The organism is Variovorax sp. N23 (assembly GCF_025486315.1).
Classification (GTDB): domain Bacteria; phylum Pseudomonadota; class Gammaproteobacteria; order Burkholderiales; family Burkholderiaceae_C; genus Variovorax.
Genome location: NZ_JAOOPY010000001.1, coordinates 1 through 55,120 on the forward strand (window position 1 = coordinate 1; position 55,120 = coordinate 55,120).

At 67.4% G+C, this 55,120-nt stretch carries 54 protein-coding genes and 1 pseudogene (1 of these 55 cut by a window edge); 29 read left to right on the top strand and 26 right to left on the bottom strand.

Going from position 1 to position 55,120, the window contains the following annotated elements:
• From N8A90_RS00005 to N8A90_RS00030, 6 genes and pseudogenes are all read left to right on the top strand, one after another.
• A pseudogene (locus N8A90_RS00005) lies at nt 1-1,173 on the top strand (filamentous hemagglutinin N-terminal domain-containing protein); the annotation flags it as partial.
• On the top strand, nt 1,139-2,017 hold the full coding sequence (locus tag N8A90_RS00010; RefSeq protein WP_262072597.1) for a hypothetical protein: 879 nt from the start codon (nt 1,139-1,141) through the stop codon (nt 2,015-2,017). The pseudogene N8A90_RS00005 and the gene N8A90_RS00010, both read left to right, overlap by 35 nt.
• A complete protein-coding gene (locus N8A90_RS00015) occupies nt 2,014-2,859 on the top strand; it encodes a hypothetical protein (protein ID WP_262072598.1) in 846 nt (281 codons plus the stop codon). Before N8A90_RS00010 ends, N8A90_RS00015 begins: the two co-directional genes overlap by 4 nt.
• Entirely contained in the window at nt 2,856-3,122 is a 267-nt protein-coding gene (locus N8A90_RS00020; protein ID WP_262072599.1) for a hypothetical protein, read from the top strand. Before N8A90_RS00015 ends, N8A90_RS00020 begins: the two co-directional genes overlap by 4 nt.
• Nucleotides 3,119-3,628, top strand: a complete 510-nt coding sequence (locus N8A90_RS00025) for a hypothetical protein (protein ID WP_262072600.1) — start codon at nt 3,119-3,121, stop codon at nt 3,626-3,628. The genes N8A90_RS00020 and N8A90_RS00025 overlap by 4 nt, the downstream gene beginning before the upstream one ends.
• 9 nt (nt 3,629-3,637) lie before the next feature.
• Nucleotides 3,638-3,811, top strand: coding sequence for a hemagglutinin repeat-containing protein (locus N8A90_RS00030; protein WP_262072601.1), 174 nt, complete (start codon nt 3,638-3,640; stop codon nt 3,809-3,811).
• A gap of 941 nt (nt 3,812-4,752) precedes the next feature.
• Here the strand turns inward: N8A90_RS00030 and N8A90_RS00035 are convergent.
• From N8A90_RS00035 to N8A90_RS00050, 4 genes are read right to left on the bottom strand one after another with little or no spacing between them, the layout of a single operon-like run.
• Nucleotides 4,753-5,793, bottom strand: coding sequence for a VWA domain-containing protein (locus N8A90_RS00035; RefSeq protein ID WP_262072602.1), 1,041 nt, complete (start codon nt 5,791-5,793; stop codon nt 4,753-4,755).
• 31 nt (nt 5,794-5,824) lie between these two features.
• On the bottom strand, nt 5,825-6,829 hold the full coding sequence (locus tag N8A90_RS00040) for a DUF58 domain-containing protein (protein ID WP_262072603.1): 1,005 nt from the start codon (nt 6,827-6,829) through the stop codon (nt 5,825-5,827).
• Nucleotides 6,810-7,823 carry an AAA family ATPase gene (locus tag N8A90_RS00045; RefSeq protein ID WP_262072604.1) on the bottom strand — a complete coding sequence of 338 codons (1,014 nt, stop codon included), beginning with the start codon at nt 7,821-7,823 and terminating at the stop codon, nt 6,810-6,812. The genes N8A90_RS00040 and N8A90_RS00045 overlap by 20 nt, the downstream gene beginning before the upstream one ends.
• Before the next feature lie 54 nt (nt 7,824-7,877).
• A complete protein-coding gene (locus tag N8A90_RS00050; RefSeq protein ID WP_262072605.1) occupies nt 7,878-8,858 on the bottom strand; it encodes a S1C family serine protease in 981 nt (326 codons plus the stop codon).
• 88 nt (nt 8,859-8,946) lie between these two features.
• Between N8A90_RS00050 and N8A90_RS00055 the strand changes: the two genes are divergently transcribed.
• The 7 genes from N8A90_RS00055 to N8A90_RS00085 all read left to right on the top strand — a co-directional run bounded on the left by N8A90_RS00055 (nt 8,947) and on the right by N8A90_RS00085 (nt 15,528).
• Nucleotides 8,947-9,807, top strand: coding sequence for a TatD family hydrolase (locus tag N8A90_RS00055; RefSeq protein WP_262072606.1), 861 nt, complete (start codon nt 8,947-8,949; stop codon nt 9,805-9,807).
• 123 nt (nt 9,808-9,930) lie between these two features.
• Nucleotides 9,931-10,281 carry a hypothetical protein gene (locus N8A90_RS00060; protein WP_262072607.1) on the top strand — a complete coding sequence of 117 codons (351 nt, stop codon included), beginning with the start codon at nt 9,931-9,933 and terminating at the stop codon, nt 10,279-10,281.
• 64 nt (nt 10,282-10,345) lie between these two features.
• On the top strand, nt 10,346-10,876 hold the full coding sequence (locus N8A90_RS00065) for a DNA-deoxyinosine glycosylase (RefSeq protein WP_262072608.1): 531 nt from the start codon (nt 10,346-10,348) through the stop codon (nt 10,874-10,876).
• Nucleotides 10,876-11,628: a spermidine synthase gene (locus N8A90_RS00070; protein WP_262072609.1), complete on the top strand. Its 753-nt coding sequence runs from the start codon at nt 10,876-10,878 to the stop codon at nt 11,626-11,628. The genes N8A90_RS00065 and N8A90_RS00070 overlap by 1 nt, the downstream gene beginning before the upstream one ends.
• Entirely contained in the window at nt 11,625-13,409 is a 1,785-nt protein-coding gene (locus N8A90_RS00075; RefSeq protein ID WP_262072610.1) for a GspE/PulE family protein, read from the top strand. Before N8A90_RS00070 ends, N8A90_RS00075 begins: the two co-directional genes overlap by 4 nt.
• 107 nt (nt 13,410-13,516) lie before the next feature.
• Complete coding sequence (locus N8A90_RS00080) at nt 13,517-14,005, top strand: tripartite tricarboxylate transporter TctB family protein (RefSeq protein WP_262072611.1); 489 nt, start codon at nt 13,517-13,519, stop codon at nt 14,003-14,005.
• Nucleotides 14,006-14,016: 11 nt separating this feature from the next.
• Nucleotides 14,017-15,528, top strand: coding sequence for a tripartite tricarboxylate transporter permease (locus N8A90_RS00085; RefSeq protein WP_262072612.1), 1,512 nt, complete (start codon nt 14,017-14,019; stop codon nt 15,526-15,528).
• A 96-nt stretch (nt 15,529-15,624) separates the two neighbouring features.
• Here the strand turns inward: N8A90_RS00085 and N8A90_RS00090 are convergent, their stop codons facing one another.
• Nucleotides 15,625-16,533: a LysR family transcriptional regulator gene (locus N8A90_RS00090; protein ID WP_262072613.1), complete on the bottom strand. Its 909-nt coding sequence runs from the start codon at nt 16,531-16,533 to the stop codon at nt 15,625-15,627.
• A gap of 98 nt (nt 16,534-16,631) precedes the next feature.
• Here N8A90_RS00090 and N8A90_RS00095 point away from each other — a divergent pair, with 98 nt between their 5' ends.
• From N8A90_RS00095 to N8A90_RS00110, 4 genes are read left to right on the top strand one after another with little or no spacing between them, the layout of a single operon-like run.
• Entirely contained in the window at nt 16,632-17,606 is a 975-nt protein-coding gene (locus tag N8A90_RS00095) for a Bug family tripartite tricarboxylate transporter substrate binding protein (RefSeq protein WP_262072614.1), read from the top strand.
• Nucleotides 17,607-17,616: 10 nt separating this feature from the next.
• Nucleotides 17,617-19,230 (top strand): gamma-glutamyltransferase family protein, encoded by a 1,614-nt coding sequence (locus tag N8A90_RS00100; RefSeq protein ID WP_262072615.1) that lies wholly within the window; start codon nt 17,617-17,619, stop codon nt 19,228-19,230.
• Between the two features lie 7 nt (nt 19,231-19,237).
• Nucleotides 19,238-20,164, top strand: coding sequence for a DMT family transporter (locus tag N8A90_RS00105; RefSeq protein WP_262072616.1), 927 nt, complete (start codon nt 19,238-19,240; stop codon nt 20,162-20,164).
• Between the two features lie 17 nt (nt 20,165-20,181).
• Complete coding sequence (locus N8A90_RS00110) at nt 20,182-20,976, top strand: SDR family oxidoreductase (RefSeq protein WP_262072617.1); 795 nt, start codon at nt 20,182-20,184, stop codon at nt 20,974-20,976.
• Nucleotides 20,977-20,998: 22 nt separating this feature from the next.
• Here N8A90_RS00110 and N8A90_RS00115 read toward each other — a convergent pair whose 3' ends face one another.
• From N8A90_RS00115 to N8A90_RS00125, 3 genes are all read right to left on the bottom strand, one after another.
• A complete protein-coding gene (locus N8A90_RS00115) occupies nt 20,999-21,307 on the bottom strand; it encodes a hypothetical protein (RefSeq protein ID WP_262072618.1) in 309 nt (102 codons plus the stop codon).
• 8 nt (nt 21,308-21,315) lie between these two features.
• The gene (locus N8A90_RS00120) at nt 21,316-21,810 is read right to left on the bottom strand and encodes a hypothetical protein (RefSeq protein ID WP_262072619.1); all 495 of its coding nucleotides are present in this window, start codon (nt 21,808-21,810) and stop codon (nt 21,316-21,318) included.
• Nucleotides 21,811-21,894: 84 nt separating this feature from the next.
• Entirely contained in the window at nt 21,895-22,809 is a 915-nt protein-coding gene (locus N8A90_RS00125; protein WP_262072620.1) for a DMT family transporter, read from the bottom strand.
• A 111-nt stretch (nt 22,810-22,920) separates the two neighbouring features.
• On the opposite strand from N8A90_RS00125, the gene N8A90_RS00130 reads away from it, so the two are divergent.
• Nucleotides 22,921-23,904, top strand: a complete 984-nt coding sequence (locus N8A90_RS00130; protein WP_262072621.1) for a quinone oxidoreductase family protein — start codon at nt 22,921-22,923, stop codon at nt 23,902-23,904.
• On the opposite strand, the gene N8A90_RS00135 is transcribed toward N8A90_RS00130, so the two are convergent.
• On the bottom strand, nt 23,894-24,787 hold the full coding sequence (locus tag N8A90_RS00135) for a LysR family transcriptional regulator (RefSeq protein WP_262072622.1): 894 nt from the start codon (nt 24,785-24,787) through the stop codon (nt 23,894-23,896). The two genes, N8A90_RS00130 and N8A90_RS00135, sit on opposite strands and share 11 nt — an antisense overlap.
• 69 nt (nt 24,788-24,856) lie before the next feature.
• Between N8A90_RS00135 and N8A90_RS00140 the strand changes: the two genes are divergently transcribed.
• Entirely contained in the window at nt 24,857-25,855 is a 999-nt protein-coding gene (locus tag N8A90_RS00140; protein WP_262072623.1) for a bile acid:sodium symporter family protein, read from the top strand.
• 24 nt (nt 25,856-25,879) lie between these two features.
• Here N8A90_RS00140 and N8A90_RS00145 read toward each other — a convergent pair whose 3' ends face one another.
• From N8A90_RS00145 to N8A90_RS00190, 10 genes are all read right to left on the bottom strand, one after another.
• Complete coding sequence (locus N8A90_RS00145; protein ID WP_262072624.1) at nt 25,880-27,544, bottom strand: Na/Pi cotransporter family protein; 1,665 nt, start codon at nt 27,542-27,544, stop codon at nt 25,880-25,882.
• Between the two features lie 86 nt (nt 27,545-27,630).
• On the bottom strand, nt 27,631-28,458 hold the full coding sequence (locus tag N8A90_RS00150) for a phosphodiesterase (protein ID WP_262072625.1): 828 nt from the start codon (nt 28,456-28,458) through the stop codon (nt 27,631-27,633).
• Nucleotides 28,455-29,519 carry an ABC transporter ATP-binding protein gene (locus N8A90_RS00155; RefSeq protein ID WP_262072626.1) on the bottom strand — a complete coding sequence of 355 codons (1,065 nt, stop codon included), beginning with the start codon at nt 29,517-29,519 and terminating at the stop codon, nt 28,455-28,457. Before N8A90_RS00155 ends, N8A90_RS00150 begins: the two co-directional genes overlap by 4 nt.
• Entirely contained in the window at nt 29,509-30,309 is an 801-nt protein-coding gene (locus N8A90_RS00160; RefSeq protein WP_262072627.1) for an ABC transporter permease, read from the bottom strand. Before N8A90_RS00160 ends, N8A90_RS00155 begins: the two co-directional genes overlap by 11 nt.
• A 9-nt stretch (nt 30,310-30,318) precedes the next feature.
• Nucleotides 30,319-31,128, bottom strand: a complete 810-nt coding sequence (locus tag N8A90_RS00165) for an ABC transporter permease (RefSeq protein WP_262072628.1) — start codon at nt 31,126-31,128, stop codon at nt 30,319-30,321.
• Nucleotides 31,125-32,138, bottom strand: coding sequence for an ABC transporter substrate-binding protein (locus N8A90_RS00170; RefSeq protein WP_262072629.1), 1,014 nt, complete (start codon nt 32,136-32,138; stop codon nt 31,125-31,127). The genes N8A90_RS00165 and N8A90_RS00170 overlap by 4 nt, the downstream gene beginning before the upstream one ends.
• 46 nt (nt 32,139-32,184) lie before the next feature.
• Nucleotides 32,185-33,183: a LacI family DNA-binding transcriptional regulator gene (locus N8A90_RS00175; protein ID WP_262073124.1), complete on the bottom strand. Its 999-nt coding sequence runs from the start codon at nt 33,181-33,183 to the stop codon at nt 32,185-32,187.
• Nucleotides 33,184-33,311: 128 nt separating this feature from the next.
• On the bottom strand, nt 33,312-33,824 hold the full coding sequence (gene lspA, locus N8A90_RS00180; protein WP_262072630.1) for a signal peptidase II: 513 nt from the start codon (nt 33,822-33,824) through the stop codon (nt 33,312-33,314).
• Nucleotides 33,824-36,691, bottom strand: coding sequence for an isoleucine--tRNA ligase (gene ileS / locus N8A90_RS00185; RefSeq protein ID WP_262072631.1), 2,868 nt, complete (start codon nt 36,689-36,691; stop codon nt 33,824-33,826). The genes lspA and ileS overlap by 1 nt, the downstream gene beginning before the upstream one ends.
• Nucleotides 36,692-36,800: 109 nt before the next feature.
• Nucleotides 36,801-37,826: a bifunctional riboflavin kinase/FAD synthetase gene (locus N8A90_RS00190; RefSeq protein ID WP_262072632.1), complete on the bottom strand. Its 1,026-nt coding sequence runs from the start codon at nt 37,824-37,826 to the stop codon at nt 36,801-36,803.
• A 170-nt stretch (nt 37,827-37,996) separates the two neighbouring features.
• Between N8A90_RS00190 and N8A90_RS00195 the strand changes: the two genes are divergently transcribed.
• The gene (locus N8A90_RS00195; RefSeq protein WP_262072633.1) at nt 37,997-38,554 is read left to right on the top strand and encodes an HNH endonuclease; all 558 of its coding nucleotides are present in this window, start codon (nt 37,997-37,999) and stop codon (nt 38,552-38,554) included.
• A 12-nt stretch (nt 38,555-38,566) separates the two neighbouring features.
• Here the strand turns inward: N8A90_RS00195 and N8A90_RS00200 are convergent, their stop codons facing one another.
• The 3 genes from N8A90_RS00200 to N8A90_RS00210 all read right to left on the bottom strand — a co-directional run bounded on the left by N8A90_RS00200 (nt 38,567) and on the right by N8A90_RS00210 (nt 42,347).
• Complete coding sequence (locus N8A90_RS00200) at nt 38,567-39,946, bottom strand: alpha/beta fold hydrolase (protein ID WP_262072634.1); 1,380 nt, start codon at nt 39,944-39,946, stop codon at nt 38,567-38,569.
• Between the two features lie 92 nt (nt 39,947-40,038).
• A complete protein-coding gene (locus N8A90_RS00205) occupies nt 40,039-41,154 on the bottom strand; it encodes an acyl-CoA dehydrogenase family protein (protein ID WP_262072635.1) in 1,116 nt (371 codons plus the stop codon).
• 11 nt (nt 41,155-41,165) lie between these two features.
• Entirely contained in the window at nt 41,166-42,347 is a 1,182-nt protein-coding gene (locus N8A90_RS00210; RefSeq protein WP_262072636.1) for an acyl-CoA dehydrogenase family protein, read from the bottom strand.
• A gap of 152 nt (nt 42,348-42,499) precedes the next feature.
• Between N8A90_RS00210 and purN the strand changes: the two genes are divergently transcribed.
• Nucleotides 42,500-43,081 carry a phosphoribosylglycinamide formyltransferase gene (gene purN / locus N8A90_RS00215; protein WP_262072637.1) on the top strand — a complete coding sequence of 194 codons (582 nt, stop codon included), beginning with the start codon at nt 42,500-42,502 and terminating at the stop codon, nt 43,079-43,081.
• A 19-nt stretch (nt 43,082-43,100) separates the two neighbouring features.
• Here purN and N8A90_RS00220 read toward each other — a convergent pair whose 3' ends face one another.
• On the bottom strand, nt 43,101-43,334 hold the full coding sequence (locus tag N8A90_RS00220; protein ID WP_262072638.1) for a DUF1653 domain-containing protein: 234 nt from the start codon (nt 43,332-43,334) through the stop codon (nt 43,101-43,103).
• A gap of 74 nt (nt 43,335-43,408) precedes the next feature.
• Between N8A90_RS00220 and N8A90_RS00225 the strand changes: the two genes are divergently transcribed.
• Together N8A90_RS00225 and N8A90_RS00230 are read left to right on the top strand one after the other, a co-directional pair.
• Nucleotides 43,409-44,677: an RsmB/NOP family class I SAM-dependent RNA methyltransferase gene (locus tag N8A90_RS00225; RefSeq protein ID WP_262072639.1), complete on the top strand. Its 1,269-nt coding sequence runs from the start codon at nt 43,409-43,411 to the stop codon at nt 44,675-44,677.
• Between the two features lie 129 nt (nt 44,678-44,806).
• Nucleotides 44,807-46,021, top strand: a complete 1,215-nt coding sequence (locus N8A90_RS00230; RefSeq protein WP_262072640.1) for a fatty acid desaturase — start codon at nt 44,807-44,809, stop codon at nt 46,019-46,021.
• 156 nt (nt 46,022-46,177) lie between these two features.
• Here N8A90_RS00230 and rpmG read toward each other — a convergent pair whose 3' ends face one another.
• From rpmG to trxB, 3 genes are all read right to left on the bottom strand, one after another.
• Nucleotides 46,178-46,351, bottom strand: a complete 174-nt coding sequence (rpmG, locus tag N8A90_RS00235) for a 50S ribosomal protein L33 (RefSeq protein ID WP_007830291.1) — start codon at nt 46,349-46,351, stop codon at nt 46,178-46,180.
• Nucleotides 46,352-46,362: 11 nt separating this feature from the next.
• A complete protein-coding gene (rpmB, locus tag N8A90_RS00240; protein ID WP_007830293.1) occupies nt 46,363-46,596 on the bottom strand; it encodes a 50S ribosomal protein L28 in 234 nt (77 codons plus the stop codon).
• 217 nt (nt 46,597-46,813) lie between these two features.
• Nucleotides 46,814-47,764 (bottom strand): thioredoxin-disulfide reductase, encoded by a 951-nt coding sequence (gene trxB / locus N8A90_RS00245; RefSeq protein ID WP_262072641.1) that lies wholly within the window; start codon nt 47,762-47,764, stop codon nt 46,814-46,816.
• Between the two features lie 162 nt (nt 47,765-47,926).
• Here trxB and N8A90_RS00250 point away from each other — a divergent pair, with 162 nt between their 5' ends.
• From N8A90_RS00250 to N8A90_RS00275, 6 genes are all read left to right on the top strand, one after another.
• Nucleotides 47,927-48,601, top strand: a complete 675-nt coding sequence (locus tag N8A90_RS00250) for a Crp/Fnr family transcriptional regulator (RefSeq protein WP_262072642.1) — start codon at nt 47,927-47,929, stop codon at nt 48,599-48,601.
• A 129-nt stretch (nt 48,602-48,730) separates the two neighbouring features.
• Nucleotides 48,731-51,118 carry a DNA translocase FtsK gene (locus tag N8A90_RS00255; protein WP_262072643.1) on the top strand — a complete coding sequence of 796 codons (2,388 nt, stop codon included), beginning with the start codon at nt 48,731-48,733 and terminating at the stop codon, nt 51,116-51,118.
• A gap of 46 nt (nt 51,119-51,164) precedes the next feature.
• Nucleotides 51,165-51,770: an outer membrane lipoprotein chaperone LolA gene (lolA, locus tag N8A90_RS00260; RefSeq protein WP_262073125.1), complete on the top strand. Its 606-nt coding sequence runs from the start codon at nt 51,165-51,167 to the stop codon at nt 51,768-51,770.
• Between the two features lie 50 nt (nt 51,771-51,820).
• The gene (locus N8A90_RS00265; protein ID WP_262072644.1) at nt 51,821-53,110 is read left to right on the top strand and encodes a replication-associated recombination protein A; all 1,290 of its coding nucleotides are present in this window, start codon (nt 51,821-51,823) and stop codon (nt 53,108-53,110) included.
• Nucleotides 53,111-53,338: 228 nt separating this feature from the next.
• Nucleotides 53,339-54,268: a branched-chain amino acid ABC transporter permease gene (locus N8A90_RS00270; RefSeq protein WP_262072645.1), complete on the top strand. Its 930-nt coding sequence runs from the start codon at nt 53,339-53,341 to the stop codon at nt 54,266-54,268.
• 13 nt (nt 54,269-54,281) lie between these two features.
• Nucleotides 54,282-55,120: the 5' portion of a branched-chain amino acid ABC transporter permease gene (locus tag N8A90_RS00275; protein WP_262072646.1), read on the top strand. Its footprint extends 337 nt past the window's final position; only the first 839 of its 1,176 coding nucleotides appear in the window; it begins with the start codon at nt 54,282-54,284; its stop codon lies beyond the right edge, outside the window.

Genomic DNA, 55,120 nt, shown 5'->3' on the forward strand with positions numbered 1-55,120 from the left:
CCGCGCACCGAGGTGATCATCGCCAACCCGGCGGGCATCCAGGTCGATGGCGGCGGCTTCATCAACGTGAACCGTGCGACGCTGACCACCGGCACGCCGCAGTTCAACGCCCAGGGCGGGCTCGACAGCTTCGTCGTGCGGGGTGGCACTGTCAGCATCGATGGCGCCGGGCTGGACGCGAGCAAGACCGACTACGCGGCCATCCTCGCGCGGGCGGTGCAGGTCAATGCGGGCATCTGGGCCAACGAGCTGAAGGTGGTGACCGGAGCGAACCAGGTCAGCGCCGACAGCAGCCAGGCGAGCCCGACGGCAGGCAACGGCGCGGCACCGAGCTTCGCACTCGACGTGGCGGCGCTCGGCGGCATGTACGCCGGGAAGATCACGCTGGTGGGCACCGAGGCCGGGGTGGGTGTGCGCAACGCCGGGCACATCGGCGCAGGGGCCGGTGGGCTCGTCGTGACGGCGGCGGGGCGGCTGGAGAACACCGGCACGCTCGAAGGTGCGAAGGTCGAGCTGCGCAGTGCGAGCGACATCGACAACCGGGGCGGGACGATCCGGCAGGCGGGCACGCGGGAGATCAGCGTCACGGCGCCGGTGCTGAGCAACACGAATGGCGGGGTCATCGGCGCCGAACCCGTGGCGGCCACGGATGCGGCATCGGGCACACCGAGCACCGGCACTGGTGCAACGGGCACTGGGACCACGCCGACGACCAGCACCACGGCAGGCACGACGACCACGGCGGGCATCACCGAAGCAACCCCACTGCAGCCGGCGGCAGCCACCGGCTCGGGTGCGATCGCGGCGACCGGCAGCGTGCTCAACGACGGTGGCCACATCTACGCAGGCGGCGAGATCGCGCTGAACACGCCGCGCATCGACAACACCGGCGGCTCATTGAGCGTGGGCACGATGGCCGTCACAGGCGATCGCTTCAGCAACGCGGGCGGCACGCTGAACGTGGGCCACGACTTCAGCGCGAATGTGGGGAAGCGCCGTGAGTGCAGGCGGCGTGGTCATCACGAACGATGCCGGCCAGATTGCAGCGACTGGCAAAAGCGGGGCAGAAGCTACCGCAGCCCTGAACCGGGACACGGTCAATGCTCAAAACTCGGTGCAACGGCAGGACGTGGAGGCGATGCAGAAGGAGGCGCAAGCGCAACAGACCATTAAGAATGCAGCGTTCAAGCAGGTCACCGTCTACACGGATGACGCCTACAAGACCATGTTCAAGAAAGAGGCGAAGTTCTATCGCGTGACCTGCGGCGCAACACAACAGGAGTGCATGAATGATGCATCTCTGGTGAAGATGGAGGAGATCGATCCAGAGACGGCCAAGCGCGATGGAAAGATCCTCGCGGTCAACGGCATCTTCAATACGCAGGAACGGGCAGGGCAGTTGGCATACCAAAATGCATCGCTTGACGGCGATAAAAACAAGCCGAGCGACATTACGCTGATGCACATTGCGCCGGCTGAGACGACCTTGGGAGAATTGATGGTCGCGACCTACGAGCAGAAGATGGCGTCGACTTTCGGCTATACCAATGCAGACCAAACGTACGCCGAGGCACTGCAGGGACGCGGTGCGGAAGCCACTGTATCGATGGGACACAGTCGGGGAACCATCGTGCAGACCAATGCGTTCAATATTGCGGCAGAGAACGGGTATACGAACCCCGGCCTTGTGGTCGAGGGCGTTGGCATGGCCGTTCCTGCATCCACATATATAGCCAGCGCAACGAAGGTGCTGGGAAAAGATGGGAATGCCTCAAACATTACGGCCACCTACATGACCAACGATCCCGTGTCGGTAATCGCAGCAGGCAATCCGGGCGATGCGATGGGTGCGATCTTCGAGTTTTACAACGTGATGAAGACAAGCAATAGCGCTCACAGTTGTTATGGCACTGGCGCGGCAGGTTGCGCCACCATTGCGAACCCCGTGCCTGGGGGGCCCCTGCCGACGAATCAGCACATGAACAATGTGCAGGTCATCCGAGGTGCGAGCCAATGATGTTGAGAACAATTTTCTTCGGGTGTTCCGCCGCGTTATTTTCTGCTTTCCTTGGCGGATGCTACGGCGCCCTCGCGCCTGACAACCGCCTTTACCCTAGTGGAATTCCGCCTCACCAGCAAACTGGAGTGGTCACGTTAGGCCCGACCTATAGCTTCAGATTTGTCGAAAAATGGCGGATCAGTCACGCATGGGTTCAAGGAGTAAATATTCTTCCATGCCGCTATCGCGGGAATGTATTTGGACGGCTTCCGGGCTTTTCCAGCCTTGCCAGCGAGGCACAAGGGCCAATGTTTGAACATGGCGGAGGGGTCTACTCGGCAACTACGTTTGAGAAAACCGGCGACCAGATTGTGTTTTTCGAACTGAGTTATCAGCTCCTTGGCGAGCGGACATTGGACAGAAAATTCGAAGGCAAGTACACGCCGTTCTGCTCGCAGCCCTTCTCTTCGCCGAACGGCATGGCCCTTTGGATTGTCAAGCCCGACGCCGCCAAGGGTACGGATATGTGGGTCGACGGCGCTGTTCCGACCGTGATCAACGGTCGCACATGGCTTGTCAAGAAAGTCCCATCCGTAGATATGGGGCCCGCAAGCGATCGCGCTAGCCCCATGGAATACTGGACGCTCAAGATTCCAAACTCGCCCTACTGGTTACATATGCGGTTTTCTGGGAGTCGTAGATCGATCGAGGAGTATCCGACCGAGCACACTCACCTGCTTGCGCTGTTTCATCAACTGATCGAATCGGTGAAGCTCGAGCCGATTACGCCCGTCGATCCTTCTTCGATGCCTCCATTCATTCTCTCCACGCCGCAACCAAAGCAAGAAGCAAAGAAATGACCTCCATGCGCAGGTTTACTGCAAGCGTCGGATCCCTGGTCCTCACTGCCTGCGCGTCGACGCCGTCCGGCAGCTATGTCGTCACTGCAGTCGATCCGAGTGGTGCTCCTGTGGCCGGCGGCATGCAGATGACTGCAGTCGGCAGCGGCGTCTACACCGTGCGCAATGCCGTGTGTTCGCGACATCGACAAGCCGTCGTGACCATCAGGTCGCAGACCACGGGTAAGGAACTCGAGGGCGAGAGCCCCTACCACTGCAAATGATGCCGGTCGCTCTGACATCCCGCCAGGCCCTTCTTCTTGCTGGCGCCGTCCTTTGCTCGGGCTGTACAACGCCTGCACCGACCTATCGCTACGAGGGCGGCGCCGGCGATCCCAAAGTCTCGTTCGCCTCGGACTTCGAACTGCACACCCACTTCTCCGTCAACGTCAACGACGCGGGAAGAAATTCATGCGCCGATTTCGATCGCGTCGGCTATCTGCTCAAGAAGGACTCGGCTTTTCTGTATGACAAGGCGAACACGAACATCTCGATCCAGGTCCCGGCAGGCAAGCCGGTTGCAGTGATGGCACTTCACACCTACAGCGATCCAGCGTACGGAGCGAACTGTGGTCCGTTGAGTCGAGTGTTCACGCCGGCTCGTGACACGGACTATGTCGTCAAACTGAACGTTGCAGGCAAGGTGTGCTTTCTCACCGTTGCTTCGGTCGACGCCGGTGGGCAGCAAGCCCCTGTCCGCTCAACTCCCGCGCCGAAATGCGAGCGGTAGCCGCTCGTCATGAAGGCGCTGACCCGCAACGTCCTCGGTTCGAGACTCAGACGCTGCTCGTCCCACCGCGTCAACGCCGACATCGGCGGCAAACTCCACATCGAAAGCCTGCAAGACCGCGCCAAGTCCGACAGCAAGCAACAGAGCGCGGGCGGCTCGCTGAGCGTGGGAGCGGGTGTGTAGAGCGCCAGCGTGAACATGAGCAGCGCCAAGGCCCGGGCAGACTATGCGAGCGTCACCGAGCAGTCGGGTATCCGGGCCGGCGACGGCGGCTTCGATGTGAACGTCAAGGGCAGCACCGACCTCAGGGGCGGGGTCATCAGCAGCACCCAAGCGGCGATCGACCAAGGCAGCAACAGCTTCCAGACGGCAAGCCTGACCACCAGCGACATCGCGAACCGCGACAGCCACAAGGCCAGCGGTGCGACCCTGGGCGTGGGCCTCTCGGGCGGCAGCGACAAGAACGGCAACGCCTTGCCGACCCGCACCGGGGGCAGCGCGGGCGCCGGCAAGGCATCGGGCAACCAGGCGAGCGTGACCCGGTCGGGCATCAGCGGCGTCGCCGGTGACGAGACGGTACGCACCGGCGCCGACAGCACCCATGCGCTCGCGAAGACCTGGAACACCGACACTCTGGTCAAGGATGTGCACGCGCAGGCGCAGATCACGCAGGGGTTCGGATCGAAGGCCAGCAAGGCCGTTGGGGACTATGCCGTCAGCAAGGCGGCGCAGCATGCATTGCAGTCGTCGTCTTTGCGCGAAAGTACTTGGGCCGAGTGCTTCCCGGATGAGTTGCGGCGCTGCGCGCTCCGGCGCAAGCCGTGGGCCGATACCGGCAGCAACCGCATGAAGGCGCTGGGCGCGGCGAGCATTGCGCTGAAGGCCAAAGGCATCGTCGATGCGGTCATGCAGAGCCCGAGCCAAGCCACGGGTGTGAATCTAGCCATCAGCATCGGCGGCAGAAAGAGCCAGAGCAACCGCGTGGAGACCAGCGACAGCGCGGGCGGCAGCAGCGTGGCCGCCGGCGGAAAGGTGACCATTGCAGCCCGTGACAGCGCGCGGTCATCGACCACGTGGAACACAACGCCGAGGCGACGTGAATGCGATGGATCTACGGTTAGGAGCTACAGAATCCGGTTGAACCAGAACAGCGACAGCCCCGCCGACAGGAAGGCCAACAGCGCGGCGCCGAGCGCGAAGAGCGCGGACACTTCGGTCTCCTTCTTCTCGACCGTCAGGCGCGAGCTCAGCGTGTCGTAGACCTTCTTCAGGTCGGCCGCGGTGCCGGCGTAGAAATACTCGCCGGCCGTCTTGTTGGCCACGGCCTTGAGCGTCTCTTCGTCGAGCCGCACGCGCATCGACCAGCCCTCGAAGCCGATGGTCTCGCCATCGACCGTGCCGATGCCCACCGTGTACACCCGCACGCCGCGGTCCGCGGCCACCTTGGCCGCATCCATCGGGTCGACGCCGGTGGTGCGCTGGCCGTCGGTCAGCATGATGATCGCGGCGGATGTGTACGAGCCGGGCGCCACCGGCGTGAACGCAGGCGCCGGTGCCTTGCCGGCCTGCTCGATCGGCACGCCGCGCTGGCGGCTCTGCGGGCCGAAGTTGGAGATGTCGATGCCGGCCTGCGGGAACAGCGTGGCGAGCGACACCACGATCGCGTTGCCGGTGGCGGTGGCGCGCTGCAGCTGGAAGGCGTCGATGGCGGTGAGCAGGTCGTCGCGGTTGACGGTCGGCAACTGCGCCACCTGCGCGCTGCCGGCGAAGGCCACGATGCCAACCTTCACGGTGCGCGGCAGGTCCTTGATGAAGGCCTTGGCCGCCTCCTGTGCCGCGACCAGGCGGTTGGGCAGCACGTCGGTGGCCCGCATGCTGCCTGACACGTCCATCGCCAGGATGATGGTCTGCTGGTTCGACGGCAGCACCACCACGGCCATCGGCCGCGCGGCGGCGATGAGCATCGCGACCATCGCCAGCAGGAAGAGCAGGGGCGGGATGTGCCGCTTCATGCTCTGGCCGGCGCCCATCGCCTCGCGCACGATCGAGAGGCTCGCGTAGCGCAGCGCCAGCTTCTTCTTGCGCCGCATCAGCCAGACGTACAGCAGCACCAGCAGCGGTACCGCCGCCAGCAGCCAGAGGAATTGGGGCCACAGGAAGTTCATGGGGCGCTCCCGGGTTGTTGGGTCGCGAAGGTCATGCGACCACCGCCTTGCCGGGCTGACGTTGTGCGCCGCCGGTACGGACCCGGCGCTTGCGCAGGTCGGCGAAGCGCAGGATGGCCGCGGCCAGGTCGTCGTCGGTGGAGAGTTCGAGCGTGTCGACCCCGGCCTTGGACAGCGTGGCGCGCAACGCGGCCTCGCGTTCGGCGGCGATGCGCGCGAAGCGTTTTCGGAAGCCGGCGTCGTGCGTGTCGACCCACAGCTGCTCGCCGGTCTCGGCGTCGCGCAGCGGCACCAGGCCGAGGTCGGGCAGTTCGATTTCGAGCGGGTCGAACAGCCGCACCGCGACCACCTCGTGGCGCTGCGTGAGCTGCGCCAGCGGCTTTTCCCAACCCGGCTCGGTGAGGAAGTCGGAGACCACGAAGACCGTCGAGCGCCGCGGCATCAGCACCGCTGCGGACTTCAACAGATCGGACAGCCGGGTCATGCCCTGCGTGGGCTTGCCTTCGACGGCGCGTTTGTCCATGGCATGCAGCAGATGCAGCACATGGCGCCGGCCGCTGCGCGGCGGGATCACCGCCTCGAGGTCGTTGCCGTAGACCAGCGCGCCGACGCGATTGCCGTGCCGCGTGAGCAGTCGCGCCAGCACGCCGACGAAGCCCTGGGAGATCTCGCGCTTGGCCTTCAGGCCGGAGCCGAAGTCCACGGAGCGGCTCAGGTCGAGCACGAACCAGGCGGCCATCTCGCGGTCTTCGGTGAACACGCGCACATGCGGTGTCTGCAGCCGGGCGGTCACGTTCCAGTCGATGTGGCGCACGTCGTCGTGGTGCTGGTATTCGCGCAGGTCCGCCAGGTCGAGCCCGGTGCCGCGCATCAGCGTGCGGTAGTCGCCCTGCAGCAGGCCGTCGAGGCGGCGGATCACGGTCCATTCGAGGCGGCGCAGCACGCGCTCGGCGGCACCCGCGGCCGTCTCGGCCACGGCGACCGCCTGCGCGTCGTTGGCCGCGCGTGCGCGCCGGCTAGGCCACCAGCTTTTCATGTTCCAGCGGCTTGGGAGGGGCAGGGATGGCGCGCATGATCTTCTCGATCAGCCCGTCGGCCGTCAGGCCCTCGGACAGGCCCTCGTACGACAGCGTCACGCGGTGGCGCAGCACGTCGGGCACCAGCGCCGTCATGTCTTCGGGCAGGGCGTAGCTGCGGCCGCGCAGCAAGGCCAGCGCGCGGGCACCTTCGGTGAGGTTGATGCTGGCGCGCGGGCTGGCGCCGAAGGTGATGAAGCGGCGCATGTCCTTCAGGCCGTGCTTCTCGGGCGTGCGCGTGGCCGACACCAGCTTCACCGCGTACTGGATGAGCGAGGGGTCGACGTACACGCGGCGCGTCTCGGCCTGCAGCGCGGCCAGCTGCTCGGTGGTGGCCACCTTCGCGGGCTGCACCGGTGGGCCGATCACGCGCTGGACGATGACGAATTCCTCTTCATCGGTCGGGTAGTCGACCAGCACCTTCATCATGAAGCGGTCGACCTGCGCCTCGGGCAGCGGGTAGGTGCCTTCGGTCTCGATCGGGTTTTGCGTCGCCATCACCAGGAAGGGGCGCGGCACCTTGTGCGTTTCGCCGGCGATGGTCACCTGGCGTTCCTGCATCACCTCGAGCAGCGCGCTCTGGACCTTGGCCGGCGCGCGGTTGATTTCGTCGGCCAGCAGCAGGTTGGCGAACACGGGGCCGAGCGCGGTGGAGAAGTCGCCCGTCTTCTGGTTGTAGATGCGCGTGCCCACCAGGTCGGCCGGCACCAGGTCGGGCGTGAACTGGATGCGCTTGAACTGGCCGCTCACGGTGTCGGCCAGCGTCTTGATGGTGAGCGTCTTCGCCAGGCCCGGCACGCCTTCGACCAGCAGGTGGCCGCCGGCCAGCATGGCGACCATCACGCGTTCGAGGAAGCGGTCCTGGCCGACCACGACGCGCTTCACCTCGTAGAGGATCTGCTCCATCAGTTCGGCGGTGGCGGGCGGATGCGAGGGGGGTGTCTCGAGGCTCATGCGCGTGCTTTCGTGAAGAAGGATGAAAGACGGGGAAGGCGGCGGGCGAGGCGTTCAGAAGGGTGGCGAGCCCAGCGCCGAGGCGGCGTTCTCGATCGGCACGGCGAAGCCGATGCCGATGAAGGTGCGCTGCTGCGTGGGGTTGAGGATGGCGGTCACGATGCCGAGCACCTCGCCGTTCATGTTGATCAGCGGGCCGCCCGAATTGCCGGGGTTGGCCGCCGCATCGAACTGGATCAGGTTGCCCAGTTCCTGCTTGCCTTCCGGCGAACGGAACGAGCGCTTGAGGCCGGACACGACGCCCGCCGACACCGACGGGCCGATGCCGAAGGGAAAGCCGACCGCAGCGACCTGGTCGCCCGACTGCAGGTCGGCGGTCGACGTCATGGTCGCGGCGATCAGGTCGTCCGGAATCTTCTGCGCCTGCAGCACGGCGAGGTCGTTCTCGGGCTGCACGCCGGTGATGGTGGCCACCGCTTCCAGTCCGTCGGAGAAGGTGACCCTGATGGTCTCGGCGCCCGCCACCACATGCAGGTTGGTGAGGATCACGCCCTTGTCGACGATGACCACGCCCGTGCCCACGCCACGCTCGACCTCGGCGCCGGGCGGTGGGGCGGCCTCCGGCGGCTTGCCGCGGGCCATGTTGCGGCCGCGCTTCTCTGTCCTGGCCGCCGGTGTGGCGCGCTCGGTGCCATAGCCGACCACGCGCACCACGGAGGGACGCACGATGGCGGCGGCCCGTGTGGCCTGCGAAGGAAGGACGTTGGTCTGCAGCGTGCGCAGCACCGCCGCGTCGATGTCTTTCTGCGTGAGCGCATGACCGGCCTGCCGAGGCCACATCACTGCGCCGCCGGCGGTCAGGGCGAGCACGAGAACCAGCAGGCCCGCGAAAGACTTGCGCCCGGGCTGCCATCGCGCCGCTGCGGGAGCCTGCGCGTCTGGCGGCGCACCCGTGGCCGGCGCATCACCTTCGCGGGGCTCGTCGGCGTCTTTCGACGCTTGCGGCGAGCGGCTGTAGAGACCAGTCCTGCGCATCGGCACCTCCGGGCAAAGCGTGTCGTGTCAAAGAAATCACGGTAGCACGCTTTGTGCCGCCGTGCATGGCTTCGGGCATCATGGGCCGATGACCGGTTTCATCGATACACACTGTCACCTGGATGCCCCGGAATTCGGCGATGAGGGCACTGCTGTACGAGCCCGCGCCGGCGCTGCCGGCGTCGCGCTGTGCGTCATTCCTGCGGTGGCGGTCTTCAACTTCGCGACGGTGCGCACGCTGGCGCATGCGCAGGGCGATGCCTATGCGCTGGGCATCCATCCCCTGTGCACCGGCGATGCGCAGGAGGCCGACCTGCAGGCGCTCGATGCCGAACTGACGGCGCACCGTGACGACCCGCGGCTGGTCGCCGTGGGCGAGATCGGGCTGGACTATTTCGTGCCCGAACTCGACGGGCCGAAGCAGGCGCATTTCTTCCACGCGCAGTTGCAACTCGCCCGCGCGCACGACCTGCCGGTGATCATCCATGTGCGCCGTTCGGTCGACCAGGTGCTCAAGCACTTGCGCCAGGTCGGTGCGGGGCGTCCATGGCGGGGCATCGCGCACGCCTTCAACGGCAGCGAGCAGCAGGCGAAGGCCTGCATCGACCTCGGGCTCAAGCTGGGCTTCGGCGGCACCCTGACCTTCGAGCGCGCCCTGCAGGTGCGTCGACTGGCTGCGTCGCTGCCCCTCGATGCGATCGTCATGGAAACCGATGCGCCGGACATCCAGCCGCACTGGCTCTACCGCACGCGCGAGGAGCGCGAGGCCGGCGCCGCCCAGGGCCGCAACGAGCCGGCCGAGCTGCCGCGCATCGCGGCCGTGCTGGCGCAACTGCGCGGCATCACGACGGAAGAGCTCGCGCAGGCGAGCACGCGCAACGCGCTGGACGCGCTGCCTCGCCTGTCAGTGCTGCTGTCGCGGTCAGGCCGTGGTCAGGCTCGGGTGTAGGCCGACATCCCGTCGTCGAAAAAACCGACACGACTGCGTTCTTGCTGTCATCCGCGCTGTCGCGTCGCCCGTTGTCCGGTCAGTGCGGCATGACCGTGACTACAACGCAACAAGGAGCTTTCCATGACCCCGTCCCTCTTCCGTTCCATCCCTGCCGTGCTGGCGCTGGGCCTCGCTTCCATTGGCTTCTCCGCCGCCGCGCAAACGCCGGCACCGGCACCGGCCGTGGCCCCCGCGACCGCACCGGCGCCCACCGTGACCGAGAAGGTCAAGGAAGGCAGCAAGAAGGCGTACAAGGCCACCAAGCGCACCGCCAAGAAGGCAGGGCACGCCACGGCCAAGGGTGCCAAGAAGACCGGCCACGCGGTCGCGAACGTCGGCCACAAGACCGCCGACGGCATGCGCAGCGCCGGCCACAAGATCGGTGAGAAGATCCCCGGCACTGCCGAGAATGAAGCCGCCAAGAAGCCCTGATCCCGCGACCGGTCTCGACCGGCCCGCACCCTCGAAGAACCCGCCGCGGCGGGTTTTTTCTCGTGTGCCGTCCGATGCGCCGCCGCTCCAGGGGCTGGCGCCCGTCGTCTCGCCGGGCACGGTGGTGCTGGTCCTGGGCAGCTTTCCCAGCGCGCGGTCGCTGGCGCAGGGGCGCTACTATGCCCATCCGCAGAACCACTTCTGGAAGATCTTGCAAGCTCTCTGGCCCTCCCACCCCCTGCCTCCGGGCACCGCATCCACCGAACGCGCCGACTGGCTGCTGCAGCATGGCCTCGGCCTGTGGGACGTGTACGGCCGCTGCGCGCGCGAGGGCAGCCTCGATGCGTCGATCCGCGACGCGGTGCTCAATGATTTCGCCGGCCTCGACGTGCCCCGACTCGCCGCCATCGCGCACAACGGCGCCGAGAGTTTTCGCCATGCGCCGAAGGTGATCGACGCGCTGCGCGAGAGCGGCCACGGCGTGCTGCCGGCGTACAAGCTGCCGTCGACCAGCCCGGCGCACGCGGCAATGTCCTTCGATCACAAGTGCGAGGCGTGGCACACCGTGTTCGCACGGCACGGGCTGGTCGCGTGATGGCAGCGCGCACGCCGGCCCTGCCCGAGGTCAACTTCTCCGATTGGGGCGACGTCCGCTACCTGCATCTGGGCACCGAGTGGATACAGGGCTCGATGAAGCTCGATGCGCCCTTCGAGATCGAGCTGGAGTATGTGCAGCGCATGATGGCCTGGCTGCTCTTCGTCGAGCCGTCGAGCGTCATGAACCGCCACGCGATGCAGCTGGGCCTGGGCGCGGCCACGCTCACCAAGTTCTGCCGCAAGCAGCTGCGCATGCGCACCACGGCGGTCGAGCTCAACCCGCAGGTCGTCGCGGCCTGCCGCGGCTGGTTCAAGCTGCCGGCCGACGACGCCAAGCTGCAGGTCGTGCTGGCCGATGCCGGCACCGAGATCCGCAAGCCGCAGTGGCAGGGCACGGTCGATGCGTTGCAGGTCGACCTGTATGACCACGAGGCGGCCGCCCCCGTGCTCGACAGCGAAGCTTTCTACGCCGACTGCCGCGGGCTGCTGACCGAAGACGGCTGCATGACCGTCAACCTCTTCGGCCGCTCGTCGAGCTACGAACGCAGCCTCGAGAAGATCGCCGCCGCCTTCGGCACCGAGGCCGTCTGGGCCTTCAAGCCAACGCGCGAGGGCAACACCGTCGTGCTGGCGCAGCGCACCCCGACCCGGCCCAAGCGCGACGCACTTGCCGAGCGGGCGCAGACCATCCAGACTCGATGGGGTCTGCCCGCCCCCAAATGGCTGCGCGTCTTCAAACCCATGTCATGAGCGTCGTCTCGCCACCTGCCGCCGCTGCCCGCTACGAAGGCCCGCTCGATCTGCGCCTGCTGATCGAGTGGCTGGCCGCCGACGGCGTCATCTCGCCGCACGAGGCCAAGCGCACCATCGCGCGCTGCGCGCAGGCCGAGAGCCGGCAGGCGCCATTGGTGCGGCTCGCGAACGTCGCGATGACGCGCGAGAAGGACGGCAAGCCGCTCGACCTCGAGATGCTGGCGGAATGGCTGGCCGGCCGCGCCGCGCTGCAGTACCTGCGCATCGACCCGCTCAAGGTCGACGTGGGCAAGGTGGCCGACACCATGAGCGCGGCCTACGCCGAGCGCCACAAGGTGCTGCCGGTGCAGGTCACGCCCAGCGAAGTGGTGGTGGCCACGGCCGAGCCCTTCCTCACCGACTGGATCTCCGAGGTCGAGCGCCAGTCGCGCCGCGCGGTGCGGCGCGTGGTGGCCAATCCGGCCGACATCCAGCGTTACACGGCCGAGTTCTTTGCGCTGGCCAAGTCGGTGCGTGCGGCGCAGAAGGCCGGTGGCAACGCGGGCGGCGCGAGCTTCGAGCAACTGGTCGAGCTCGGCAAGAGCAACAAGCAGCTCGACGCCAACGACCAGAGCGTCGTGCAGGTGGTCGACTGGCTGTGGCAGTACGCCTTCGACCAGCGCGCCAGCGACATTCACCTGGAGCCGCGGCGCGAGCAGGGCGTGGTGCGTTTTCGCATCGACGGCGTGCTGCACCCGGCCTACCAGATGCCCATGGGCGTGATGAACGCGATGGTCGCGCGCATCAAGCTGCTCGGCCGCATGGACGTGGTGGAAAAGCGCCGCCCGCTCGACGGCCGCATCAAGACCCGCAACATGCGCGGCGACGAGGTCGAGATGCGTCTGTCGACGCTGCCCACGGCCTTCGGCGAGAAGATGGTGATGCGGATCTTCGACCCCGACACCGCGGTGAAGGACCTCGACGCGCTGGGCTTCGCCCAGCACGACGCCAAGCGCTGGGAACAGCTCGTCACGCGGCCGCACGGCATCATCCTGGTGACCGGGCCGACCGGCTCGGGCAAGACCACCACGCTGTATTCCACGCTCAAGCGGGTGGCGACCGAAGAGGTCAACGTCAGCACCATCGAGGACCCGATCGAGATGATCGAGCCGTCCTTCAACCAGACGCAGGTGCAGCCGCAGCTCGACTTCGGCTTCACCGAGGGCCTGCGCGCGCTGATGCGGCAGGACCCGGACATCATCATGGTCGGCGAAATCCGCGACCTCGCCACCGCCGACATGGCGGTGCAGGCGGCGCTCACCGGCCACCTGGTGTTCAGCACGTTGCACACCAACGACGCCCCCAGCGCCATCACCCGGCTGATGGAACTGGGCGTGCCGTCGTACCTGATCAACGCCGTGATGCTCGGTGTGCTGGCGCAGCGTCTGGTGCGCACGCTGTGCCCGCTGTGCAAGCAGCCCGACGAGTCGGTCACGCGCGAGAAGCTCGCCGAGTTCGTCGCACCCTGGCAGATCACCGGCTCGGTGCGCGCCTACCGGCCGGTGGGTTGCGTCGACTGCCGCATGACCGGCTACATGGGCCGCATGGGCCTGTACGAACTGCTGAGCATCAGCGAGGCGTTCAAGGCGCTCGTGAACAAGGAGCCGGTGCTCTCCGCCCTGCGCCGCCAGGCCGTGACCGACGGCATGCGCCCGCTGCGGCTGGCCGGCGCGCTGCGCGTGGCCGAGGGCGTGACGACCATCGAGGAAGTGCTGAGCGCCACGCCACCGCTGGAGTGAGCGGCCTTCGGGCTAACCCTAGCTCCCCGGTTAGTGGAATCCACATCGACCCTGACGGGATGCTGACCACACAATCTGCGATTCGAATTTTTTCGAGGAGATTGTTCGTGAAAATCAAAAGTCAGAAGGACTTTTTTGCCGGGCTGATGTTCGCCATCGTCGGCATCGCCTTCGCATGGGGGGCGACGACCTACAACGTGGGCTCCGGGGCGCGCATGGGGCCGGGCTACTTCCCGATGATGCTGGGCATCGTGCTGGCCGTGCTTGGCCTCGTCGTGATCTTCAGCGCCCTCGCCATCGAGACGGTCGACGGCGACCCGATCGGCAAGATCGCTTGGAAGCCGCTGGGCTTCATCATCGGCGCCAACCTGATCTTCGGCGTGCTGCTCGGCGGCGTCGTGTCCTGGGGCCTGCCGGCCATGGGCCTGATCGCCGCGATCTACGCGCTGGTGCTGATCGCCGGCCTGGCCGGCGAGCAGTACAGCTTCAAGGCCAGCCTCATCCTCGCCACCATCCTTGCGGTCGGCAGCTACCTCGCTTTCGTGGTGGCGCTGAAGCTGCAGTTCCAGGTGTGGCCCACCTTCATTTCGGGCTGAGGACTCACGCCATGGATCTGATCAACAACCTCTCCATCGGTTTCACCGCGGCCTTCACGCTGCAGAACCTGATCTACGCCTTCGTCGGCTGCCTGCTGGGCACGCTGATCGGCGTGCTCCCCGGCATCGGCCCGGTCGCGACCATCGCGATGCTGCTGCCCGCCACCTACGCGTTGCCGCCGGTGGCCGCGCTCATCATGCTGGCCGGCATCTACTACGGCTCGCAGTACGGTGGCTCGACCACCGCCATCCTGGTGAACCTGCCGGGCGAATCGTCCTCCGTCGTGACCGTTATCGACGGGCACCAGATGGCCAAGCAGGGGAGAGCGGGCCCCGCACTCGCTGCCGCCGGCCTGGGCTCGTTCTTCGCCGGCTGCGTGGGCACGCTGATCCTGGCCGCCTTCGCGCCGCCGTTGACCGAGCTGGCCTTCAAGTTCGGCCCGGCCGAGTACTTCTCGCTGATGATCCTGGGCCTGATCGGCGCGGTGGTGCTGGCCTCGGGGTCGCTGCTCAAGGCCATCGCGATGATCGTGCTGGGCCTGCTGATCGGTCTGGTCGGCACCGACGTGAACTCGGGGGTGGCGCGCTTCAGCTTCGACATCCCGGAACTCACCGACGGCATCGGCTTCATCGTGATCGCCATGGGTGTTTTCGGTTACGGTGAAATCATCGCCAACCTGTCGCGCCCGGAAGAAGAGCGCCAGATCTTCACCGCCAAGGTGCACGGCCTGTGGCCGACGAAGGAAGATTTCAAGCACATGCTGCCGGCGGTGCTGCGCGGGACGGCGCTGGGCTCGGCCCTGGGCATCCTGCCCGGCGGCGGGGCGCTGCTGTCGGCCTTCGCGGCCTACACGCTCGAGAAGAAGATGAAGCTCAAGCCCGGTGAAATCCCGTTCGGCAAGGGCAACATCCGTGGTGTGGCCGGCCCCGAAGCTGCCAACAACGCCGGCGCGCAAACGTCCTTCATCCCGCTGCTGACGCTGGGCATTCCCCCGAACCCGGTGATGGCGCTGATGGTGGGTGCGATGACCATCCACAACATCCAGCCGGGCCCGCAGGTGATGACCAGCAACCCGGAACTGTTCTGGGGCCTGATCGCCTCGATGTGGATCGGCAACCTGATGCTGATCGTGCTGAACCTGCCGCTCATCGGCATCTGGATCAAGCTGCTGTCGATCCCGTACCGCTGGCTGTTCCCGGCCATCGTGCTGTTCTGCGCGATCGGCGTGTACTCGACCAACAACAACGTGTTCGACATCTGGATGGTCGCGATCTTCGGCGTGGTGGGCTACACCTTCATCAAGCTGGGTTGCGAACCCGCGCCGCTGCTGCTGGGGCTGATCCTCGGGCCGATGATGGAAGAGAACCTGCGTCGTGCGCTGCTGCTGTCGCGCGGCGACTGGAGCGTGTTCGTCACGCGTCCGATCTCGGCCGGCCTGCTGGCGGCTGCGGTGCTGCTGCTGGTGATCGTGCTGCTGCCTTCGGTCAAGTCCAAACGCGAAGAGGCCTTCGTCGAGGACTGAGTAGCGCCTCGCGCCTCGCGCGCCGCGACCAAGCCCCGTGTGCCTCGGCCCACGGGGCTTTTGTTTTTCGGCCGGCGCAGGCGAGCGAGCCGCTGCTCAGATCTTCATGTGCTGGCGTGCCATTGCGAGGAAGGCCATCGCCGCGGGACTCAGCGGGTGCTTGGCCAGCCGGATCGCCACCACCGGAAATTCCAGCACGGGGCGCACGATCCGCACCGCGCGCAGCCGGGCCGGCATCAGTACGTCGACATACTGCGGCAGCAACGCGACGCCGGCACCGGCCTGCACCAGTCCGAAGGCGGTCGAGAGCATCGACACGTGGTGCGCGACCACCGGGTAGACGTTGGCCGTGCTGGCGAGCTGACGGCTGATGGCGCGCCATACGTTGGCGTCGGGATTGACATGGATGAAGGGAAGCCCGTCGAGCGCGCGCCCCTCGACCTCGGCATGCCGGGCGAGCGGATGGTCGTCGCGGATGAACAGCGCCATCGCTGCGCGCAAGAGGGGCTCGGTCGCGAGTCCGGAATGCTTCTGTCCGATGTCGGAGCCGAAGCCGAGGTCGGCCTCGCGCGACAGGACGCGCGACATCATCTGCTCGGCCGTGCTGTCGAGCAGCGTGGCAGTGAGCTGCGGATGGGCCTGCGAAAAGCGCCCGAGCACCGGCGGCATCAGCGTACCGGCCGTCAGGTGCCCCACGGCCAGCACCACACGCCCTTCACTGAGCTGCGACTGCGAGCGGCACACCCCGACCGACTCGTCGATCAGCCGCAGCGCGCGCAGGCTGGTGTCGGCCATCATCTGACCGGCATCGGTCAGCCGGATGCGTCGACCGCGTACCACCAGCGCCTGCCCGAGCTCTTCTTCCATGCGCCGCACCAGATGGCTGATGGCCGGTTGCGTCAGTTGCAGCGCCTCGGCCGCGAGCGTGAAGCTGCCGGTTTCCGCGATGGCTGCGAGCGCGCGCAGCTGCTGCAGCGAAACGGCCTCGAGGCCTTGCTTTGCCATAAACAATGCTCATAGTTGAATAAGCAGGATTATCTGTATGCATGGTCTTGCGGTGCATAGCATTCGGGGTTTCTTCATCCCGTCCAGAATCCAACACCATGAATCGAACCCGGTTTCTCCAAGGCATGGCGGTCGCGATCTGCATCGCAGCATCGACGGCCAGCTTCGCGCAGCAGGGCTACCCGAACAAGCCGATCCGCCTGGTCGTGCCTTTCCCCGCCGGCGGCGCGACCGACCTCTTCGCGCGCACGCTGTCGCAGAAGATGGGCGAAAAGCTCGGCAGTTCGGTGGTCGTCGACAACAAGCCCGGCGCGGGCGGCGGCATCGGTTCGGACCTGGCGGCCAAGGCGCCGGCCGACGGCTACACGCTGCTGCTGGCGACCACCAGCACGCATTCGATCGGCCCGGCGCTGAGCGCTCGGCTGCCCTACGACACGGTGCGCGACTTCACGCCGATCGACCACGTCGGCAACGCGCCCAGCATCATGCTGGTGCCGAACAACTCGCCCGCCAAGACGGTGCGCGAGTGGATCGACTACGCCAGGAAGAACCCCGGCAAGCTCAACTACGCGTCGAGCGGCAACGGCACCATCGTCCAGCTCACGGCCGAGCTCTTCAAGTCGCAGGCCGGTGTGTTCGTCACGCACATTCCGTACAAGGGCACGGCGCTGGCGATTCCGGACATGATCGCGGGCAACCTCGACGTGATGTTCGATTCGCTGCCCACCGGCATGCCGCATGTGCGCGACGGTCGGCTGCGCGCGCTCGGCGTGACCTCGCTCAAGCGCAGTCCGCTGGCGCCCGAGCTTCCTCCGATCGCCGACACGCTGCCCGGCTTCGAGTCGAGCACCTGGTTCGGCCTGTACGGCCCGAAGGGTCTGCCCGCCGATATCGTCGGTCGCATCAACACCGCGGCCAACCAGGCGCTGGCGGACCCGGAGGTCAAGGACAAGCTCGCGCGCCTGGGCATCGAGCCGGTCGGCAGTACGCCGCAGCAGTTCGCGAAGATGGTGGCCGACGATGCGGCCAAGTGGAAGAAGATCGTCATCGATCGGAAGATCGTCAATGAATAAGAAGACCCCCATGAAATTCGACTACGCCAACCCCTACCTGTCGACCCGCATCCCCGTCTTCGCCCGCAACGTGGTGTCGACCTCGCACCCCCTGGCCGCGCAGGCCGGGCTGCGCATCCTGCAGCAGGGCGGCAATGCGGTCGACGCGGCGGTCGCCACGGCGGCCGTGATGACCCTGGTCGAGCCGGTGAGCAACGGTCTGGGCAGCGATGCCTTCGCCATCCTGTGGGACGGCGAGCAGCTGCACGGCCTCAATGCGTCGGGCCCCGCGCCCAAGGCCTGGACGCCCGCCTACTTCCTGAACAAGTACGGCAGCGACACGCTCACGCCACCGATGCGCGGCATCGACTCGGTCACCGTCCCCGGCGCGGTGCGCGGCTGGGTGGCGCTGAGCGACCGCTTCGGCAAGCTGCCTTTCGCCGACCTGATGGCCCCGGCCATCGACATCGCCGAGCGCGGCTACCTGATGCCGCCGGTGGTGCAGCAGAAGTGGGCGGCTGCCACGCCGGTGCTCCAGTCGATGCCCGGCTTTGCACAGGCCTTCCTGCCCTGGGGCCGTGCGCCCGAGGTGGGGGAGCTGTTTCGCTTCGCTGCCGCCGCGCGCGCGCTCAAGGCCATCGCACGCACCAAGGGCGAGGCCTATTACAGCGGCGAGATCGCCGAGGCGCTCGCGAAATTCGCCCGCGAGCAGGGCGGCGCGCTCACCGTCGACGACCTGTCGAACTACCAGCCCGAGTGGGTCACGCCGATCTCGCGCGACTACCGCGGTCACACGCTGCACGAGATTCCGCCGAACGGCCAGGGCATCGCCGCGCTGATCGCGCTGGGCATCCTCGAGAAGTTCGACATGGCCGCGCTGCCGGTCGATTCGGTGGCCTCGCAGCATCTGCAGATCGAGGCCATGAAGCTGGCCTTTGCCGACGTGTACCGCTACGTGTCGGAGCCATCGTCGATGACGGTGACCCCCGCGCAAATGCTCGATGACTCCTACCTCGCATCGCGTGCGAGACTCATCGACGTGAACAAGGCACAGGACTTCAAGGCCGGCAACCCCGTCAAGGGCGGCACCATCTACCTCACGGCGGCCGACGAGAGCGGCATGATGGTCAGCTTCATCCAGAGCAACTACATGGGCTTCGGCTCGGGTTGCGTGGAACCCGAGTTCGGCATCAGCCTGCAGAACCGCGGCCACGGCTTCAGCCTGCATGCCGACAGCCCGAACGTCGTGGCGCCGGGCAAGCGGCCGTTCCACACCATCATCCCGGCCTTCCTCACGAAGGACGGCCAGCCGGTCATGAGCTTCGGCGTGATGGGCGGCAACATGCAGCCGCAGGGCCACATGCAGACCCTGGTGCGCATGCTCGACTACGGGCAGAACCCGCAGGCCGCTTGCGATGCGCCACGCTGGCGCTTCAACAAGGGGCTGGAGATCAACGCCGAAGGCAGCATGGACGCGAAGACGGTGCAGGGGCTGCAGGCCCTGGGCCACCATGTGGACGTCATCGACGATTCGTACCAGGACTTCGGTGCCGGCCAGTTCATCTGGCGCGCCGGCGATCCGGCGGTCGAGGGGTACATCGCCGCCAGCGATCCCCGTCGCGACGGCTTGGCGGCAGGGTACTGACGCATCCATGTCTTCGGAGTCGATCGCACCGGCTCGAGCGGCGCATGAGAAGCCGCTTGCCGCGGGACTCGCGCTGGCCACCTTCGGTGCCATCGCCTTCAGCGGCAAGGCGATCATCGTCAAGCTGGCCTACCGCTATGGCGTCGACGCGGTCACGCTGATCATGCTGCGCATGCTGTTCGCGCTGCCGCTCTTCGTGGCGATGGCGTGGTGGGCCGGCCGCGGCAAGCCGCCGCTGACGCGGCGCGACTGGCTCGGCGTGCTGGGGCTCGGCTTCTCGGGCTACTACCTGGCGAGCTTCCTCGACTTCGCGGGGCTGGCGTACATCACGGCCAGCCTCGAGCGGCTCATCCTGTACCTCAACCCGACGCTGGTGCTGCTGTTCGGCTGGATCGTCTACCGCCGCCGCATCACGCGCTGGCAGGTGCTCGGCATGGCCGTCAGCTATACCGGCGTGCTGCTGGTGTTCGGCCACGAGGTGCAGCTGGGGCAGACCGCTGCGGCGGCCTGGGGCACGCTGCTGGTCTTTCTGAGCGCGGTGAGCTACGCGGTCTATCTCGTCGCCAGCGGCGAGTTCGTCAAGCGCCTGGGCTCGCTGCGCCTCGTCGGCCTGGCGACCAGCGTGGCGTGCCTGCTGTGCATCGCGCAGTTCCTGGTGCTGCGGCCGGTGAGCGGGGTGTTCGAGCTGGCGCCGCAGGTCATCTGGCTGTCGGTGCTGAATGCGACCCTTTGCACCGCCGTGCCGGTGCTTTCGGTCATGATGGCGATCGAGCGCATCGGCGCGCCCATGGCCGCACAGACCGGCATGGTCGGGCCGATGTCGACCATCCTGATGGGCGTGGTGATCCTCGGCGAGCCGTTCACCGCTTGGACCGCGGCCGGCACGGTGCTGGTGATCACCGGAATTTTTGTCTTCACACGAACCGGGCGCTAGGCCCGAAGGAAACTCACATGGATCTCGGAATCGCGGGCCGCACGGCCCTGGTATGCGGCGGCAGCAAGGGCCTGGGCCTGGGCTGCGCCGAAGCGCTGGTGCGTGAAGGCGTGAACGTGGTGGTGGTGGCGCGCGGTGCCGAAGCTCTGCAGGCGGCCGCAGCAAGGCTCGAAGCGGCCGCTGCCGGCTCGCCCAGGCCCTTCGTCAAGACGGTCGCCGCCGACATCACGACGCCCGAAGGCCGCGCCGCCGCCTTTGCCGCGCATGCCGACTACGACATCGTCGTGACCAATGCCGGCGGCCCGCCGCCCGGCGACTTCCGCGACTGGGACCGCGAGGCGTGGATCAAGGCGGTCGACGCCAACATGCTCACGCCCATCGAGCTGATCAAGGCCACGGTCGACGGCATGGCCGCGCGCGGCTATGGCCGCATCGTGAACATCACGTCGAGCTCTGTGAAGGCGCCGATCGACATCCTGGGCCTGTCCAACGGCGCGCGCAGCGGGCTGACCGGCTTCGTGGCCGGCGTGGCGCGCACGCCGATCGCGGCCAAGGGCGTGACGATCAACAACCTGCTGCCGGGTTCGTTCGACACTGACCGCCTCAAGGGCACCATGGCCGGTGCGGCGAAGAAGAGCGGCCTCGACGTCGACACCGTGCGTGCCAACCGCCAGAAGGGCATTCCGGCCGGCCGCTTCGGAAACCCGGAAGAGTTCGGCGCCATCTGTGCCTTCCTCTGCAGCCTGCAGGCGGGCTACATCACCGGTCAGAACGTGCTGACCGACGGCGGCGCCTACCCGGGCACCTACTGACCCTGCGCTGGCGACCCGAGGCTCAGTCGATCGCGAAGGCGAGCGCCACCGCGCCGATCGCCAGGCCAGCCAGCCCGAACAGGAACAGCAGCTCGGCCCGGCGCTCGTGCCGGACGCCGGTCTGCCCCGTGCGCATCGACATGAACGACAGCACGGCGCTCGCCAGGAAGACGAGCGCATCGATGGCGAGCAGCTTGTCGACCGCCATGCGGGCGCTCGTCGTGTGGCCCAGGTGGCCGATCGTCAGGACCGTCATGCAGGCCCCGATCATCGTGGCCGAGGTCGGCAGGATGTGTGCCGACAGGCCGCGGGCGGGCGGGGTGTCCTGCATGGGCGTCGTCACGTGGGCGCGTGCGTGGTCGAGTGCGCGGTCGAGCCCGTGGAGGCCGCCATGTCGGTGTTCGCCGGCCACAGCAGCAGGGCCTTGGCGGGCGCGCCCGGCAGCACGGTCAGATCCTGCTTGAGTGTCTGCGCCGACAGGGTCGCCTCGACCTGGTAGCGGCCCGGCGCCAGGCGTGCCACGAGGAAGGGGCCGGTGGCGAGCACGTTGTCGAGCACGGCGCGCCCGTCCTGGTCGCGCACCGTGACGCGCACGTCGGCAGCGAAGTCGGCACGCGTGTGGTCCTTGACGGCGAATTCGAGCGTCGCCGGCCAGCGCGGCGACACCGTTTCCATGAACTTTGCCTCGTCGCTGCCGATGCCGCCGCTCATGTACTCGATGCCATGCGTCATGCGGATCGGCGGATTGACGACCGCATGGGCCGAGAGCGCGGCGAACAGGGCGCCGCTGCACAGGACGGCCGTCAGCGGCCGGAGCTTTCGAGAGACGTTCATGCTGATGCTCCTTGCGTGGGTTGTTCCACGGGAGCACTGTGGTCGGCAGGACTTAAGCCGGTCTTAAAGAAGCCCACCCACCCGTCAGCGCGCCGACGTTCCGCGCGACGACAGCACGATGCCGCCCACGATCAGCGCGAAGGCCGCGCCGTGGTACCCGTGCGGCACCTCGCCGAGGAAGGCCGCCGACAGCAGCGCCGCGAACAGCGGCGTCAGGTTGAGGAAGAAGGCGGCCGTCTTCGGGCCGGCGCGCTGCGCGCCGGCAGCCCAGCAGCGGAAGGCCAGGAGGGCCGGGCCCACCGCGATGAAGACCAGCGCCGCGGCCAGCCACCAGCTCCAGTGCACATAGGTGGCGCCCGCCGCCCATTCGCCGGCGGCGAACAGCCCCGACCACCCCAGGCCGAACACCATCTGCGCCATCAGGAAGGCGGACCAATCCTGGCGCAGGCCGGCAGGCTCCGTGGTGCCCACGAGCATCCAGCTGTACACCGACCAGGCGAGCACGGCCAGCAGGATGTAGAGGTCGCCCGGCACCAGCCGCAGCGCGGCCAGGTGGCGCCAGTCGCCCTGGCTCAGCACGAGCAGCACGCCGAGCATCGAGACCACGGCGCCGGCGATCTCGAAACGCGTGGCGCGCTGGCCGAAGAAGAGCGTGCCGATCAGCAGCATCCAGAACGGCGCGCTGGAGGTGACCAGCGTCACGTTCAGCGGCGTCGAGGTCTGCAGCGCCAGGTACTGGAAGGCGTTGTAGATGCCCACGCCCAGGAGGCCGAGCACGCTGTAGCGCCGCCAGTGGCGCCACATCGGATGGTCGCGCCGCAGCACCCCGTGGGCCAGCGGCAGCAGCACGACGAAGGCCAGCACCCAGCGGATGAAGTTCAGCGTGAGCGGCGAGGCCACGTCCTTCAGCAGGCGGCCGAGCACCGCGTTGGCGGCCCACAGCAGCGGCGGTGTGGCGAGGAGGAGGATGGTGGCGGGGGTGAGGCGAGACGGCTGCATGGCGCGAGGAAGGACGGACCGCCTGATTGTCCCCTCTGCACGCGACAGGGCCGGCCATGGCAGGATCGAGGGCTGTTGTCGACCCCGTCCCTTCTGCAGGAGCCCCTTCCCATGAGCAAAGCCGTTCGCATCGACCGCCCCGGCGGTCCCGAGGAACTCAAGATCGTCGACGTCGAGGTGGGCGAGCCCGGCCCCGGCGAGATCCGCATCCGCCACAAGGCCGTCGGCCTCAATTTCATCGATACCTACCAGCGCAGCGGGCTCTATCCGTTTGCGATGCCGCTGCAGCTCGGGATGGAAGCCTCGGGCGTGATCGAGGCGGTGGGCGAGGGTGTGACGCACCTGCAGCCGGGCGACCGTGCCGCCTATGCCAGCGGACCGCCCGGTGCCTATTGCGAGCTGCGCGTGATGCCGGCCAAGAACGTGTGCAGGCTGCCCGACGCGATCTCCTTCGAGACCGGCGCGGCCATGATGCTCAAGGGCCTGACCGTGCAATACCTGCTGAAGAAGACGCTGCCGGCCGAAGGCCTGCAGCCGGGCGACTTCATCCTGTTCCATGCCGCGGCCGGCGGCGTCGGCCTGATCGCCTGCCAGTGGGCCAAGGCGCTGGGCCTGCAGCTCATCGGCACGGCGGGCTCCGACGCCAAGTGCCAACTGGCGCTGGACCATGGCGCGGCGCATGCGATCAACTACAGCACCGAGAACTTCGCCGAGCGCGTGAAGGCGATCACCGGTGGCAAGGGCGTGAAGGTGGTGTACGACTCGGTCGGCAAGGACACCTACGAAGGCTCGATCGACTGCCTGCGCCCCTTCGGGCTGCTGGCGGTCTTCGGCAACGGTTCGGGCCCCACGCCCCCGATCAACCTCGGCCTGCTGGCCTCGAAGGGCTCGCTCTACGTGACCCGCCCCACGCTGTTCACCCACATCGCCACGCGCGAGGCCACGCAGGCCATGGCCGACGACCTGTTCGCGGTGGTGCAGAGCGGCGCGGTGAAGATCCCGATCGATCAGCGCTATGCGCTGGAAGACGTGCAGCAGGCGCACCGCGACCTGGAAGCGCGCAAGACCACCGGCTGCACCATCCTCACGCTGTAGCCGCAGCGGTCTCGCGCACCAGCCGCCACACGCGCTGCGCCAGGGGCGACGGCGCGCGGTTGCGGCGGTGCACCAGCATCACCCGGCGCTCGATGCGCGGCACCAGCGGCAGCGACACCAGCGTGCCGAGCCCGCCGGGCGGCACGGCCAGCGCCGGCATCACGCTGATGCCGATGCCCGCCTCGACCATGCGGAACACCGTGGTCGGGTGGCCCAGCTGCTGCGCCACCTCGGCCTGCACGCCGTGGGCGGCCAGCGCATCGTCGATCAGCCGGCGGCTGCCCGACGCATGGTCGAGCAGCACCAGCGGATGGCCCGCCAGCGCCGACCAGCGCACCGTCTTGCGCGCAGCCAGCGCATGGCCCGCGGGCACCACCAGCACGAAGGGGTCGTTGAGGATCGTCTCGGCCGTGAGGTCATCGGTCGACGAGGGCTCGATCACCACGCCGAAGTCGACCTCGCCGGTGCGCACGCTGTCGAGCGCGTCCTGCTGGATGCGGTCGAGCAGCACCAGCTGGATGTCGGGCTCCTGGCGCGCACAGGCTGCGATGCAGGCCGGCATGAGCTGCGCCGACAGCGTCGGGCTGCTGGCCACGCGGACCTTGCCGCGCCGCGCGCGGGCCATGCCCCGCACGTCGAGCAGCGTCTGGTCGAGTTCGTCGAGCACGCGCTCGAGCCGGGCCGCCAGCGACTGGCCGGCGTCGGTCAGCACCACCTCGCGCGTGGTGCGGTCCAGCAGCTTCAGGCCGACCTGCGATTCGAGCTCGAGGATGGCGCGGCTGACGGCCGGCTGGGTCAGCGCGACCGCGTCGCCCGCGCGGCTGAAGTTGCGCTCCCCGGCGACGGCCAGGAAGACGCGAAGCTGGCGCAGCGTGACGTTCATGCGCCGGAATCATATATCTATCAGATAAATCCATTTCTCTTCTGGTCGCGTCCCGGGCCCAATGCACGCATGGCCCGTTCACGCTACCTCCCCGACAACTTCACCCTCGCCCTCGTCACGACGGTGGCGCTCGCCAGCCTGCTGCCCGCCTCGGGCGGCACCGCGCATTTCTTCGAGCGCCTCACCACGGTGGCGATCGGCCTGCTGTTCTTCCTCCATGGCGCCAAGCTCTCGCGCGAGGCGATCGTCCAGGGCGTCGGCCACTGGCGACTGCACCTGCTGGTGCTGGCCTGCACCTTCGTGCTGTTCCCGGCGCTGGGGCTGGCGCTGCGGCCGGTGCTGGAGCCGCTGGTGACGCCCGCGCTCTACACCGGTGTGCTCTACCTCTGCGTGCTGCCCGCCACCGTGCAGTCGGCCATCGCCTTCACCTCGCTGGCCCGTGGCAACGTGCCGGCCGCGATCTGCAGCGCTTCGGCCTCGACGCTGCTCGGCGTCTTCGTCACGCCGCTGCTGGTCGGCTTGATCGTGACGACCGGCGCCGGCAGTTCGGCATCGCTCGACGCCATCGGCCGCATCCTGCTGCAACTGATGGCGCCCTTCGTGGTCGGGCACCTGCTGCGGCCGTGGATCGGCGCCTGGGTCAAGCGGCACGCGTCGACGCTCACGCTGGTCGACCGCGGCTCGATCCTGCTGGTGGTCTACACCGCGTTCAGCGCGGCCGTGATCGAAGGTCTTTGGAAGCAGGTCTCGCCCACGGCGCTCGCCGGCCTGCTGGTGGTGCTGGCCGTGTTGCTGGCGATCGCGCTGACCTCGACGACCTGGCTGGCCCGCAAGTTCGGCTTCGACAAGGCCGACGAGGTGACCATCGTGTTCTGCGGCTCCAAGAAGAGCCTGGCGAGCGGCGTGCCGATGGCGCATGTGCTGTTCGCCGCCAGCGCGGTGGGCACCGTCGTGCTGCCCGTGATGCTGTTCCACCAGATGCAGCTGATGGTCTGCGCGGTGCTGGCGCAGCGCTATGCGCGCCGCCCGGTCGACGAGGCACCTGTGGCCGTCGCCAAGCCGGCTTGAACGACCGGGCCCCTCGGCGGCGGCTCAGGCGTTGTCGAGCGGGTGCAGGCGCGATTCGCGCAGCCGGCTCGGCGCCAGCGCGCCGGCCGAGTCGAGGATCGGGTAGGCGATCGAGCAGATGTGCGAGTTGATGCGCTTCAGGTCGCTGATCAGGTCGATGTGCAGCGAGCTGGTCTCCATGCTCGGCGCGGTGCGGTCCATCAGCCGGCTCAGGTGGGTGGTGGCGTAGGCGCGTTCCAGGTCGCGAAAGCGCGCCTTTTCTTCCAGCAGCTTCTGCGCGTCGCGCACGTTGCCGTTGAGGAACACGCTCATGCCCAGGCGCAGGTTGGCCACCAGCCGTTCGTGCAGCTCGACGATCTCGGCCATGCCGGCCGGCGAGAAGTTGCGCTGCGGCTTGATCTTCTTGTCCTCGATGTCGATGATCACGCGCTCGATGATGTCGCCCACCTGCTCCATGTTGATGGTGAAGCTGATGATGTCGGTCCAGCGCTTGCTCTCTTCCTCGCCCAGCGCCTCGCGCGAGATCTTCGTCAGGTAGTACTTGATGTCCGAGTAGAGCCGGTCGACCGTGTCGTCGAGCTTGCGCAGTTCGTCGGCCAGCTTCAGGTCGTTGTTGCGGATCACGTTGAGCATGCCGATGAGCATGGTCTCGACCACGTCGGCCTGGTGCAGCGCCTCGCGCGCGGCGTTCGAGATGGCCAGCGTGGGCGTCGACAGGGCCGACGGGTCCAGGTGCTGCGGCCGTGCCGTCGACGAGCCTTCCTGGGGCACCGGCAGCAGGCGCTTCACCAGGTCGGCCACCCAGCCGGTGAAAAAGATGAAGCCGATGCTCACGACCACGTTGAAAGCCAGGTGGTAGAGCACCACCAGCTGCGTCGCGTCCGACACGTAGGGCCGCACGTAGCGCAGGTACATCCCGATGAAGGGCGCCGCCAAGGCCACGCCGAGCAGCTTGAAGAGCAGGTTGCCGACCGTCACCTGCCGCACCGCGATGTCCGACTTGGCGGTGGTCAGCACCGCCAGCACGCCGCTGCCGAGGTTGGCACCCAGCACCAGGCCCAGCGCCACGTCCAGCGGCACGACCGCGGACGTCGCCATGGCCGCCACCAGCAGCACCACGGCGAGGCTCGAGTACGCCGCCACGGCCAGGGCGGCGCCGATGGTGATCTCGAGCAGCACGTCGCTGCTGATGGACGCCAGCACCGCGCGCATGGCCGGCGAATCGAACAGCGGGCCGGTGGCCTGCACCACCAGCTGCAGCGCCAGCAGCATCAGGCCCAGGCCGATCAGGATGCGGCCGAAGCGGCCCGCCGCGCTGGCCGGCCGCGTGATCGACAGCACCACGCCGGTGAAGATGAAGAGCGGCGACAGCCACGACAGGTCGGTCGAGAACAGCACCGACATCAGCGCCGTGCCCACGTCGGCGCCGCGCATCACGGCCAGCGCCGCGGGCAGGGTGATGAGGCCCTGGCCGACGAAGGACGAGGTCATCAGCGAGGTCGCGGTGCTCGACTGCACCAGCGCCGTCACGCCGATGCCGGACAGGGCCGCCGTGAAACGGTTGCGCATGCTGCGCGCCAGGAACTTGCGCAGGTTGCCGCCGAACACGCGCAGCACGCCGGTGCGGACCAGGTGGGTGCCCCAGACGAGGAGCGCGACTGCTGCCAGCAGGTTCAGCAGATGTTTCATGGACGGCGGATGGCTTTCTCTTTTCTTGTTCGAGCCTCGATTGTCAGCACGGGTCGTGTGGCAAGGCGCCCGGAGGGGCGCCGGGTTCAGTCGATCAGGGCTCCATTCTCATGGAAAGGATACGGCCCCTCGAATTCGCCCGAAGCCGCCAGGTGCGTGACCACCCGTTGCCCCTCCCAGGCGTGCACCCGGAAGCCGGGTGGTTCGAGCATCCAGGCCGAGGGCGCCGCCGGGTCGAGGTCGAGCGCGACCTGGTGGCCGGGCGCCGGCGAGGTCGACGCGATGGTGCCGCCGAAGCGCACGTCGATGGCACGGTGCAGGTGGCCGCAGATCACGCGCTCGACGTTCGGATGGCGGGCGACCAGCGCCTCCAGTTCTGCCGCGCCTTCGAGCAGCCCGATGTCGTCCATGTGGCCGATCAGCGTGCGAAAGGGCGGGTGGTGCATGGCGATGACGACCGGCTCGTGGCTGAATGCATCGAGCTGCGCGGCGAGCCAGTCGAGGCGCGCGGCATCGAGCGTGCCGTGGCTGTGGCCGGGCACGCAGGTGTCGAGCGTGAGCAGCCGCAGTCCGCCGACCTTCACGCTGTACTGCACGAAGGTGCCTGCATCGCCCAGGTAGCTGTGCGTCGGAAAACTGCGACGCAACTGGTCGCGGTCGTCGTGGTTGCCCGGCATCAGGTAGATGGGCATGGTCAGCGGCGCCAGCAGCTCGGCCATGTGCGTGTACTCGGCCGCGCGGCCGAAGTCGCTCAGGTCGCCGGTGATCACGACCGCGTCGGGTGCCTGCCGCAGGCGCAGCACGCTCTGCACCGCGCGCTTCAGGTACGGCGCGGTGTCGATGCGGCCGTAGGCCAGGCGGCCCGGTTCGCGGATGTGGAGGTCGGTGAGTTGAACGAGGACGGTGGTGGTCATGCGGCAGCCTCTTGCGAGGTCATGAGACGTTCGGTGGGGATACGCACACCGACCTCGTCGCCCACCTGGAAGCGCGTGTCGCGTGCCGCATCGACCAGCAGGCTCGGCTGGCCCGCCGTGCGCAGCCGCAACTGCACCCTGTCGCCGAGGAAGGTGCGCTGTTCGACGGCGCCGATGCCCCAGCCGGCCTGACCGGCCGGACCGATCTGGACGTCTTCGGGGCGCACGAGCAGCGTGGGGTGGTTCATCCAGGGGTCAGGGCATGCAATGCTCGTGCCGCCGACGAACACCACGCCGCGCGCGATGGCTTCGGGCGTGCGCGCCAGCCGGTTCACCCGGCCCAGGAACTCGGCCACGAAGGGATGGCTCGGTGCGCGGTACAGGTCTTCGCCGCGGCCGATCTGCACGATGCGGCCGGCGCGCATCACGGCCAGCCGGTCGGCGATGGCCATCGCTTCCTGCTGGTCGTGCGTGACGTGCACGGCGGTGATGTGCAGCCGGCGCAGCAGCTCGGCCAGTTCGTCGCGCAGCGACTCCTTGAGCTTCGCGTCGAGCGCGGCCAGCGGCTCGTCGAGCAGCAGCACGCGCGGGCGCACGGCCACGGCGCGCGCCAGGGCCACGCGCTGGCGCTGGCCGCCGGAGAGTTCGCTGGGCCGCTTGTTCTCCAGCCCGGTGAGGCGCGTGAGGTCGACCAGTTCGCCGACCACGCGCTTCTCTTCGGATGCCGCGACGCCGCGGATGCGCAGGCCATAGCCGATGTTGGCGGCCACGCTCATCTGCGGGAACAGCGCGTAGCTCTGGAACACCATGCCCACGCCGCGCTGCTCGACCGGCTTGTGGGTCACGTCCTGGTCGCCGAAGCGGATGGTGCCGCCGTCGTCGAGCGTTTCGAGCCCGGCGATCAGGCGCAGCAGCGTGGTCTTGCCGCAGCCCGAAGGGCCGAGCAGCGCGAGCACCTCGCCCGGCTCGACGTGCAGGTTCGTCGGCTGCAGGCCTCGCGTGCCGTCGGCGTAGGTTTTGGCGACGTTCTCGATGTCGACGGGGATGCGTTCAAGTTCCATGGCGTTTCTGCAGGAGATGGGCGAGGGACTGCAGGCCCCACAGCACCGGGAGGATGACGATGAAGAAGACCAGCGTGTAGGCCGAGCCCACTTCCAGCCGCATCGAGGCGTAGCTGTCGGCCAGGCCGACGGGCAGCGTGCGGGTGAGCGGCGTGTGCAGCATCCAGGTCAGGTTGAATTCGCCGACCGAGAGCGTGAAGACCATCAGGCTGCCCGCCACGATGGCGGGGAACACGGCCGGCACCAGGATGCCCATGAAGCGCTGGCGGAAGCTCGCGCCCAGCGTGCGCGCCGCTTCCTCCAGTGCGACGAGGTCGTGCCGCTGAAAGGCCGAGGCCACGGTGCGCACCATGAAGGGCAGCGTGAAGACGATGTGCCCGACCAGGATGAAGGCGAAGCTCTGGCGGAAGGCGCTGATCTGCCCGTAGGCCAGGATCAGCGCCAGCGCGGTCGCCAGGCCGGGCACCGCGACCGGCAGCGTCAGCAGCTCCTCGAAGATGCGCGCGGCGCGCGACCGGCTGCGTGCCAGCGCATAGGCGCAGGGCACGCCGAGCACGATGGTGCCCGCGACGCAGACCAGCGCCAGCGCGAGCGACCAGCCCACCGTGCCGCCGTAGACCTCCCAGACCTCGCCGAACCAGCGCGTCGTGAGCCCGCTCTTGAGGCCCACGCTGTAGTTGTTGACCAGGCCGGCCATCACCGACAGCAGCATCGGGGAGATCATGAAGAAGCTGACGAGCGCGGTCACCGCGAAGAGAAAGGGCGCCCGGGTGGTTGTTTGTGTTCGCATGCGTCCTCCTCAGCGCGTGATCGGGCTGCCGCCGAAGTGACGCGCGACGAACAGTACGGCCCAGGTCACCACGCCCAGCGCGATCGATAGCGACGCGGCCAGCGCGAAGTTCGCGTAGTTGGTGAACTCGTTGTAGATGGTGATCGGGATCACCTCGAACTTGCTCGCCAGCGTGAAGGCGGTGCCGAAGGCCCCCATCGAGGTCGCGAACAGGATCGCACCGCACGCGAGCGTGGTGGGGGCCAGCTCGGGCAGCCACACGTCGCGCACCACGCGCAGCCGCGAGGCGCCGAGCGAACGCGCGGCTTCTTCCAGCTGCAGGTTCATCGATTCGGCCGCCGCCGCATAGGTCGCGATGGCGCGCGGCAGCGAGAAGTACAGGTACGCGAGGAACAGGCCGAGCAGGCCGTAGGCGAAGGTGATGCGTTCGCCCACCAGCGCATCGGACAGGTCGGCCACCAGGCCCTGCCGGCCACCCAGCAGGATCACGAAGAAGCCGATGATCACGCCGGGGAAGGACAGCGGCAGGGTCAGCAGCGACAGCAGCACGCGCTTGCCGAGGAAGTCGCGCCGCGCGAGGTACACGCCGACGGCGCCGCCGAGGACCAGCGTGGCCAGCGTCACGCCGAGCGACAGCAGCACCGTGTTGAGCATGCTCTGCAGGTAGCGGCTGTCGGTGAGCACCGCGAAGTAGGTGGCCCAGCCCTTGTCCGCCGGCAGCGCCAGCAGGCGCAGCACCGGCAGCAGCCAGAACATCAGGAAGAAGGCGGCGGCCGGCGCTGCGCAGCCGAGCAGCAGCCAGCGCTGGCCGGACTTCAACGCACGTCCTTCAGGTAGCTGTCGGAGAAGGCGCGCTGCGCGGCGGCCATGCGGCCGTAGTCGACCGTCTTGGCGCGCTTGTACTCGGCGGCGGGCAGGAATTGCGCCTCGACGTCCTTGGGCATCGCGCCGGCACGGACCGGGCGCAGGTAGGCCTTGGCCCAGATCGCCTGGCCTTCGTCGGACAGCACGAAGTCGAGCACCTTCTTCGCATCGGCCGCGTGCGGCGCATTGGCCACCATGCTCATCACGTAAGGCACGACGATCGTGCCTTCGGTCGGGATCACGAAGGCGACGTTGGCCTTGTCCTTGTACTTGGCGCGGTAGGCGTTGAAGTCGTAGTCCAGCAGGATCGCGATCTCGCCCGACAGCACGCGCGCGTACGAGGTCTGCTTGGGCACGATGGGCTCGTTCTTCTGCAGCGCCTTGAAGTAGTCGATGGCCGGGCCGAAGTTGTCGAGCGAACCGCCGCGCGCTTCGTTGACTGCCACCGCGCCGACGTAGCCGACGAAGGCCGAGGCCGGGTCGAGGTAGCCGATCAGGCCCTTGTACTCGGGCTTGAGCAGGTCGGCCCACGACTTCGGAATCGGCTTGCCCTTGAGCGCATCGACGTTGACCATGAAGCCGAGCGTGCCGGAGTGGATCGTGAACCAGTGGCCGGCCGGGTCCTTCAGGCCGTCGGGGATGTCCTTCCAGTTGGCGGGCTGGTAGGGGGCGACGACGCCGTCCTTCTGGGCCTGGATGGCAAAGGTGACGCCGAGGTAGGTCACGTCGGCCACGGGGCTGGCCTTCTCGGCCACCATCTGCGCCAGGGCCTGGCCCGAGTTCTTGTTGTCCGCCGGCACGGTGACGCCGGTCTTGGCCTTGATGACGCGCAGCTGCGTGCCCCAGTCGGCCCATTCGGTCGGGCAGTTGTAGCAGATGGCGGTCTGCGCCATGGTGACGCTGGCGGCGGCGAGGCCGGCGGCCAGCACGCCGAGGCGGGCGATGCGTTTCAGGGTGAGGGACATGGAAAAGCTCCTGGGTTGGAAGAGATCGTTGGGGGGAAGGGAGAAATCAGGGGGGCGCCACCGCGCACGACTCGCCTTCGCGGAAGGCGTGCGGCAGCAGCAGGCTGGCATCGGCACGGGGCACGACGCCGTCCGCCAGCGCCTTCAGCAGCAGCTCGACGCTGTGGCGGCCGATGTCGTGGTTGGGCTGCATCACGGTGCTCAGCGCTGGCGTCAGGTCCTGGCCGAGCGCGATGCCGTCGAAGCCGACGACGGCCAGGTCCTGCGGCACGCGCAGGCCGTCGAGCGACGCGGCGCGGATGCTGCGGATGGCCAGCAGGTCGTTCGAGCAGAACAGGGCGGTGGGCCGCGGCGCCTGCGCGAGGTAATGGCGAAGCGCGTCGACCGCGGTCTCGACGAAGGGCACCTCGAGCACCGGCGGCGCGCTCAGGCCGGCGGCATCCATGCCTTGCAGGTAGCCGCGGTAGCGCTGCTGCGCCCGGTCGGACGCAGCCATGGTGCCGGTGACCATCGCGATGCGCCGGTGGCCGAGCCGTACCAGCCGCGCCACCACGTCGGCCGAGGCGCCTTCGCTGTCGACCGACACGCAGGGGTGCGACGCGTGCTTGTTGTAGGCCAGCACGTAGGGCACGGCGTTGGCGCGCAGGCGCTCGAGTGCCTGCGAGGTCGTCGGGTTCGACACCACCAGGATCATCCCGTCGACGTTGCCCGCGAGCAGTTGGTTCACCGCGCGCTCTTCCTCGCCCAACTGGTAGGCCGTGGTCACCGGAATGATCGCGTAGCCGCCGGCCGCCGCCGCCTGGGCGATGCCCTGCAGGCATTCGGCGAAGGTCGGGTTCAGCAGCGTCGGCAGCACGACGCCGAGCACGCGGCTGCGCTGGGTGCGCAGCGTGCGGGCGCTGGCGTTGGCCACGTAGCCCAGTTCCGCGGCCACGCGCTCGACCAGCGCACGGGTCGCGGGCGCCACCTTGTCGGGGAAATTGAAGGCGCGCGACACCGTGGCGACGGACACGCCGGCGTGTCGGGCAACGATCTGGATGTTCATCGAGGGCATCGGGGCGGCTTTATGTAATCGATTACATTTGAGCGCGCCAGTGTGACGCCGTGATGACCAAGAAAAAACCGCGTTAACCCTGGGAGGTCAACGCGGTTGTCTGTTCAGCGCAGATTCGGCTACTTGCCGCGCCGCACGCGCCGCAACTCGTCGAGGATCAGGCAGATCGCGCCGATGGTGATGGCGCTGTCTGCCACGTTGAAGGCCGGGAAGTGGCTGGCGCCGAGGTGGAAGTCGAGGAAGTCCACCACGTAGCCATGCATCATGCGGTCGACCACGTTGCCGATGGCGCCGCCCAGGATGCAGGCCATGGCGAAGCTGAAGAGCTTCTGGCCCGGGTGCGACTTCAGCATCCACACGATGAAGATCGCCGCCCCCACGCCAATGGCGGTGAACAGCCAGCGCTGCCAGCCCGAGTGGTCTGCCAAGAACGAAAACGCCGCGCCGGTGTTGTGGGCCCGCACGATGTTGAAGAAGCCCGTGATGTAGGTGGCATCACCGAGCCGGTAGTAGCCGAGGATCAGCGTCTTGGTGAACTGGTCCAGGATGAACAGGACCAGCGCCAGGCCGAGCCAGGGCCAGATGCCGGCACCGGACGACGACAGCTTGCGGGTGCTGGCGGTGCGGGCCATCAGGCGACGCTCCGCGCTTCGCCCGCGCCGTAGAGGTTGCTGGTGCAGCGGCCGCAGATCGTCGGGTGGGCCGGGTCGTGGCCGACATCGGCGCGCCAGTGCCAGCAGCGCTCGCACTTGGTGTCGGTGCTGGGCGTGACCAGCGTGGCGGCGGCCTCGCCGGCCAGCAGCTCGATCGCCGAGGTGATGAAGACGAACTTCAGGTCGTCGCCCAGCGATGCCAGCAGCGCATGGTCTTCGGGCAGCACCGTGAGCGCGACGTTCGCCTGCAGCGACGAGCCGACCTGGCCGGTGCCGCGCACCGCCTCGATCTCCTTGTTGACGCCGTCGCGGATCTCGCGGATGCACGTCCACTTGGCCAGCAGGCCAGCGTCCGGTGTGCCGAGGTCACTGTAGACCTGCGTGAAGATCGAGTCGCCCGGCTGGCCGGTGCCCACCAGCTTCCACGCCTCTTCGGCGGTGAAGCTGAGGAAGGGCGCCATCCAGCGCAGCATCGCCTGCGTGATGTGCCAGAGCGCGGTCTGCGCGCTGCGACGCGCGTGCGAGCCGGGGGCGGTCGTGTAGAGCCGGTCCTTCAGCACGTCGAGGTAGAAGCCACCCAGGTCTTCCGAGCAGTAGATCTGCAGCTTCGCGACCACCGGGTGGAATTCGTAGACCTTGTAGTGCGCCAGCACCTCGGCCTGGAACTGCGCCGCGCGGCTGAGCGCGTAGCGGTCGATCTCCAGCATTTGGTCGAGCGGCACCGCGTCCTTCGCGACGTCGAAGTCGCTGGTGTTGGCCAGCAGGAAGCGCAGCGTGTTGCGGATGCGGCGGTAGGCGTCGACCACGCGCGCGAGGATCTTGTCGTCGCCCGCGATGTCGCCCGAATAGTCGCTGGCTGCGACCCACAGGCGGATGATTTCCGCGCCCAGCTTCTTGCTGATCTCCTGCGGATCGATGCCGTTGCCGAGCGACTTGCTCATCTTGCGGCCCTGGCTGTCGACCGTGAAGCCGTGCGTCAGCAGGCCGCGGTAGGGCGCACGGCCTTCGAGGGCCGAGGCCAGCAGCAGGGACGAGTGGAACCAGCCGCGGTGCTGGTCGTGGCCTTCGAGGTACAGGTCGGCCTCGGGGCCGGCGTCGTGGTGCACCGTGGGGTGCGTGCCGCGCAGCACGTGCCAGAAGGTCGAGCCCGAGTCGAACCACACCTCCAGGATGTCGGTGCTCTTGGTGTAGCTCGGCGCGTCGTCGGCGCCGAGGATCTCTTCGACGGTCGCGCGGCTCCAGGCCTCGATCCCACCCGCTTCGACGATGTCGGCCGCTTGATCGAGGATTTCCATGGTGCGCGGGTGCAGCTCGCCCGAATCCTTGTGCAGGAAGAACGGGATCGGCACGCCCCAGCTGCGCTGGCGCGAGATGCACCAGTCGGGCCGGTTGGCGATCATGTCGTGCAGGCGCGCCTTGCCGTTCTCTGGGTAGAAGTGCGTCTTCTCGATGGCTTCGAGCGCGATCTGGCGCAGCGTCTGGGGTGCCTTGTCCTTGGTGAAGACGCCTTCGCCCTCGTCCATGCGGATGAACCACTGGGCCGCGGCGCGGTAGATCACCGGCGTCTTGTGGCGCCAGCAGTGCGGGTAGCTGTGCGTGATGCCCTCGGTGGCCACCAGACGGTTCGCGTCGCGCAGCGCGGCGATGATCTCCGGCACGGCCTTCCAGATGTGCTGCCCGCCGAACAGCGGGAAGTCGGGCGCGTACGTGCCGTTGCCCTGCACCGGGTTCAGGATGTCGTCGTAGGCCATGCCGTGCGCGATGCAGGAATTGAAGTCGTCCACGCCGTAGGCCGGCGACGAGTGGACCAGGCCGGTGCCGTCGGTGGCTGTGGCGTAGTCGGCCAGGTAGATCGGCGCCAGGCGCCTGTAGCCCTGCACCCCGTTCTCGTCCGCGACGTCGTACAGCGGATGCTCGAACTCGAGCCCGCCCAGCGCCTCGCCCTTGACGGTGGCCAGCACCTTGCCGTCGAGCGCGTAGCGGTTCATGCACATCTCGACCAGCGAGGCGGCGAGGATCAGCAGGCCGCGCTCGGTGTCGACCAGCGAGTACTCCAGCTCGGGGTTCAGGTTGATCGCCTGGTTCGCCGGGATGGTCCACGCGGTGGTGGTCCAGATGACGGCGAAGATGTCACCCAGGACGTCGGGGCGGCCGAAGGCGGCCAGCACCTTCTCGCGCTCGTGCGCCTTGAAGGCCACGTCGAGCGTCTGCGACTTCTTGTCGGCGTATTCGATCTCGAACTCGGCCAGCGACGAGCCGCAGTCGAAGCACCAGTACACCGGCTTCAGGCCGCGGTAGACGAAGCCGCGCTCGATCACGCGCTTGAAGGCGCGCAGTTCGCCGGCCTCGTTGGCGAAGTCCATCGTCTTGTACGGGTGGTCCCATTCGCCCAGCACGCCCAGGCGCTGGAAGTCGACCATCTGCTGGGCGATCTGCTCGGTCGCGAAGGCGCGGCTCTTGGCCTGCATGTCGTCGCGGCTCAGGTTGCGGCCGTACTTCTTCTCGATGGCGTTCTCGATCGGCAGGCCGTGGCAGTCCCAGCCCGGCACGTAGAGCGCGTCGAAGCCCTCCAGCTGCCGCGCCTTGGTGATCATGTCCTTGAGGATCTTGTTGACGGCGTGACCCATGTGGATCTGGCCGTTGGCGTAGGGCGGGCCGTCGTGCAGGATGAACTTGGGCGCACCGGCGCGGGCCACGCGCAGCCGCTTGTAGAGGCCTTCGTCTTCCCATTCCTTGACCCAGCCCGGCTCGCGCTTGGCCATGTCGCCGCGCATCGGGAAGGGGGTGTCGGGCAGGTTGAGGGTGGCGCGGTAGTCAGTGCCGCCTTCGGGTTTGTTGTCAGCCATGGGGGTTCCAGAGGTCTGCGCTGCAAGTGCAGCGCTCGAAGAATCGAGGGGGCGTGGGGCGCTGGTGTGACACGGCGCGTCCGCACGCGGCGGAGGGGACGGTTCCGCTTTAAATTCGGTCGCGCGTGGTCTGACGGTGGGTGGAAGCGAAGAACGCCCGCGCATCGTTGCCATCCTTGGCGATCCCTGCGGTGAGGGCCTCGAGGCTGGTGTAGCGCAATTCGTCGTGCAGTTTGTGCAGCAGTTCCACGCGGACGATTTTACCGTAGGCCCCTTCGGCGCCCAGTTCGACGGGCCAATCCAGGCAATGCGTCTCCAGCAGCACCCGGCCGGCGTTGACGTCGTTGGGGTCCAGCGACGGCCGCACGCCGAGGTTGGCCACGCCCTTGAGCGGTTGCGCGACGAGCCCGTGCACCAGCACCGCGAAGATGCCGCTGGCCGCCGGCTTCCAGTGCTTGAAACGCAGATTGAGGGTGCGAAAACCATCGTCCTTGCCCGGTGCGGAGGCCCCCAGCGCGCGGCCCAGCTTGCGGCCGTGCACCACGTGGCCCGAAATGGCGTAGGGCCGGCCCAGCAGCGTGTGGGCGTCGGCCATGCGGCCTTCGGCCAGCGCGTCGCGCACCGCCGAACTGGACACACGGAGCCCCTTCACCTCGTAGCTGTTCATGCGGGCCACGTCGAAGCCGTGCGCCTCGCCCGCGGCATCGAGCATCGCGTAGTCGCCGGCGCGTTTGGCGCCGAATCGGAAGTCGTCGCCCACCAGCACATAGCGCGCGCCCAGGCCGTCGAGCAGCACGTTCTGGATGAATTCGTCGGGCGTCTGGACGGCCAGCCGCGCATCGAAGGGCAACACGATGGTCTGCGCCACGCCGCAGTCGGCCAGTTCGCTCAGCTTGTCGCGCAGGGTGCCGATGCGCGCCGGCGCCAGGGCCGGCTGCTTGTTCACGGCCGCGAAGTAGTCGCGCGGATGCGGCTCGAAGGTGAGCACGCAGCTGGGCAGGCCGCGCTGGCGCGCCTCGGTCTGCAGAAGCGCCAGCATGGCCTGGTGGCCACGGTGCACGCCGTCGAAATTGCCGATGGTCAGGGCGCAGGCCGGAGCCACGCCGGGATGCCGAAACCCGCGAAAAACCTGCATGGATCGATCTGTTTTTGATAGCGCTGCATGCCCGTCGAATGGGCAGGACAGGCCTGTTTGTCACAAAGCCGGTATATTGTGACGCAGTGCGTTGTTGCGCGCGGCCTCCGGGGTCGTGCGGCGGCGCACAGGTCTCTGCGTGTTCTTCCCTTGTTTTCGAGGAGGCGTGTGTGAAGGTCTTGAAGCTGTCGGCCCAAGGGCTGCCCCAGTCGTGGATTTCGCTGGAAGAAGCGGTGCTCCACTACGCGGCGGACGAAGTGCGCTGGGAGGTCGGTGCCCAGGTGGCGGTGTTCCGCGGCGGGCACAACGCGTTGACGGGGGTTCAGTCGCAGATCGCGATCAACAGCATCATCGGCACCAAGGGCGTGCCGCGCATCAACCCCTTCACGCAGCGGCCCGGCCTGACCAACGGCAAGCTGTTCGCCCGCGACCGCAACATCTGCGCCTACTGCGGCTGCCATTTCCACGAAGACGAGCTGACCCGCGAGCACATCATTCCCTTTGCCCAGAAGGGCATCGACACGTGGATGAACGTGGTCACCGCCTGCAAGCCCTGCAACCACCGCAAGAGCAGCCGCACGCCCGAGCAGGCCGGCATGCCCCTGCTGTACACGCCCTACGTGCCCAGCCTGTGGGAAGACTTCATCCTGCGCAACCGCCGTATCCTGGCGGACCAGATGGAGTTCCTGATGGCGCATCTGCCGCAGAGCTCACGTCTGCACGGATGAACCTCCGACGTATCAGTACGTCAGTTCAAGCACGCTGACGTGGCCTTGCGCCAGCGGCCAGCTCAGGCCGGTGACGCGTTCGCCGTTGAACTCCCCGGCGACGCTGCGTTGCGCATCGGCCGGCAACTTCAGCTTCGAACTCGCCACGCCTGCGCCGCGCGGTGGCACGCCGGGCAGGGTGCTCAGGCCATCGAAGCGCATCGTGTCGCGCTGCGCATCGAAGTACCCGCGTGGCCGCGTGAAGATCACGAGGGCCTTGGCGTCCCGGTCGGCCGCGGCGACACGTTCGGGCCGCAGGTTGACGACGCTGCTCGAACGCGGGAACGGTGAGCGGTAGATGTGCGTCGTCGCATAGCCCGGCGCGCTCACGACGAATTCGTAGCCCGTGCCGGCCTCCGCGATGAAGGGCCCCCAGCGCCCGTCGGAGCCGACGGCACGGTCCCACGCCGCCGCACCGCGCCGCGCGCCGGTGTCGCGCTCGACGGCGAACACGCTCACGCGTGCACCGGCGATCGGCAGGTTGTTGGCGAAGTTGCCGCTGGCCGGTGCCAGAGCGTTCAGGCCCATGCCCGTCACGCGGCCCGACAGCGCGATCACCGATTCGGCGGCGGGCTGCAGCGTGCGGGGCGCCGTGCCGGTGAGGAAGCGCCACATGGCGTCGAAGGCCGCCGGCGAGAAGGCGGTCTCGCGGTGGTCGGCGCGTGGCAGCACGAGGTTGGTCGCGCCCTTCAGCGCGGGGCCGTCGTGGCGGACATTCGTCGGCTTGCCTGGTGCGCCGATCCAGGTGCCTTCGGGTTGCGCGTACTTGTCGTTGTTGTCGGAGCGCAGCGTGAGCCAGTGCACGCCCGGCGTCACCTCGTCGCCGTTCGGTCCCTTCGGTGCATTGAGCTGCTTCAGGAAGGGGGACAAGGCAGAGAACTCGCTGCCTTCGTTGAAGCCGGGGATCGCGAAGATGCCGTGCGCCGGGTTGCCGCCGAGCACGACGTGGCTCACCACGCGGTCGCCACCGCCGTTCTGCACATAGTTGCGGATCGTGTTGCCGCCGCGCGAGCTGCCGATGAGGATCACCTTGTCCGCCCGCGTGGCCTCCAGCACCCTGTCGACCTCGGCCTCGAGGAAGGCCATCGATTCGGCGGTCGAGCTGCGGCCGGGCTGCGCGATCGCGTCGTTGTCGCGTGCGAGCGGCATCGGCTGGTCGAAGGCGAAGAGGCGCTCGCGCGGCCAGCCGTTCGATTCGAAGCGCCAGATCGTCGTCTGCCAGAGCGCTGCCGAGTCCCCGTTGCCATGCAAGAAGACGATCGGCGGGCGCAGGGCGGTCGTCGGCGTCACGGCACAGGCGGCGAGCATGGTGGTGGAGAGGCCGGCGGCCAGGAGGGTGCGTCGAGTGGGCATTGTGCCGTCATCCTATCCATGAAAAACGCCCGCCGGCGCGATGCGGGCGGGCGTGTCGCGCCGGGGCGCGCAGCAGGTTCATCCGCACGTTCTCAGGCGAAGACGCCGGCGGTTTCCTCCATGCGGGCGGACACCTCGCCCAAGTGATGCAGCGTGTCCCCGAAGGTCATCTCCATCTGCGTCAGGCGCTTGAAGTAGTGGCTCACGATGTACTCGTCGGTCACGCCGATGCCGCCGTGCAGCTGCACCGCGTTCTGGCCGACGAAGCGCATCGAGACGCCCAGCTGGTACTTGGCGCGCGCCATCGCCTGGCGGCGTTCGGCGGTCGGTGCGTTGAGCTTGAGGCTGGCGTAGTAGCTCATGGAGCGGGCCAGTTCGAGCTGCATCTTCATGTCGGCCACGCGATGGCGCAGCGCCTGGAAGGTGGCGATGGTCACGCCGAACTGCTTGCGCGTGTTCATGTACTCGACGGTCACGGCCAGGGTCTTGTCCATCACGCCCACGGCTTCGGCGCAGACGGCGGCGATGCCGATGTCGACCGCATGCTCGAGCGCCGTGAGGCCGTCGAGCGTGACGAGCGCAGCCGGTGCCTTGTCGAACACGACCTCGGCCGCGCGCCCGCCGTCCTGCGTGCCGTAGCCGCGCGCGGCGACGCCGTCGGCGCTGCGCTCGACCAGGAAGAGCGCGATCTTGCCGTCGACCGTGGCGGGCACGAGGTAGGCGTCAGCCTGGTCGCCCGCGGGCACGACGCCCTTGGCGCCCGAGACGGTCCAGCCGTCGCCGGCCTTGGCGGCCTGGGCCTCGCACACGTCGAGCCGATAGCGCGCCTTGCGTTCCTGATGGGCCAGCACGACCAACGCCTCCCCACCGGCGATGCGCGGCAGCCAGGCGCCCTTCAGGTCGGCGCTGGCGTAGCCGCTGAGCACGCCGCCGGCGATCAACGTCTGCGCGAAGGGCTCGAGCACGATGCCGCGCCCCAGTTCTTCCATCACTACCATGCCGGCCACCGGCCCCATGCCGAGGCCGCCGTCGTCTTCGGCGATGTAGAGGCCGCCCAGGCCCAGCTCGGACAGTTCGTCCCACGCCTGGCGCGAGAAGCCGCCGGCGGCTTCGATGCCGCGGCGGCGCTCGAAGTCATAACCCTTGTCGACCCATTTGCGGACAGCGTCGCGCAGTTGTTCCTGGTCGTCGGAAAAATCGAAGTCCATGTCTTGTCTCCTCAGCCGAGCACCGTCTGGGCGACGATGTTGCGTTGTACTTCGTTGGAACCGCCGTAGATGGTGGTTTTGCGCATGTTGAAGTAGTTGGATGCGAGCGGCGCCAGGCCGACGTGGCCGCCAGGGAAGTCGCCCTGCCAGCCGGCGTGCATCGCCTCGCGGATCAGCGGCAGCGAATAGGCGCCGCCGGCGAGCATCATCAGTTCGGTGTAGCGCTGCTGGATCTCGCTGCCCTTGATCTTGAGCAGGCCGGCGATGTCGAGCGAGTTCTTGCCCGAGCTGGCGGCCGACAGCACGCGCAGCACCAGCATTTCGAGCGCGACCACGTCGACTTCGAGCCTGGCGATCTCGTCGCGGAAGCGCGTGTCCTCCCACAGGCCTTCGGTCTTGGCGATGCGCTTGAGGCGTTCGAGCTCGCGCTTGGCGCGGTTCACGTCGGCGATGTTGGTGCGTTCGTGCGAGAGCAGGTGCTTGGCGTAGGTCCAGCCCTTGTTCTCTTCGCCGATCAGGTTCTCGGCCGGGACCTCGACGTTGTCGAACCAGACTTCGTTCACCTCGACGCTGCCGTCGAGCAGCTTGATCGGGCGCACGGTGACGCCGGGCGACTTCATGTCGAGCAGCAGGAAGCTGATGCCGGTCTGCGGCTTGCCTTCGCTGCTGGTGCGCACCAGGTTGAACATCCAGTCGCCGTACTGGCCGAGCGTGGTCCAGGTCTTCTGGCCATTGACGATGTACTTGTCGCCCTTGCGCTCGGCCTTGGTCTTGAGCGACGCCAGGTCGGAGCCCGAACCGGGTTCGCTGTAGCCCTGGCTCCACCAGACTTCGCCGCTGGCGATGCCGGGCAAGAAGCGCTTGTGCTGCTCGGGCGAGCCGAAGGCCTGGATCACCGGCGCGACCATCACCGGGCCGAAGGGCACGATGCGCGGGGCGCCGGCCAGCGCGGTCTCTTCCTCGAAGAGGTGGCGCTGCACGGCGGTCCAGCCGGGGCCGCCGAATTCCTTGGGCCAGCCGTAGCCCAGCCAGCCTTTCTTGCCCAGGATCTTGGCCCAGTTCTGCAGATCGTCGCGCGTCAGTTCGAGCGCGTTGTGTACCTTGTGGGAAATCTCGGTGGGGAGGTTCTCCTTGACCCAGGCGCGAATCTCTTCGCGGAACGTCTGTTCCTCGGGGGTGAAGCTCAAATCCATGCGTGCCTCGCTGTGTTGGTCCGTCGCCGCGAGGGAAGCGGCGTGTCTCCGGAGTCCGACTTTTTAGCACGGTCGTGCGCCTGGGAGGTGTCTGCGCTGCGACATCGCGGCGCGCAGGGGCCGCTTCGCGCGCACGGATAATCCCGCCTCCCATGAAGAACATCGTCATTCTGATCTCCGGCGAAGGCTCCAACATGGCGGCCATCGTGCGCGCCGCGGAGCAGGGGCGGTGGGCCGAGCGCTTTGGCGCGCGCGTCGCCGCCGTGCTGAGCAACCGGCCCGAGGCTGCCGGCCTGGCCTTCGCACGCGAGCGCGGCATCGCTACCGCAGCCATTTCGCACAAGGACTTCGCGACCCGCGAAGCCTTCGATGCGGCGCTGGCCGCGGCCATCGAGCCGCATGCGCCGGCGTTGGTCGTGCTGGCCGGTTTCATGCGCATCCTGACGCCGGGCTTCGTCGAGCGCTATGCCGGGCGCCTGATCAACATCCACCCGTCGCTGTTGCCGGCCTTTCCGGGGCTGAACACGCACCAGCGGGCGATCGAGGCGGGTTGCCGCGTGGCCGGCGCGACGGTGCACCAGGTCACGGTCGAGCTCGACCACGGGCCGATCCTTGACCAGGCGGTGGTGCCGGTGCTGGCCGACGACACGCCGGCCACGCTGGCCGACCGCGTGCTGACGCAGGAGCACCGGCTCTACCCCCGGGCGATCGAAGGCTGGCTGCGCCGCGGTTGAGTGAGCGGGGCCGGCCGGATCACACCTTGCGAAAGCGCGGTTGCATCACGCCGTCGATGTCGATCGTCTCCAGGAACATGGCCGCCGGACGCACCCACAGGCCGCGCTGGCCGTAGAGCGCGCGGTAGAGCGTCATCGGCTCCAGCGTCTCGCTGTGCCGCACCGTACCGATGACCTCGTAGTCGCCGCCCTTGTAGTGGCGGTACAGGCCGGGCGGTGTTTCGATGAGGGGTGGCAGGTCGTCGTCGTTCATGGGCGGAAGGCTCGGAAAAAGGTGATCGGCATTCTCGGGCCGGGCATCGCGGGCGCGGCTGAGACAATCAGGGGATGCATCCCAAAGTCCTGTTGGAGGCCTGCGCCGATCTGGTCGGCCTCGTCTTGAAGTTCGATCACCCGGCCGATCAGGTCGTTTCCCGTTTCTTTCGCGATCACCGCGAGCTCGGCCCGCGCGAGCGCGCGACCCTGGCCGAGACCGTCTACACCGTGCTTCGCAAGAAACTGCTGTTCGATCACCTGTCGCCCTCGGGCACCGGCTCGAAGGAGCGGCGCATGGCGATCTTGGGCTTTCACGGCCCGCGCGATTTCCTCAAGAGCGCCCTCAACGACGTGGAAAAGCGCTGGCTCGACAACTGCGACGCCGTGCGCCCGGACGAGCTGCTGGAGCGTCACCGCCACAACCTGCCCGAGTGGCTGGTGGCGCCGCTGAAGGCGCAGTTGGGCGACGAGTTCTGGGCGTTGGCCGAGAGCCTGCAGCAGCCGGCGCCGCTGGACCTGCGGGTGAACACGCTGCACGACAAGCGCGCCGACGTCCAGAAGGAACTGGGGCTGGCGTCGATCAAGGCGGTGCCGACGCCGTTCTCGCCCTGGGGGCTGCGCATCGACGGCAAGCCGGCCCTGACCAGGCTCGACGCTTTCACGCGCGGCGCCATCGAGGTGCAGGACGAAGGCTCTCAACTGCTGGCGCTGCTGCTGGACGCCAAGCGCGGCGAGATGGTGGTCGACTTCTGCGCCGGCGCGGGCGGCAAGACGCTGGCGATCGGCGCCACGATGCGCAGCACCGGCCGGCTCTACGCCTTCGACACCTCGGCGCACCGGCTCGATGCGCTCAAGCCGCGGCTGGCGCGCAGCAAGCTGTCGAACGTCCACCCGGCGGCGATCGCGCACGAGCGGGACGACCGCATCAAGCGGCTGGCCGGCAAGATCGACCGCGTGCTGGTCGATGCGCCGTGCTCGGGCCTGGGCACGCTGCGCCGCAACCCCGATCTGAAATGGCGCCAGTCGCCGAAGGCCATCGAGGAGCTGACCGCGAAGCAGACCGCCATCCTGCAGAGTGCCGCGCGGCTGGTGAAGAGCGGCGGCCGGCTCGTCTATGCCACGTGCAGCGTGCTGCCGGAGGAGAACGAAGCCATCGCCGAGGCCTTCTCGGCGGCGAACCCAGACTTCGAACTGCAGGATGCCGGCCCATTGCTGACGGGCCTGAAGGTGGAGGGCGCCGAGCGGCTGTGTGTCGGCGGGGAGGGCGCGCGCTATCTGCGTCTCTGGCCCCATCGGCACGCCACGGACGGTTTCTTCGCGGCGGTGTGGAACCGAAAGTAGGCGCAGCACTCCAAACTCAGGGAAAACGCCTGTCATATCAAGGATTTAGCCCCGTTCGGAGAGGGCTGGTCTTAAAATGACGGGTTACCTGAAGGCTGCACCTTCGTGCGCCATGGAGTATTGAAATCAATGTTGCTTCCTGACTCTGCCGTCCTGAGCGCGGCCATCGATTGGCTCGGACACGGCTTGTGGGACATCGCATGGTGGAAGATCGTGCTGTACACGCTCGTCACCACGCACATCACGATTGCCGGGGTCACGATCTTCCTGCACCGCACGCAAACCCATCGGGCCATGGACCTGGGCCCGATCCCTTCGCATTTCTTCCGTTTCTGGCTGTGGCTGGGCACGGGCATGGTGACCAAGGAATGGGTGGCCATCCATCGCAAGCACCACGCCAAGTGCGAAACTGAAGAAGACCCGCACAGCCCGCAGGTCAAGGGCATCGACGAGGTCATGTGGCGCGGCGCCGAGCTGTACCGCAAGGAATCGAAGAACAAGGAGACGATCGAGCGTTTCGGCCACGGCACGCCGGACGACTGGATCGAGCGCAACCTGTATTCGCGCTTCAGCTGGCAGGGCGTGGGCCTGATGCTGGTGCTCAACCTCGCGCTGTTCGGTGCGGCGGGCGCGGCCGTGTGGGCCGTGCAGATGCTCTGGATCCCCTTCTGGGCGGCCGGCGTGGTCAACGGCATCGGTCACTACTGGGGCTACCGCAACTTCGAGGCGGCCGACGCCAGCACCAACCTGATCCCCTGGGGCATCATCATTGGCGGCGAAGAACTGCACAACAACCACCACACCTACCCGACCTCGGCCAAGTTCTCGGTCAAGAAGTACGAGTTCGACATCGGCTGGGTCTATATCAGCCTGATGCAGAAGATCGGCTGGGCCAAGGTCAAGAAGCTGCCGCCGAAGCTGCAGATGGGCGACGTGAAGCCGGTGGCGGACGAAAAGACGCTCGAGGCCCTGATCGCCAACCGCTACGAGGTGATGGCCGGTTACGCCCGTGAGATGCGTCGCACCACCCGCCACGAGCTGGAGGCGCTGAAGGCCAAGGGCGCCGATCTGTCGGTTCTGAAGGCGGCCAAGCGCTGGTTGCACCGTGATGACGACAAGGTGCCTGCCGCGGCCCGTACGCATCTCGTGCAGGCGCGCGAAGCGCACCCGGTGCTCGACAAGATGGTGACCATGCGTGAAGAGCTGCGCCAGCTGTGGCTCAACACCTCGCACTCGCGCGAGCAGCTGGCGTCCGATCTGGCGGCCTGGTGCCGTCGCGCCGAGGAGAGCGGCATTGCCGGTCTGCGCGAGTTCTCCACGCGCCTGCGGGCGGCCCGCGCCTGAGCGCTGTCCGAGCGGCTTCGACCGGATATCCAGAAAGCCGACCTGCGGGTCGGCTTTTTCATGGCTGCCTGCCGCCTCGATGGCACTGGAGCGTCGATCGATCGGGCAATAAAAAAGCCTGCTGAACCAGCAGGCTTTTCTGGGGATCGCGCTGAATTACTTCAGCTTGATTTCCTTGTACTCGACGTGCTTGCGCGCCTTCGGGTCGAACTTCATGATCGACATCTTTTCAGGCATCGTCTTCTTGTTCTTGCTGGTCGTGTAGAAATGGCCGGTACCCGCAGTGGATTCCAGCTTGATCTTCTCGCGTCCGCCTTTGCTCGTTGCCATGATTGCGCTCCTTAAGCTTGGCCGCGTGCGCGCAGGTCTGCGAGCACGGCATCGATGCCGTTCTTGTCGATCAGGCGCAGTGCAGCGCTCGAAACGCGCAGGCGAACCCAGCGGTTTTCGGTCTCGACCCAGAAACGACGGTATTGCAGGTTCGGCAGGAACCGGCGCTTGGTTTTGTTGTTGGCGTGGGAAACATTGTTCCCGACCATCGGGCCCTTGCCCGTGACGTCACATACGCGTGCCATGTGGACACTCTTTCATGAACAGCTGGCACCCTACAGGCCTGGCGGCCTTCGCAACAGCGTGTCGCGAGGGTGTTCTGCAGCTTGACCTCGCCAGAAACGGGTGGCGGTACCCCGGCTGCCGCTCGGCCCGCAACGGGCTTCGACTTCGGCAAAGCCTTGGATTATAGCCAGAAGCGTGGTGCCATGGCCAGAACGGGTCGTGCGGCCATGTCGGCGGCTACTCCTGTTCGAGAAAGCGCTGGGCGTCCAGCGCCGCCATGCAGCCTGTCCCTGCGCTCGTGATGGCTTGGCGGTAGATGTTGTCCTGCACGTCGCCCGCCGCGAACACGCCGGGCACGCTCGTCATCGTCGCGAAGCCCTGCAGACCCGATTTCGTGACGATGTAGCCGTCCTTCATCTCCAGCTTGCCCTGGAAGATGTCGGTGTTGGGGTGGTGTCCGATGGCGATGAAGCAGCCCTTGAGGTCGATCTGCTCGGTGGCGCCGTCGTCCGTGCTTTTCAGCCGAATGCCGGTCACGCCCGAGTCGTCGCCCAGCACTTCGTCCAGCACCTTGTGCGTTTTCAGCACGATCTTGCCTTCGGCCACCTTCTCGTTGAGTTTGTCCACGAGGATCGGCTCGGCCTTGAACTTGTCGCGCCGATGCACCAGCGTGACCTTGCTGGCGATGTTGGACAGGTACAACGCTTCTTCGACGGCCGTGTTGCCGCCACCGATCACGCAGACTTCCTGCTCGCGGTAGAAGAAGCCGTCGCAGGTGGCGCAGCCGGAAACACCGCGGCCCATGAAATGCTGCTCGGAGTCGAGCCCGAGGTACTTGGCCGAGGCGCCGGTGGCGATGATGAGGGCGTCGCAGGTGTAGCTGCCGCTGTCGCCCTTGAGGGTGAAGGGACGCTTGCTGAAGTCGACCTCGCTGATGTGGTCGAACACGATCTGCGTCTTGAAGCGCTCGGCGTGTTCCAGAAAGCGCTGCATCAGTTCCGGGCCCTGCACGCCATGCACGTCCGCGGGCCAGTTGTCGACCTCGGTGGTCGTCATGAGCTGTCCCCCTTGCGCCATGCCGGTGATCAACAGGGGCTGCAGATTGGCGCGCGCCGCATAGACTGCAGCGGTGTAGCCGGCGGGGCCTGAGCCCAAAATCAGGACCTTGGCGTGTTGTGTTGACGTCATAGATGGAAAACCTGTCGTTTTTCGTGTATCAGGGTGTACATTTTCAGGGGTGATTGCCTCTGAGTATCACCGTTCGGGTCCGCTCCGGGAGGGGACGTTTTCAATACGTGCGATTGTATGAATCCATCATGGATCGACTCGCGCGTTATCGGGGATTGATGAATGTCGATGCTGTCCAACCTTGAATTGCTGCGCCGAGTGCCCTTGTTCGCCGCACTGACACCCACCCAGTCGGCGAGCATCGCCGACGCAATTGTCAAAAAGCGTTTCAAGCGCGCGGAAGTCATCGTGGAGCAGGGCAAGAAGACCGACGCTCTCTACATCATCCTCACGGGACGCGCGCGGGTGATGAGCACCGACAGCCGCGGTCGCGAGGTGATCCTCGCGACGCTCCAGCCCGGCGACTACATCGGCGAGATGAGCCTGATCGACGACGAGCCGCATTCGGCCACCGTCCGCACCGAAATCCAGACCGACGTCCTCATGCTCGACCGCGAAGCGTTCTCGCGCTGCCTGCCCGAGAACTCGTCGATGTCGTACAACATCATGCGCGGCCTGGTGCAGCGCCTGCGCCACGCCGACCGCAAGATCGAATCGCTGGCGCTGATGGATGTCTATGGCCGTGTCGCACGTTCGCTGATCGAGTTCGCGGTCGACGACGGGCAGGGCAACCTGAAGATCCGCGACAAGATCTCCCGCCAGGACTTGGCCAAGATGGTCGGCGCGTCGCGCGAGATGGTCAGCCGTGTCATGAAGGACCTCGAAGAGCGCGGTTTCGTTCAGACACAAGCCGATGGCTCGATGCTGGTCAAGGATCGGCTCTCCTCGCTGGCCTGACGCCGCGGTGGGCATCCGGCCCCGCCGCCCTGTGCGCAAACGCCACGCCCGGCGCATGTCTGCGCCGTTTTCCGTTGTAGTCTCCATGCGCCCGCGGTTCTTTTCGGCCGTCGGGGCATTGCGCTGCCCATGACCTATTCCTTGAACACTCTCCAGTCCCCGACCGCGGGCGATCCGCCGGTGCGTGTGCGCGCCCTGCGCTTCGCGCATGAAATCACCCTGATCGCCGGCTTCGTCGTCCTGATGTTCTGGCTGATCGCGATGCTCAGCTACACGCCCTCCGACGCGGCCTGGTCGACCTCGGGCACCGGCGGCGAGGTGAAGAACTGGGCTGGCCGCATCGGCGCATGGATCGCCGATGGCAGTTATTTCCTCGGCGGTTACTCGATCTGGTGGGCCTTGGCGGCGGGCCTGCGCGTGTGGTTGTCGTCGCTCGCCGGATGGCTGCGTGGCGGCGAAGCCGGCGGCGCGCCTGCGCCCGCGCCCCTGGGGCGCTTCAACCGGAGCCGGCTCGCCTTCTGGTTCGGCCTCGTGCTGCTGTTGTGCGCCAGCGCGGTGCTCGAGTGGTCGCGCCTGTACCGCCTGGAGTTCCGGCTGCCCGGCCACGGCGGCGGCGTGCTCGGTTATTTCGTCGGTCCGCTGAGCGTCAAGTGGATGGGCTTCACCGGTTCGGCACTGATCGCGATCGCAGGGGGCGTCATCGGCTCGGCGCTGGTGTTCCGCTTCTCCTGGAGCCAGATTGCCGAGCGGATCGGCGCGCGCGTCTATTCGCTGTTCGAATCGCGCCGTGAAAAGCGCGAGATCGCCGAGGACATCGCGCTCGGCCGGCAGGCCGCACGCGAGCGCGAGGAGGTCGTGTTCCCCGAGGAGCGCGACAGCGAGCCGATGCTGGTCGACGACACCCTGCCGCCCGAGCCCCGGCCCAAGCGCCGGGCGCCGCCGCCGCCGCCGGTGCAGATCGAGCCGGCGCTGACCGAGGTGCCCAAGAGCGACCGCGTCGCCAAGGAACGCCAGAAGCCCCTGTTCCGCGAGCTGCCCGACAGCAAGCTGCCGCAGGTCGACCTGCTCGACGCGGCACAGTTGCGCCAGGAAACCGTCTCGAGCGACACGCTCGAGATGACCTCGCGCATGATCGAGAAGAAGCTCAAGGACTTCGGCGTGCAGGTGCGCGTGGTGCTGGCGTCGCCGGGCCCGGTGATCACCCGCTACGAGATCGAGCCGGCCACCGGCGTGAAGGGCTCGCAGATCGTCGGCCTGGCCAAGGACCTCGCGCGTTCGCTGTCGCTGGTGTCGATCCGCGTGGTCGAGACGATCCCCGGCAAGAACTACATGGCACTCGAACTGCCCAACGCCAAGCGGCAGTCGATCAAGCTCAGCGAAATCCTGGGCTCGCAGGTCTACAACGAGGGCAAGTCGATGCTCACGATGGGCCTGGGCAAGGACATCATCGGCAACCCGGTGGTGGCCGACCTCGCCAAGATGCCGCACGTGCTGGTGGCCGGCACCACCGGCTCGGGCAAGTCGGTCGGCATCAACGCCATGATCCTGAGCCTGCTCTACAAGGCCGAGGCGCGTGACGTGCGCCTGCTTATGATCGACCCGAAGATGCTCGAGATGTCGGTGTACGAGGGCATCCCGCACCTGCTGGCGCCGGTGGTCACCGACATGCGGCAGGCGGCGCACGGCCTGAACTGGTGCGTGGCCGAGATGGAGCGCCGCTACAAGCTGATGAGCAAGCTGGGCGTGCGCAACCTGGCCGGCTACAACACCAAGATCGACGAAGCCAAGGCGCGCGAGGAGTTCATCTACAACCCCTTCAGCCTGACGCCGGACGACCCCGAGCCGCTGCGCCGCGAGCCGCACATCGTGGTGGTGATCGACGAGCTGGCCGACCTGATGATGGTGGTGGGCAAGAAGATCGAAGAGCTCATCGCCCGCCTGGCGCAGAAGGCGCGCGCCGCCGGCATCCACCTGATCCTGGCCACGCAGCGGCCCAGCGTGGACGTGATCACCGGCCTGATCAAGGCCAACATCCCGACCCGCATCGCCTTCCAGGTGTCCAGCAAGATCGACTCGCGCACCATCCTCGACCAGATGGGCGCCGAGGCCCTGCTGGGCATGGGTGACATGCTTTACATGCCGAGCGGTACGGGCTTGCCGATTCGCGTGCATGGTGCGTTCGTGAGCGACGAGGAAGTGCATCGCGTGGTGGCCTACCTCAAGAGCCAGGGCGAGCCGGACTACATTGAGGGCGTGCTGGAAGGCGGAACCGTCGACGGCGACGGCGATCTACTGGGGGACGGTGGCGGCGACGCCGAGAAGGACCCGATGTACGACCAGGCGGTCGAAGTCGTGCTCAAGAACCGCAAGGCCAGCATTTCGCTGGTGCAGCGCCACCTGAAGATCGGCTACAACCGCGCGGCGCGGCTGGTCGAGGACATGGAGAAAGCCGGGCTGGTCAGCGCCATGAGCGGTGCGGGCCAGCGCGAGATCCTGGTGCCTGCGCGCACCGAATGAACGGAGCACGATGCTGTTGTTGAAGAAGTCACTGATCGGTTTGGGCATGGCAGGCGCCGCGATGAGCGTCTGGGCGGCCGGCATGGAAAGCCTCGAGGCCTTCGTGAAGAACGTGAAGTCCGGCCGCGCCGAGTTCACGCAGACGGTGACGGCGCCGGCCAAGGAAGGCCAGCCCGCGCGCGCCAAGGTGTCGACCGGTACCTTCGAGTTCCAGCGGCCCGGGCAGTTCAAGTTCGACTACAAGAAGCCCTTCGCGCAGACCATCGTGGCCGACGGCAAGACCCTGTGGCTCTACGACGCCGACCTGAACCAGGTCACCCAACGCGCGCAGGCGCAGGCCCTGGGCTCGACGCCCGCGGCCCTGATCGCTGCGGCGCCCGACCTGCGGGCGCTGCAAGCCGATTTCACGCTGGAATCGGCGCCGGAGCGCGACGGCTTGCAGTGGGTCAAGGCCACACCCAAGACCAAGGACGGGCAGCTGCAGGGCATCCAGGTCGGCTTCCAGGGCGACGCGCTCGCGGCGCTCGAGATCCAGGACAGCTTCGGGCAGCGCTCGGTGCTCAAGTTCAGCAAGGTCGAGGTCAACCCCGCGCTCGGCGCCGGTGCCTTCGCCTTCAAGGCGCCCGCGGGCGCAGACGTTCTCAAGCAATAGCCGCCACGCCGCAGGCCTTGCGCGGGCCGCGGCGAGAATGGTCCTCGCTCATGGCCATTTCCACCCTGCCTCCCCTCGCCGAACGCCTTCGCCCCAAATCACTGGCCGAGGTGATCGGCCAGCAGCACCTCCTCGGGCCGGGGATGCCGCTGCGCATCGCCTTCGAATCCGGCCAGCCGCACTCCTGCATCCTCTGGGGCCCGCCCGGCACTGGCAAGACCACCATCGCCCGGTTGATGGCCGATGCCTTCGACGCACAGTTCCTGAGCATCAGCGCCGTCCTCGGCGGCGTGAAGGACATCCGTGAAGCCGTCGAGCGCGCCACCGTGGCGCGCGATGGCCTGGAGCAGCGCCGCACCATCGTCTTCGTCGACGAGGTGCACCGTTTCAACAAGAGCCAGCAGGACGCCTTCCTGCCGCATGTCGAATCGGGCCTCTTTACGTTCATCGGTGCGACCACCGAGAACCCGTCCTTCGAGGTCAACTCGGCGTTGCTCTCGCGCGCCGCGGTCTACGTGTTGCAGCCGCTCACCGAAGCCGACCTGAAGCAGATCGTCGCCAAGGCGCAGGGGATCGACGCGGTGCCGGCGATCGACGACGCGGCGGTCGACCGGCTCGTGGCCTACGCCGATGGCGACGCGCGCCGGCTGCTCAACACGCTCGAAACCCTGTCCGTGGCCGCCCGCGCCGAGAAACTCGACCACATCACCGACGACTGGCTGCTGCGCGTGCTGGGCGAGCGCATGCGGCGCTACGACAAGGGCGGCGAGCAGTTCTACGACACCATCAGCGCGCTGCACAAGTCGGTGCGCGGCAGCGACCCCGACGCGGCGCTCTACTGGTTCGTGCGGATGCTCGACGGCGGCGCCGACCCGCGCTACATGGCGCGCCGGCTGGTGCGCATGGCCAGCGAGGACATCGGGCTGGCCGACCCGCGCGCGCTGCGGCTGGCGCTCGATGCGGCCGAGGTCTACGAGCGTCTGGGTACGCCCGAGGGCGAACTCGCCCTGGCCGAGTGCGTGGTCTACCTGGCCATCGCGCCCAAGTCGAACGCCGTCTACAAGGCCTACAACGAGGTCAAGGCCTTCATCAAGAAGGACGGCACGCGCCCCGTCCCCATGCACCTGCGCAATGCCCCGACGAAGCTCATGAAGGAGCTCGACTACGGCAAGGGTTACCGCTATGCGCACGACGAAGAGGGCGGCTTCGCCGCTGGCGAAAGCTACCTGCCCGACGGGATGGCTGCGCCCGGTTTCTACAAGCCGGTCGAGCGCGGCCTGGAAATTCGCATTGCCGAGAAGATGCGCGAACTGCAGCGCCGCAACGGCGACGCCAAGTAAGGCAAGGGCATTGCCCGAGCCGGCATCGAAGCGGCCCGGCGTCAAGGGGTAAATCCCCCGGCTGGACTGCACCATGACGGCGCATGCTCCTGACTACAATCCCGCCCACAAATCCGCCATGCGCCACATGCTGGCGGGTTTTTTGCTAGATGGGCTCTGCAGCGTCAACCCGGCGTTGCAGGGGAGCGAAAGCACCTCGCAAAGGTGCCATCACATTAGGGACTCTTTATGGAAATCTTGCTGCAGCAGATCATCAACGGTCTGGTTCTCGGCAGCATGTATGCCTTGATAGCCTTGGGCTACACCATGGTGTACGGCATCATCAACCTCATCAATTTCGCGCACGGCGAGGTCCTGATGGTCGGCGCGCTGACCAGCTGGACCGTCATCGGCCTGATGCAGGATGCCATGCCCGGTGCACCCGGCTGGCTGATCCTGCTGCTGGCCCTGATCATCGCGTGCGTGGTCGCGGCCACGCTCAACTTCGTGATCGAGAAGGTCGCCTACCGACCGCTGCGCAACAGCCCGAAGCTGGCACCGCTCATCACCGCCATCGGCATGTCGATCCTGCTGCAGACGCTGGCGATGATCATCTGGCGGCCGACCAACAAGGCGTACCCCACGCTGCTGCCGAGCGAATCGATCGTGGTCGGCGGGGCCTCGATCTCGCCCACGCAGATCATGATCCTGGTGGTCACCGCGATCTCGCTGGCCATCCTGACCTGGCTGGTCAACTACACCAAGCTCGGCCGCGCGATGCGCGCCACCGCCGAGAACCCGCGGGTCGCCTCGCTGATGGGCATCCGGCCCGACATGGTGATCTCGGCAACCTTCATCATCGGCGCCGTGCTCGCGGCCATCGCCGGCGTGATGTACGCATCCAACTACGGCATCGCGCAGCATGCGATGGGCTTCGGCCCGGGCCTCAAGGCCTTCACCGCGGCCGTGTTCGGCGGCATCGGCAACCTGGCCGGTGCGGTGGTCGGCGGCATCCTGCTCGGCCTCATCGAGGCCATCGGCGCCGGCTACCTGGGCACCGTCACTGGCGGCGTGCTGGGCAGCCAGCACAGCGACATCTTCGCTTTCGTCATCCTGATCCTGACGCTGACCGTGCGGCCTTCCGGCCTGCTGGGCGAGCGCGTGGCAGACCGGGCCTGAAGGGAGAGACGCCATGAAAAGCAAGAACCTCATCGTCTTCCTGATCGCCGCCGTCGCGCTGCTCGCGCTGCCGCTGCTGCTGCAGACCCAGGGCAATGCCTGGGTGCGCATCGTCGACATCGCGTTGCTCTACGTGCTGCTGGCCCTGGGCCTGAACATCGTGGTCGGCTACGCCGGCCTGCTCGACCTGGGCTACGTGGCCTTCTTCGCCATCGGCGCCTACTTGTACGCGCTGCTCGGCTCGCCGCACCTGACCGAGACCTTCCCGGCCATCAAGGCGATGTTCCCGGGCGGCCTGCATGCGCCGCTGCTGATCGTGATCCCGCTGGCGCTGGTGCTGGCCGGCGTGTTCGGCGTGATGCTCGGCGCGCCGACGTTGCGCCTGCGCGGCGACTACCTGGCGATCGTGACGCTGGGCTTCGGCGAGATCATCCGCGTGTTCCTGAACACGCTCGACCACCCGGTGAACATCACCAACGGTCCCAAGGGGCTGGACGCCATCGATCCGGTGCACTTCTGGGGCCTGAACCTCGGCCGGCCGCTCAAGCTGGGCGACTACACGATCTCGTCGGTGTCGCTGTACTACTACCTGTTCCTGGCGCTGGTGATCGTCACGGTGATCATCTCGCACCGCCTGCAGCTCTCGCGCATCGGCCGCGCCTGGATGGCGATCCGCGAGGACGAGATCGCCGCGAAGGCCATGGGCATCAACACCCGCAACATGAAGCTCTTGGCCTTCGGCATGGGCGCCAGCTTCGGCGGCGTGTCGGGTGCGATGTTCGCGTCCTTCCAGAGCTTCGTGTCGCCCGAGTCCTTCAGCCTGATGGAGTCGGTGATGATCGTCGCGATGGT

Coding starts and splice junctions, on each gene's coding strand:
- N8A90_RS00125 (WP_262072620.1), bottom strand. CDS start 22,809: ATGCAGCCGTCTCGCCTCACCCCCGCCACCATCCTCCTCCTCGCCACA.
- N8A90_RS00020 (WP_262072599.1), top strand. CDS start 2,856: ATGACCTCCATGCGCAGGTTTACTGCAAGCGTCGGATCCCTGGTCCTC.
- rpmB (WP_007830293.1), bottom strand. CDS start 46,596: ATGGCACGCGTATGTGACGTCACGGGCAAGGGCCCGATGGTCGGGAAC.
- N8A90_RS00200 (WP_262072634.1), bottom strand. CDS start 39,946: ATGCCCACTCGACGCACCCTCCTGGCCGCCGGCCTCTCCACCACCATG.
- N8A90_RS00110 (WP_262072617.1), top strand. CDS start 20,182: ATGGATCTCGGAATCGCGGGCCGCACGGCCCTGGTATGCGGCGGCAGC.
- N8A90_RS00085 (WP_262072612.1), top strand. CDS start 14,017: ATGGATCTGATCAACAACCTCTCCATCGGTTTCACCGCGGCCTTCACG.
- N8A90_RS00270 (WP_262072645.1), top strand. CDS start 53,339: ATGGAAATCTTGCTGCAGCAGATCATCAACGGTCTGGTTCTCGGCAGC.
- N8A90_RS00035 (WP_262072602.1), bottom strand. CDS start 5,793: ATGAACTTCCTGTGGCCCCAATTCCTCTGGCTGCTGGCGGCGGTACCG.
- N8A90_RS00140 (WP_262072623.1), top strand. CDS start 24,857: ATGGCCCGTTCACGCTACCTCCCCGACAACTTCACCCTCGCCCTCGTC.
- lspA (WP_262072630.1), bottom strand. CDS start 33,824: ATGGCCCGCACCGCCAGCACCCGCAAGCTGTCGTCGTCCGGTGCCGGC.
- N8A90_RS00255 (WP_262072643.1), top strand. CDS start 48,731: ATGACCTATTCCTTGAACACTCTCCAGTCCCCGACCGCGGGCGATCCG.
- N8A90_RS00210 (WP_262072636.1), bottom strand. CDS start 42,347: ATGGATTTGAGCTTCACCCCCGAGGAACAGACGTTCCGCGAAGAGATT.
- N8A90_RS00050 (WP_262072605.1), bottom strand. CDS start 8,858: ATGCGCAGGACTGGTCTCTACAGCCGCTCGCCGCAAGCGTCGAAAGAC.
- N8A90_RS00145 (WP_262072624.1), bottom strand. CDS start 27,544: ATGAAACATCTGCTGAACCTGCTGGCAGCAGTCGCGCTCCTCGTCTGG.
- N8A90_RS00115 (WP_262072618.1), bottom strand. CDS start 21,307: ATGCAGGACACCCCGCCCGCCCGCGGCCTGTCGGCACACATCCTGCCG.
- N8A90_RS00010 (WP_262072597.1), top strand. CDS start 1,139: ATGCAGAAGGAGGCGCAAGCGCAACAGACCATTAAGAATGCAGCGTTC.
- N8A90_RS00155 (WP_262072626.1), bottom strand. CDS start 29,519: ATGGAACTTGAACGCATCCCCGTCGACATCGAGAACGTCGCCAAAACC.
- N8A90_RS00070 (WP_262072609.1), top strand. CDS start 10,876: ATGGCAGCGCGCACGCCGGCCCTGCCCGAGGTCAACTTCTCCGATTGG.
- N8A90_RS00135 (WP_262072622.1), bottom strand. CDS start 24,787: ATGAACGTCACGCTGCGCCAGCTTCGCGTCTTCCTGGCCGTCGCCGGG.
- N8A90_RS00190 (WP_262072632.1), bottom strand. CDS start 37,826: ATGCAGGTTTTTCGCGGGTTTCGGCATCCCGGCGTGGCTCCGGCCTGC.
- N8A90_RS00040 (WP_262072603.1), bottom strand. CDS start 6,829: ATGAAAAGCTGGTGGCCTAGCCGGCGCGCACGCGCGGCCAACGACGCG.
- N8A90_RS00230 (WP_262072640.1), top strand. CDS start 44,807: ATGTTGCTTCCTGACTCTGCCGTCCTGAGCGCGGCCATCGATTGGCTC.
- N8A90_RS00130 (WP_262072621.1), top strand. CDS start 22,921: ATGAGCAAAGCCGTTCGCATCGACCGCCCCGGCGGTCCCGAGGAACTC.
- N8A90_RS00015 (WP_262072598.1), top strand. CDS start 2,014: ATGATGTTGAGAACAATTTTCTTCGGGTGTTCCGCCGCGTTATTTTCT.
- N8A90_RS00075 (WP_262072610.1), top strand. CDS start 11,625: ATGAGCGTCGTCTCGCCACCTGCCGCCGCTGCCCGCTACGAAGGCCCG.
- N8A90_RS00175 (WP_262073124.1), bottom strand. CDS start 33,183: ATGAACATCCAGATCGTTGCCCGACACGCCGGCGTGTCCGTCGCCACG.
- N8A90_RS00030 (WP_262072601.1), top strand. CDS start 3,638: ATGAAGGCGCTGACCCGCAACGTCCTCGGTTCGAGACTCAGACGCTGC.
- N8A90_RS00250 (WP_262072642.1), top strand. CDS start 47,927: ATGTCGATGCTGTCCAACCTTGAATTGCTGCGCCGAGTGCCCTTGTTC.
- lolA (WP_262073125.1), top strand. CDS start 51,165: ATGGCAGGCGCCGCGATGAGCGTCTGGGCGGCCGGCATGGAAAGCCTC.
- N8A90_RS00060 (WP_262072607.1), top strand. CDS start 9,931: ATGACCCCGTCCCTCTTCCGTTCCATCCCTGCCGTGCTGGCGCTGGGC.
- N8A90_RS00150 (WP_262072625.1), bottom strand. CDS start 28,458: ATGACCACCACCGTCCTCGTTCAACTCACCGACCTCCACATCCGCGAA.
- N8A90_RS00170 (WP_262072629.1), bottom strand. CDS start 32,138: ATGTCCCTCACCCTGAAACGCATCGCCCGCCTCGGCGTGCTGGCCGCC.
- trxB (WP_262072641.1), bottom strand. CDS start 47,764: ATGACGTCAACACAACACGCCAAGGTCCTGATTTTGGGCTCAGGCCCC.
- N8A90_RS00160 (WP_262072627.1), bottom strand. CDS start 30,309: ATGCGAACACAAACAACCACCCGGGCGCCCTTTCTCTTCGCGGTGACC.
- N8A90_RS00045 (WP_262072604.1), bottom strand. CDS start 7,823: ATGAGCCTCGAGACACCCCCCTCGCATCCGCCCGCCACCGCCGAACTG.
- N8A90_RS00055 (WP_262072606.1), top strand. CDS start 8,947: ATGACCGGTTTCATCGATACACACTGTCACCTGGATGCCCCGGAATTC.
- N8A90_RS00220 (WP_262072638.1), bottom strand. CDS start 43,334: ATGAACGACGACGACCTGCCACCCCTCATCGAAACACCGCCCGGCCTG.
- N8A90_RS00105 (WP_262072616.1), top strand. CDS start 19,238: ATGTCTTCGGAGTCGATCGCACCGGCTCGAGCGGCGCATGAGAAGCCG.
- N8A90_RS00205 (WP_262072635.1), bottom strand. CDS start 41,154: ATGGACTTCGATTTTTCCGACGACCAGGAACAACTGCGCGACGCTGTC.
- N8A90_RS00095 (WP_262072614.1), top strand. CDS start 16,632: ATGAATCGAACCCGGTTTCTCCAAGGCATGGCGGTCGCGATCTGCATC.
- N8A90_RS00120 (WP_262072619.1), bottom strand. CDS start 21,810: ATGAACGTCTCTCGAAAGCTCCGGCCGCTGACGGCCGTCCTGTGCAGC.
- N8A90_RS00225 (WP_262072639.1), top strand. CDS start 43,409: ATGCATCCCAAAGTCCTGTTGGAGGCCTGCGCCGATCTGGTCGGCCTC.
- purN (WP_262072637.1), top strand. CDS start 42,500: ATGAAGAACATCGTCATTCTGATCTCCGGCGAAGGCTCCAACATGGCG.
- N8A90_RS00090 (WP_262072613.1), bottom strand. CDS start 16,533: ATGGCAAAGCAAGGCCTCGAGGCCGTTTCGCTGCAGCAGCTGCGCGCG.
- N8A90_RS00025 (WP_262072600.1), top strand. CDS start 3,119: ATGATGCCGGTCGCTCTGACATCCCGCCAGGCCCTTCTTCTTGCTGGC.
- N8A90_RS00100 (WP_262072615.1), top strand. CDS start 17,617: ATGAAATTCGACTACGCCAACCCCTACCTGTCGACCCGCATCCCCGTC.
- rpmG (WP_007830291.1), bottom strand. CDS start 46,351: ATGGCAACGAGCAAAGGCGGACGCGAGAAGATCAAGCTGGAATCCACT.
- ileS (WP_262072631.1), bottom strand. CDS start 36,691: ATGGCTGACAACAAACCCGAAGGCGGCACTGACTACCGCGCCACCCTC.
- N8A90_RS00265 (WP_262072644.1), top strand. CDS start 51,821: ATGGCCATTTCCACCCTGCCTCCCCTCGCCGAACGCCTTCGCCCCAAA.